Origin of the sequence: Streptomyces sp. BE20, from assembly GCF_036322525.1 — a bacterium.
In the GTDB taxonomy this organism is placed as follows: Bacteria; Actinomycetota; Actinomycetes; order Streptomycetales; family Streptomycetaceae; genus Kitasatospora.
In genome coordinates this window covers 1-57,671 of sequence record NZ_JAQYWW010000497.1, presented here as the reverse complement: position 1 = coordinate 57,671, position 57,671 = coordinate 1, and the positions used below count along the sequence as shown (strand labels likewise).

47 protein-coding genes and 1 pseudogene (1 of these 48 running past the window's edge) are annotated in these 57,671 nt (G+C 73.6%); 21 read left to right on the top strand and 27 right to left on the bottom strand.

The genetic code is table 11. The features are described 5' to 3' along the window. From PUR61_RS07065 to PUR61_RS07050, 4 genes are all read left to right on the top strand, one after another. A protein-coding gene (locus tag PUR61_RS07065; RefSeq protein ID WP_329876780.1) for an SDR family NAD(P)-dependent oxidoreductase crosses the window boundary here: on the top strand, window positions 1-366 show its 3' end. Its footprint begins 453 nt before the window's first position; 366 of the gene's 819 nt are visible here — the last part of the coding sequence; its start codon lies off the left edge, out of view; the stop codon is at window positions 364-366. Window positions 367-480: 114 nt separating this feature from the next. Then, window positions 481-1,500, top strand: a complete 1,020-nt coding sequence (locus PUR61_RS07060; protein ID WP_329876778.1) for a helix-turn-helix transcriptional regulator — start codon at window positions 481-483, stop codon at window positions 1,498-1,500. 152 nt (window positions 1,501-1,652) lie between these two features. Then, entirely contained in the window at window positions 1,653-2,036 is a 384-nt protein-coding gene (locus PUR61_RS07055) for a VOC family protein (protein WP_329876776.1), read from the top strand. A gap of 257 nt (window positions 2,037-2,293) precedes the next feature. Further along, on the top strand, window positions 2,294-3,550 hold the full coding sequence (locus PUR61_RS07050) for an MFS transporter (RefSeq protein WP_329876774.1): 1,257 nt from the start codon (window positions 2,294-2,296) through the stop codon (window positions 3,548-3,550). An 8-nt stretch (window positions 3,551-3,558) separates the two neighbouring features. Here PUR61_RS07050 and PUR61_RS07045 read toward each other — a convergent pair whose 3' ends face one another. The 4 genes from PUR61_RS07045 to PUR61_RS07030 form a co-directional block, all read right to left on the bottom strand. Continuing rightward, a complete protein-coding gene (locus tag PUR61_RS07045; RefSeq protein WP_329876772.1) occupies window positions 3,559-4,527 on the bottom strand; it encodes a hypothetical protein in 969 nt (322 codons plus the stop codon). A gap of 98 nt (window positions 4,528-4,625) precedes the next feature. Then, complete coding sequence (locus tag PUR61_RS07040; RefSeq protein ID WP_329876770.1) at window positions 4,626-5,057, bottom strand: peptidase inhibitor family I36 protein; 432 nt, start codon at window positions 5,055-5,057, stop codon at window positions 4,626-4,628. A gap of 640 nt (window positions 5,058-5,697) precedes the next feature. Further along, window positions 5,698-6,213: a DinB family protein gene (locus PUR61_RS07035; RefSeq protein ID WP_329876768.1), complete on the bottom strand. Its 516-nt coding sequence runs from the start codon at window positions 6,211-6,213 to the stop codon at window positions 5,698-5,700. A gap of 336 nt (window positions 6,214-6,549) precedes the next feature. Beyond that, window positions 6,550-6,954: a hypothetical protein gene (locus PUR61_RS07030; RefSeq protein WP_329876766.1), complete on the bottom strand. Its 405-nt coding sequence runs from the start codon at window positions 6,952-6,954 to the stop codon at window positions 6,550-6,552. A gap of 150 nt (window positions 6,955-7,104) precedes the next feature. Here PUR61_RS07030 and PUR61_RS07025 point away from each other — a divergent pair, with 150 nt between their 5' ends. Both PUR61_RS07025 and PUR61_RS07020 read left to right on the top strand, forming a co-directional pair. Beyond that, a complete protein-coding gene (locus tag PUR61_RS07025) occupies window positions 7,105-7,683 on the top strand; it encodes a GNAT family N-acetyltransferase (RefSeq protein WP_329876837.1) in 579 nt (192 codons plus the stop codon). Window positions 7,684-8,038: 355 nt separating this feature from the next. Continuing rightward, window positions 8,039-8,404, top strand: coding sequence for a hypothetical protein (locus PUR61_RS07020; protein WP_329876764.1), 366 nt, complete (start codon window positions 8,039-8,041; stop codon window positions 8,402-8,404). Between the two features lie 201 nt (window positions 8,405-8,605). Here PUR61_RS07020 and PUR61_RS07015 read toward each other — a convergent pair whose 3' ends face one another. The 3 genes from PUR61_RS07015 to PUR61_RS07005 all read right to left on the bottom strand — a co-directional run bounded on the left by PUR61_RS07015 (window position 8,606) and on the right by PUR61_RS07005 (window position 12,543). Next, window positions 8,606-9,871, bottom strand: a complete 1,266-nt coding sequence (locus tag PUR61_RS07015) for an arginine deiminase (RefSeq protein ID WP_329876763.1) — start codon at window positions 9,869-9,871, stop codon at window positions 8,606-8,608. 65 nt (window positions 9,872-9,936) lie between these two features. Further along, window positions 9,937-11,397: a basic amino acid/polyamine antiporter gene (locus PUR61_RS07010; protein ID WP_329876762.1), complete on the bottom strand. Its 1,461-nt coding sequence runs from the start codon at window positions 11,395-11,397 to the stop codon at window positions 9,937-9,939. A 402-nt stretch (window positions 11,398-11,799) separates the two neighbouring features. Further along, window positions 11,800-12,543: a MarC family protein gene (locus tag PUR61_RS07005; RefSeq protein ID WP_329876760.1), complete on the bottom strand. Its 744-nt coding sequence runs from the start codon at window positions 12,541-12,543 to the stop codon at window positions 11,800-11,802. 414 nt (window positions 12,544-12,957) lie between these two features. Between PUR61_RS07005 and adhP the strand changes: the two genes are divergently transcribed. Continuing rightward, on the top strand, window positions 12,958-13,971 hold the full coding sequence (gene adhP, locus PUR61_RS07000) for an alcohol dehydrogenase AdhP (RefSeq protein WP_329876758.1): 1,014 nt from the start codon (window positions 12,958-12,960) through the stop codon (window positions 13,969-13,971). A 162-nt stretch (window positions 13,972-14,133) separates the two neighbouring features. Here adhP and PUR61_RS06995 read toward each other — a convergent pair whose 3' ends face one another. The 3 genes and pseudogenes from PUR61_RS06995 to PUR61_RS06985 all read right to left on the bottom strand — a co-directional run. Beyond that, window positions 14,134-14,418 carry an Imm32 family immunity protein gene (locus tag PUR61_RS06995; protein ID WP_329876756.1) on the bottom strand — a complete coding sequence of 95 codons (285 nt, stop codon included), beginning with the start codon at window positions 14,416-14,418 and terminating at the stop codon, window positions 14,134-14,136. A 136-nt stretch (window positions 14,419-14,554) separates the two neighbouring features. Beyond that, window positions 14,555-15,412, bottom strand: coding sequence for an ATP-grasp domain-containing protein (locus PUR61_RS06990; RefSeq protein WP_329876754.1), 858 nt, complete (start codon window positions 15,410-15,412; stop codon window positions 14,555-14,557). A 175-nt stretch (window positions 15,413-15,587) separates the two neighbouring features. After that, window positions 15,588-15,845: pseudogene (locus PUR61_RS06985) on the bottom strand (AraC family transcriptional regulator); the annotation flags it as partial. Between the two features lie 287 nt (window positions 15,846-16,132). Here PUR61_RS06985 and PUR61_RS06980 point away from each other — a divergent pair. The 3 genes from PUR61_RS06980 to PUR61_RS06970 are packed head-to-tail and all read left to right on the top strand — an operon-like array spanning window position 16,133 to window position 18,661. Then, window positions 16,133-17,104 carry a hypothetical protein gene (locus PUR61_RS06980; RefSeq protein WP_329876752.1) on the top strand — a complete coding sequence of 324 codons (972 nt, stop codon included), beginning with the start codon at window positions 16,133-16,135 and terminating at the stop codon, window positions 17,102-17,104. Between the two features lie 41 nt (window positions 17,105-17,145). Continuing rightward, complete coding sequence (locus PUR61_RS06975; RefSeq protein ID WP_329876750.1) at window positions 17,146-17,802, top strand: hypothetical protein; 657 nt, start codon at window positions 17,146-17,148, stop codon at window positions 17,800-17,802. Further along, window positions 17,780-18,661 carry an inositol monophosphatase family protein gene (locus tag PUR61_RS06970; RefSeq protein ID WP_329876748.1) on the top strand — a complete coding sequence of 294 codons (882 nt, stop codon included), beginning with the start codon at window positions 17,780-17,782 and terminating at the stop codon, window positions 18,659-18,661. Before PUR61_RS06975 ends, PUR61_RS06970 begins: the two co-directional genes overlap by 23 nt. A gap of 469 nt (window positions 18,662-19,130) precedes the next feature. On the opposite strand, the gene PUR61_RS06965 is transcribed toward PUR61_RS06970, so the two are convergent. The 3 genes from PUR61_RS06965 to PUR61_RS06955 all read right to left on the bottom strand — a co-directional run bounded on the left by PUR61_RS06965 (window position 19,131) and on the right by PUR61_RS06955 (window position 21,506). Beyond that, window positions 19,131-19,619, bottom strand: coding sequence for a hypothetical protein (locus PUR61_RS06965; protein ID WP_329876746.1), 489 nt, complete (start codon window positions 19,617-19,619; stop codon window positions 19,131-19,133). A 28-nt stretch (window positions 19,620-19,647) separates the two neighbouring features. After that, a complete protein-coding gene (locus PUR61_RS06960) occupies window positions 19,648-20,082 on the bottom strand; it encodes a hypothetical protein (RefSeq protein WP_329876744.1) in 435 nt (144 codons plus the stop codon). Window positions 20,083-20,297: 215 nt separating this feature from the next. Continuing rightward, on the bottom strand, window positions 20,298-21,506 hold the full coding sequence (locus PUR61_RS06955) for an SLC13 family permease (RefSeq protein WP_329876742.1): 1,209 nt from the start codon (window positions 21,504-21,506) through the stop codon (window positions 20,298-20,300). 160 nt (window positions 21,507-21,666) lie between these two features. On the opposite strand from PUR61_RS06955, the gene PUR61_RS06950 reads away from it, so the two are divergent. Beyond that, on the top strand, window positions 21,667-27,621 hold the full coding sequence (locus PUR61_RS06950) for a TIR domain-containing protein (protein WP_329876740.1): 5,955 nt from the start codon (window positions 21,667-21,669) through the stop codon (window positions 27,619-27,621). A gap of 101 nt (window positions 27,622-27,722) precedes the next feature. Further along, a complete protein-coding gene (locus PUR61_RS06945; RefSeq protein ID WP_329876738.1) occupies window positions 27,723-28,220 on the top strand; it encodes a DUF5990 family protein in 498 nt (165 codons plus the stop codon). A 70-nt stretch (window positions 28,221-28,290) separates the two neighbouring features. Here the strand turns inward: PUR61_RS06945 and PUR61_RS06940 are convergent, their stop codons facing one another. The 3 genes from PUR61_RS06940 to tsaD all read right to left on the bottom strand — a co-directional run bounded on the left by PUR61_RS06940 (window position 28,291) and on the right by tsaD (window position 34,461). Beyond that, complete coding sequence (locus PUR61_RS06940) at window positions 28,291-30,597, bottom strand: M9 family metallopeptidase (protein WP_329876736.1); 2,307 nt, start codon at window positions 30,595-30,597, stop codon at window positions 28,291-28,293. 266 nt (window positions 30,598-30,863) lie between these two features. Next, window positions 30,864-33,188 (bottom strand): M9 family metallopeptidase, encoded by a 2,325-nt coding sequence (locus tag PUR61_RS06935; protein WP_329876734.1) that lies wholly within the window; start codon window positions 33,186-33,188, stop codon window positions 30,864-30,866. Between the two features lie 220 nt (window positions 33,189-33,408). Then, window positions 33,409-34,461, bottom strand: a complete 1,053-nt coding sequence (gene tsaD / locus PUR61_RS06930) for a tRNA (adenosine(37)-N6)-threonylcarbamoyltransferase complex transferase subunit TsaD (RefSeq protein ID WP_329876835.1) — start codon at window positions 34,459-34,461, stop codon at window positions 33,409-33,411. Between the two features lie 203 nt (window positions 34,462-34,664). Between tsaD and PUR61_RS06925 the strand changes: the two genes are divergently transcribed. Further along, window positions 34,665-35,267 carry a superoxide dismutase gene (locus tag PUR61_RS06925; RefSeq protein WP_329876732.1) on the top strand — a complete coding sequence of 201 codons (603 nt, stop codon included), beginning with the start codon at window positions 34,665-34,667 and terminating at the stop codon, window positions 35,265-35,267. A gap of 146 nt (window positions 35,268-35,413) precedes the next feature. Here PUR61_RS06925 and meaB read toward each other — a convergent pair whose 3' ends face one another. The 4 genes from meaB to PUR61_RS06905 form a co-directional block, all read right to left on the bottom strand. Continuing rightward, a complete protein-coding gene (gene meaB / locus PUR61_RS06920) occupies window positions 35,414-36,412 on the bottom strand; it encodes a methylmalonyl Co-A mutase-associated GTPase MeaB (protein WP_329876730.1) in 999 nt (332 codons plus the stop codon). Window positions 36,413-36,423: 11 nt separating this feature from the next. Beyond that, entirely contained in the window at window positions 36,424-38,628 is a 2,205-nt protein-coding gene (scpA, locus tag PUR61_RS06915; protein WP_329876728.1) for a methylmalonyl-CoA mutase, read from the bottom strand. Next, the gene (locus tag PUR61_RS06910) at window positions 38,628-40,544 is read right to left on the bottom strand and encodes a methylmalonyl-CoA mutase family protein (protein WP_329876725.1); all 1,917 of its coding nucleotides are present in this window, start codon (window positions 40,542-40,544) and stop codon (window positions 38,628-38,630) included. The genes scpA and PUR61_RS06910 overlap by 1 nt, the downstream gene beginning before the upstream one ends. A 304-nt stretch (window positions 40,545-40,848) precedes the next feature. Beyond that, entirely contained in the window at window positions 40,849-42,327 is a 1,479-nt protein-coding gene (locus PUR61_RS06905; protein WP_329876723.1) for an MFS transporter, read from the bottom strand. Window positions 42,328-42,465: 138 nt separating this feature from the next. Between PUR61_RS06905 and PUR61_RS06900 the strand changes: the two genes are divergently transcribed. Beyond that, window positions 42,466-43,050 (top strand): helix-turn-helix domain-containing protein, encoded by a 585-nt coding sequence (locus PUR61_RS06900; RefSeq protein WP_329876721.1) that lies wholly within the window; start codon window positions 42,466-42,468, stop codon window positions 43,048-43,050. A gap of 85 nt (window positions 43,051-43,135) precedes the next feature. Here the strand turns inward: PUR61_RS06900 and PUR61_RS06895 are convergent, their stop codons facing one another. Beyond that, on the bottom strand, window positions 43,136-44,071 hold the full coding sequence (locus tag PUR61_RS06895) for a TIGR01777 family oxidoreductase (protein WP_329876719.1): 936 nt from the start codon (window positions 44,069-44,071) through the stop codon (window positions 43,136-43,138). A 233-nt stretch (window positions 44,072-44,304) separates the two neighbouring features. On the opposite strand from PUR61_RS06895, the gene PUR61_RS06890 reads away from it, so the two are divergent. From PUR61_RS06890 to PUR61_RS06880, 3 genes are all read left to right on the top strand, one after another. Beyond that, window positions 44,305-45,102, top strand: coding sequence for a DUF2785 domain-containing protein (locus tag PUR61_RS06890; RefSeq protein ID WP_329876717.1), 798 nt, complete (start codon window positions 44,305-44,307; stop codon window positions 45,100-45,102). A 227-nt stretch (window positions 45,103-45,329) separates the two neighbouring features. After that, on the top strand, window positions 45,330-47,162 hold the full coding sequence (gene asnB, locus PUR61_RS06885; protein WP_329876715.1) for an asparagine synthase (glutamine-hydrolyzing): 1,833 nt from the start codon (window positions 45,330-45,332) through the stop codon (window positions 47,160-47,162). 318 nt (window positions 47,163-47,480) lie between these two features. Further along, window positions 47,481-48,161, top strand: a complete 681-nt coding sequence (locus tag PUR61_RS06880) for a YoaK family protein (protein ID WP_329876713.1) — start codon at window positions 47,481-47,483, stop codon at window positions 48,159-48,161. 87 nt (window positions 48,162-48,248) lie between these two features. Here the strand turns inward: PUR61_RS06880 and PUR61_RS06875 are convergent, their stop codons facing one another. From PUR61_RS06875 to PUR61_RS06860, 4 genes are all read right to left on the bottom strand, one after another. Next, window positions 48,249-48,479, bottom strand: a complete 231-nt coding sequence (locus PUR61_RS06875; protein ID WP_329876711.1) for a hypothetical protein — start codon at window positions 48,477-48,479, stop codon at window positions 48,249-48,251. Beyond that, window positions 48,476-49,000 (bottom strand): GNAT family N-acetyltransferase, encoded by a 525-nt coding sequence (locus tag PUR61_RS06870; protein WP_329876709.1) that lies wholly within the window; start codon window positions 48,998-49,000, stop codon window positions 48,476-48,478. Before PUR61_RS06870 ends, PUR61_RS06875 begins: the two co-directional genes overlap by 4 nt. A gap of 8 nt (window positions 49,001-49,008) precedes the next feature. Beyond that, window positions 49,009-49,674: an Rv1733c family protein gene (locus PUR61_RS06865; RefSeq protein WP_329876707.1), complete on the bottom strand. Its 666-nt coding sequence runs from the start codon at window positions 49,672-49,674 to the stop codon at window positions 49,009-49,011. Window positions 49,675-49,862: 188 nt separating this feature from the next. Continuing rightward, window positions 49,863-50,300, bottom strand: a complete 438-nt coding sequence (locus PUR61_RS06860; protein ID WP_329876705.1) for a hypothetical protein — start codon at window positions 50,298-50,300, stop codon at window positions 49,863-49,865. A 505-nt stretch (window positions 50,301-50,805) separates the two neighbouring features. Here PUR61_RS06860 and PUR61_RS06855 point away from each other — a divergent pair. Genes PUR61_RS06855 through PUR61_RS06845 form a run of 3 tightly spaced genes read left to right on the top strand, consistent with a single transcriptional unit; the run spans window position 50,806 to window position 54,265 of the window. After that, a complete protein-coding gene (locus PUR61_RS06855) occupies window positions 50,806-51,330 on the top strand; it encodes a PadR family transcriptional regulator (protein ID WP_329876703.1) in 525 nt (174 codons plus the stop codon). Continuing rightward, on the top strand, window positions 51,327-52,037 hold the full coding sequence (locus PUR61_RS06850) for an ABC transporter ATP-binding protein (protein WP_329876701.1): 711 nt from the start codon (window positions 51,327-51,329) through the stop codon (window positions 52,035-52,037). The genes PUR61_RS06855 and PUR61_RS06850 overlap by 4 nt, the downstream gene beginning before the upstream one ends. Next, window positions 52,034-54,265, top strand: coding sequence for an ABC transporter permease (locus PUR61_RS06845; protein WP_329876699.1), 2,232 nt, complete (start codon window positions 52,034-52,036; stop codon window positions 54,263-54,265). The genes PUR61_RS06850 and PUR61_RS06845 overlap by 4 nt, the downstream gene beginning before the upstream one ends. Before the next feature lie 63 nt (window positions 54,266-54,328). Here the strand turns inward: PUR61_RS06845 and PUR61_RS06840 are convergent, their stop codons facing one another. Then, window positions 54,329-54,784, bottom strand: coding sequence for a nucleotide triphosphate diphosphatase NUDT15 (locus PUR61_RS06840; protein WP_329876697.1), 456 nt, complete (start codon window positions 54,782-54,784; stop codon window positions 54,329-54,331). 47 nt (window positions 54,785-54,831) lie between these two features. After that, a complete protein-coding gene (locus tag PUR61_RS06835) occupies window positions 54,832-56,337 on the bottom strand; it encodes an SDR family NAD(P)-dependent oxidoreductase (RefSeq protein WP_329876695.1) in 1,506 nt (501 codons plus the stop codon). Between the two features lie 302 nt (window positions 56,338-56,639). Here PUR61_RS06835 and PUR61_RS06830 point away from each other — a divergent pair. After that, window positions 56,640-57,671 (top strand): GuaB1 family IMP dehydrogenase-related protein (locus PUR61_RS06830; RefSeq protein ID WP_329876693.1); only part of this gene is annotated, 1,032 nt, incomplete at its 3' end.

Here is a 57,671-nt window from a genome sequence, read left to right as displayed (position 1 = left end):
GGCGGGTCCGTCGTCCTGAACGCCTCCTGGACGCTCCACCGCGGCCTGCCCAACGCCCCGGTGTACGCGGCGACCAAGGCGGCCGTCCACAACCTGGCCCGCACCCTGGGCAGCGAGTTCGCCGGGCGCGGCATCCGGGTCAACTCGGTGAGCCCGGGCTACATCGTCACCGAGATGTTCGACGCGGTCATCACCGAACAGTCCGCGAAGGACGCCGTGCTGGCACAGGTGCCGCTGGGCCGGCTGGGCGAGGCCGAGGACATCGCGGAGACGGTGGCCTTCCTGCTCTCGTCCCGTTCCTCCTACATCACCGGGCAGGACTTCGTGGTGGACGGCGGCGTGGTGGCGGTCGCCGGCAGCTGGTGACGCCGCTGCCGGGTGCAGCCCGGGCCGCGGGCGCGCCGGGGCGGCCCGACCCCTCCCTCAGCCTGGTTCCGGCAGGACCAGGCTGAGGGAGCCCCGAGCAGAGAGAATCGTCCTATGAGCAGCACAGCGATCAGCCTCAACGAGTTCCTGCGGACCCGACGCTCCCGGCTCCGGCCCGAGGACGTCGACCTGCCGGACTACGGCGGTCGCCGCCGGGTGTCGGGGCTGCGCCGCGAGGAACTCGCCCAGCTCGCCGGCGTGAGCGTCGACTACTACACCCGGCTCGAACAGGGGCGGGTGGGCAACCCCTCGGACGCCGTGCTCGACGCCGTCGCCCGCGCGCTGCGGCTCGACCCGGAGGAGGCCCGGCACCTGCACCGGCTCGCCCGCACCGCGCCGGGTGGCGGCAGCGGCCGGGCGTCGACGGCCAGGGCGTCGGCGGCCCGGGCCGCCGCGGCGCCGCAGCGGGTCCGGCCGACGCTCGCCCGGCTGCTCGACGCCATGATCGACGTGCCGGCCGTGGTGATGGGCCGACGCATGGACATCCTGGCCTGGAACCGGGCCGCCGTGGCCCTGTTCGGCGACTACGGCGCACTCGACCCGGCCGAGCGGAACATCGCCCGCATCACCTACTTCGATCCGGCCTCGCGCGAGCTGTACGAGGACTGGGTCGGCTGCGCGCGGGAGAACGCCGCCTTCCTGCACCTGGAGGCCGGGCGCCGGCCGGACGACCCCAGGCTCGCCGAGCTGATCGGCGAACTGTCCATGCGCAGCCCGGAGTTCCGCCAGTGGTGGGCCGAGCACCCGGTCCGCGACAAGACGTCCGGCAGGAAGGGGTTCCGGCACCCGCTGGTCGGGCGGATGGAACTGGTCTACGAGACGCTGCGCTCGGCGGACGACCCGGACCAGGCCCTGGTCACGTACACGGCCGAGCGCGGCAGCCCGTCGGACGACGCCCTGCGGATGCTGATCGCCTGGGACGCCGACCGGGAGCCGGTGCAGGACCGCGACCGCTCCCCGAACCCGGAGCGGGCCCGTGGCGGGGCCCCGTTCGCCGACCGCGCCGCCGACCGCTCCGCCGACCGTGCCCCGGGCCTGGCTCGGCCCGACGGCGGCACCGGGCCGGCGGCGTAGGCCAGGGACCGCGTGACCGGTCCGGCCCGGTCCGGCCCGGTCCGGCCACGCGGTCTCCGAACGGCACCCCACGCACCCCAAAGTGCGCTCTTCTGCGGGGGAGTTCACCCGCATACGGTGATCCGGTAACCGACAGCTACCAGGGATCACCGATGACCATCCTCAAGACCTACGCCCGCCTCTGGTCCGACGGCCTAGACCAGGCCCTTCCCCTTCTGCGCACCCTGACCGGCGCCGAACCCGACCTGCTCTTCCGCTTCCACGAGATCGAACTGGCCGCCATCGGCGACTTCCTGGTCATCGCCGGACCGCCCGCCGAACGGGCCAAGTACGCGCACGCCTCGGCGACGGTCGTGGTCTCCGACCTCGACGAGCTCGGCGACACGCTGACCGCCGCCGGGGCCGTCGTCACCACGCCGGAGACCGCCTCCCCGACCGGTCGCTTCCTCTACGCCCGGCACGCGGACGGCGCCGAGGTCGAGTACGTGGAGTGGGTGCCGGACCTGGTCCGCCGGATCGTCCACCGCGAACCCTGAGGCCGTCCCGCCGCCTCGAACCGACGCTTCGTCAGATGACTTGATCGAGAGAGGCCGTGAAGGAGCGATTCGGCGCCGTGGTCACACCGGCCCCGCGGGAATATCTCAGTTGCAGGCGTCACGTTTCCGACTGATCCTTTTCCCATTCGACGGACAAGGGGAGGGCGACGTGGCGCTGATTCCGTTCCCGGCGTGCCAGAACGCCGACGAGGAGCCGCTCGCCCGGATGCGCACGCACGGACGGGAGCACCCTGCTCGTGATCGATGAGTTCACGACGAAGGCCACCTACGGCCAGGTCTTCGCGGTCACCCGGTTCCGTGCCGTCTTCGCCGGTCGGCTGCTCGGCGTCCTGTCGGACACGCTGCGGTCCGTCGCACTGGCGGTGCTGGTGTTCGACCGGACCGCATCGCCGTTGCTGACGGCGATGACGCTGACGATCGGCTTCCTCCCCCAGGCCGTGGGCGGCCTGTTCCTCGCCGCGATGGCGGACCGGTTCTCGCCGCGGACCCTCATCAGCACGGGTTACGCACTCCAGTGCGCGGTCGGGCTGGTGCTCGCGTTCGGCCACCTCCCGGTCGCGGCGGCCCTGGGGCTCGTCGCGGCCGTGGCCTGCCTGACACCCGTCACCACCGGGGCTGCGGGCCGGGTCCTGGCGGAGATCCTCACCGGCGACACCTATGTGCTGGGGCGTTCGCTGTCCTACCTCGTCGCGGTCTCGGCGCAGATGGTGGGCATGGCCGCCGGCGGGGCGCTGGTCGTGTGGCTGGGTGTGGAGCGGACGATGCTGGTCACCGCAGGGGCGCACCTGATCGCGTCGGTGATCAGCCGCCTGTGCCTGTCGGGACCGAAGGCGGTCCGCACGGGCGGGTCCACGGCGGGCGGGTCGGCAGCGCTGGGCGGATCGTTGGTGGCCGGCGGGTCGATCGTGCGGAGGACCCTGCAGGGCAACGCCGCGCTCGTCGCCGCGCCCGGGGTCCTCAAGCTGATCATGGTCCAGTGCCTGCCCGCCGCGTACCTGGCCGCGGCGGGGAGCCTGCTCATCCCGTACGCCGCGCAGCGCGCGTTCGGCCCGACGGAGACCGGCACCCTCCTGGCCGCCACGTCCGTCGGCATGCTCATCGGCGACGTCGTCGTCGGGCGGGCGTTCGCGCCCGCCACCCGGGAACGACTCGTCCTGCCCCTGCTGCTGGTGATGGGCGCGCCCCCGGTCACGCTCGTGCTGGACCTGCCGTATCCGGCGGTCGCCGCCGCGTACGTGATCACCGGCGTGGGGTCCGCCTACCTGCTCGGCCTTCAGCGGCGCTTCCTGGAGGCGGTCCCGCCCCACCTCCAGGGACAGAGTTTCGCCCTGCTCAACACCACCACCATGACCATCCAGGGGGTCGGGCCCCTGGTCTTCGGCGTGCTCGCGGAGTTCCTCCCGGTCGGCCTCGCCATCGCCCTGACCGGGGTGAGCAGTGTGACCACCACCCTCCTCCTGCGCTCCGCGATCCGCCCACGCCCGTCCGGCTGATCACCGTGTCACGGGGACTTCGACGCGCCGCCGCCGGTGACTGCCTCGGCATTCCTGAGCGCGGTGTCGATGGACTTCCTGACCAGTTGCAGGTGCTGCAGGTTCGTCCGGACCTCCGCACCCTGGTAGGCGGTCTCGACACCGAACCAGACGCCGACCACGTTGTGCTGGTGCTTGCATCCGACATCGGCGGTCGCCGCGGCGATCTCGGGATCGGTGGGGGTGGCGGAGGAGAGCCAGCGCGGGTCGCTCACCGCGTCCATGGGCGTGGCGTAGGAGTGTCCCTTCTCCTTCATGCACTGCGACCAGCCGGCGAAGACCTCCTTCACCCGGGCGTCGGCCATGGATGCCGCGTACGCGCGGCCGTTGATCTCCATCGCCTTGACGTCGTCCTGGATGATCCCGCCGTCGGCCGCCAGTTTCGTGTCCGCTTCGCCGAGGCATCCGCCCCTGGGGACCGCGATGCCGTTGAACGCACCGCCTGACTGCGACGCGGAGGAGCCGGCGGGCGCCGGCGCCTCCACGCCCTGCCCGAGGACGGTCTGCATCTCCGGTGAGAGGGACTCCTGGGCCGGAGCCTGCCCAGGCCGATCCGGCCGGGCCGCCCGGTGGTAGCCGCGGGCTGCTGCGCTCGCGGCGTCCGTCAGGTAGTACCGGCGCGCCATCGGGTCCGGCTTGCCCCCGACGGCAGGCGGCGCGAAGTCGAATCCGAACCGCTTCATGCACGACGCGATCAGGACCGTCCGGGCGGCTTCGATCCGCTGCTCCTCACTGGGGCTGATCAGGTACTCGGCGATCGGCAGGATCTGGCCGCCGGCGTCGGCGAGGGTCGGCGGCGCGCCGACCGGCGGAGGAGCCGCCGGGGCAGGGGCCGGGCCGGAGGGCGCGCAGCCGGTGACGGCTCCGCCGAGCGCCACCATGGCGGCGATCACCGGCACGCCGATCGACCGCACGGACGCGGACGCTGCACTTCGCATCTTGAACTCTTCTTCCGCCGTGAAAAGGAAGCGGTGCCGCGCGCCGTCGATGCGGGCGGCGGCACCGCTTCCGAAAAGACTTGGTACCCGAACCTCGGTCAGCGGCAGTAGTCGTAGAAGTCGAAGCACTGCGAGGCGTTGTTGTTCCGCAGCTCCGGGATCAGGTTTCCGCGGGTGCCGCGCTTGAAGTACTGGCTGATGCCGTAGCCGCCCGGGCTGTAGTAGATCGTCAGGCTGTAGGTGGTGTTGTTGTTGATGACCGAGGCCGCGTTGTTCCTGACGTACTGGCCGTTTCCGGCGCCACCGCCCCCGAAGGTGTAGGCGGAGTTGTACTGGTAGGTCTCGTAGCCCTGGCTGGTGCCGGAACCGTCGCCGAAGAAGGCGCCCTGGAAGTTGGGGCTGTAGTACAGGCAGGCGTCGTAGCTGGCGCAGTATCCACTCGACGCGGCTGCGGGAGATGCGGAGACGACGCCGAGGCCGAGTGCGGCTATCGACATCACACCGGCGGCGACCTTCGTGCGGATGGTCATGGGAAATCCCCTTGTCAGTTGATCGATGGGTGTGCAAAGCGGGGGGGCTTGGTCGGCACATCGGTGATGTGCTCTCCATTCGAACCCCATGGAATCCCCGGGCGCTGGAATCAAACGGAGTATCGATGCTCAGGTGACTGAGCGTCAAGCTCGCATTCCGTAGAGCCGTTGACCTGATGGCGCCGAATTGTCGGGCCGGGCCGATCGGGCGACAGGTGGGCGGAGTCCCGCGGATGAATTCCCCGGGGTCCCTGATCGGTGCGGACCGCGAGGGGTTCGCCGTCCGGAGGGTCGCCGCCGGACCGGCCGGGTTCGGGTCGTCACCTGCCGGGCCGTCCGCGGCCTGTGCGCGGGCGCGCCGCGGTGGTCAGTCCGAGAAGGAGGCGGATCGAGGATCACTCAACGGCGGAACCGGAGTTGTATCCGTTGCTGCGAAGTGTCACGGTACTTCGTGATGCACTCATGTCAATTCCCCCGTCCGACGTCCATGCTTCGTGACGAAGGTGGAAATCCCGTCGTGACACCCCCGTTTCACGTCATGATCAAGAATACAGACACATCCGGGGAGCCGGAAGCTCGCATTCCGGAGGGTGGGCGGTGGATGCTTGCCGAGGGCGCCGGGGCCGGCCCGGCCGGCCGGTCACTCGCCGCGGGCGCCGTCGGCCATCTCCCGGAGCACGTCCATGTGGCCGACGTGACGGGCCGTCTCCTGGATGACGTGGCCGAGCAGCCACCGCACGGTGTAGTCCTTTCCGTCGACGCTCCGGGCCGCGCGGTCGTCCGCGGTCCTGTGGGCCAGCGCCCGTTCGGACCGGAGCCACTCCTCCCGGTAGGCGGCGACCAGACCGGACGGGGTGTCGCGACCGTCCAGCCGCCATTCCGCGTGGACGTCCTCCTTCACCCACAGCGAGGGCAGGTCCGATCCGCCGCCGACGATCGACAGCCAGAAGCGTTCCACCGCGGTGAGGTGCCTGACGATGCCGCCCAGGCTCATGAACGGCGACGTCGGGAGCGGGGTGGCGGCGGCGAGGGTTGCGTCCAGGCCCGCGACCTTGTTGACGACCGTGGTGCGGAGGAAGGACAGGAACTCCCACTGCAGGCGGAGTTCGTCATCGGCCACCGTCGACGGCCAACGGCGCTCCAGGGAGCCGGCCACCGGGTTCGGGTTCGATATGCGGGCAGTGTAGGCGCCCGGAGGAGGGTCTCGCGGGGGAAGGGCGGCTGCCGCCCGCCGGGGCGCCCCGACCGACTCGCCGGATGTGATGTCATTATGGAGGGAGCGCATATGACGCCCAACCACCTTGGACGAAGAGCGCCTTCAAGCAGTGGGGGCCAACCGTGGAGGATCCCGCTGCGGGCGTCGTCGGGGGTGGGCGTCATCGCGAGTGGGCGTGGAGGGACGGGCCGAAGTAGGTGCCGAAGAACCGGCGTGACCAGCTGCCCCGCTGAACGTGACAGGGCAGCCGACTGGGGCCGTCGTAGTCGCTCTCCGTCAACTCCTCGGGAACCACCACGTAGCCGAGGTCGACCAGGGCCCGGGTCGCCGTGGCGAGATCGGCGTCGTCCAGCTTTCCTTCGGCCGGGCGTCCTCCGTCCCGAAGAAGGCCCCCGGGTTCTCGGCGCAGATCACGGCCAGGGAGCCGAAGTTGCTGAGGCAGACGACGATCCGGGTCCCGCACGCCGTCGCCCCGCCCGGCACGACGACCCGGCCGAACTCGCTGGAGTCCTGGGTGGTCCCGGCCTCGCACCGGGTCGCGAAGTCACCGTCGAGCCGGGTCACCAGCTCGCCCAGCCGGGCCGCCTGCGCGGCTCGGTCGTCGTGCTGCGGCCACTCCAGCCAGTCCGGGTCGTCGAGTTCGCGCAGCAAGGCCCGTAGATCCGCTTCGTTCTCCGTCATGCGGTCATTCTGGTGGACTGAGCGGTGGACGGCGGGCCGCGCATCGGGGCAGGCTCGTCCGCAGAGGTCCCGGACCGCTACCGGGGCCCTCTGCCCGTGTGACCTCACCGACCCCGTGAACCCCACCGAGCGCCGGACCGGCGGCACTTGGTGCTCAGTCTCCTGGAGAGCTCCATGCCGCTGCCCGCCTCGCCCGTGCTGCTGACCGGAAACGACCTCGTCCTGCGGGAGTGGTCGCACGCGGACCTGCCGGCCATGGTCGAGCTGTTCGACGAGCCCGACGTTGCCGCCCGCACCACGCTCCGCTCGCCCTTCGACCTGGACGCGGCGTGCGCGTACCTGGAGACGATCGACCGGAGTCGTGCCGAAGGGCAACGCCTTCATCTCGCGATCACGGCCGACGGCCACCAGCCCCTGGGAGCAGTGCATCTCAACCTCTCCCGGGGCACCATGGGCTACGCCGTCGGCAGCGCCCACCGTGGACGGGGCCTGGCCCTGCGAGCCATGCGGCTCCTGACCGACTACGCCCACCAGGTCCTTCAACTGCCCCGGCTGCTGCTGGAGATCGAGAGCGACAACGCCCCCAGCATCGCCGTCGCCCGGGCCCTGGACTTCCGCCCCACCGGCGACGAGCCGGAGCGCGTGCAGGGGAACGGCCGGACCTACTCCTGGCACACCTGGGCCCATGGCGCACCCGCCATCCGCCGGCCGCCGATCCGCAAGCCCTAGCCGCGTGTCGGGGTGCGATCCGGTAAGCCGTCTCGCGGGGCACCGAATCACCTGATCGACACCGAAGGGGAGTTCATCGGACCGTATCTGCCGATCGGCGAGTGCGGCCGGTACCCCGAACGACTGCGGCAGCAATTCGAGCACGTGGTAAGGCAGTTCAGTACGGGCTCCTCGGCAGCGGCCTGGTGGGATCCGCCCGCCCCACGCAGACCAGTCGGCCGGGTTGGTTCAACTGGACCTCCAGTCAAGTGAGTTCGTTGTCCAATTGGCCTTTTTTCCTCTTCCCGAGCGCTGTGCCGGTGGATAGCGTGCCACAGCACGTCACCAACGGAGAGGTCGTCTGATGAACATCCGTATGAAGATCGCCACGCTGACTGCCGCGGTCCCCCTGCTGGTCGGTGTGTCGGTGGCGACCGCGCCCACCGCATCAGCCACGGAGAGCTGCACCGGCGGGTACGTCTGCATCTACCAGGGCGACATCGCGGACGGCAGCGGCAATCACCCACTGGTGTACAGGTTCTACGAATACGGGACCTACAACGTGTACAACCTCGTTGGGGAGTACACCGTGAAGAACTGCCAGACAGGCGGCGCGGGGGTCACGGGCTACACCGGGTGGAACGCCGGGGGAGGCATTGCCTGGTCCATCCCCGTCAACAACTGTGCGGGGGGCCTCTGGGTGAACCTCACGTCGACGTACTCCGTCAGGCTGTACTCGTGATCGCACGTCTTCACGAAGCGCGCGAGTCGGCGCGAGCTCACGTGCACGGGCGGCCTACGGGGGCCGCATCGGCCGCGAGGAGAAGGTGCTCCGTTCCGTGAGGCCGGGGACACGGCCTGCGGGTGTGTTCGTGTGCGATGCCCTCGGTGGCGAGGGCGTCGCACCGGGCGTGCGACCCGGCGCGGAAGCCTGTCGGTACACCTAGTAGTCGACGGGTTCGCGGATGACGGGGCAGGTCATGCAGTGGCCGCCGCCGCGGCCCCGGCCGAGTTCGGCGCCGACGATGGTGATGACCTCGACACCGGCCTTGCGCAGCAGCGTGTTGGTGAGGGTGTTGCGGTCGTAGGTGAAGACCACGCCGGGTTCGAGGGCGACGGCGTTGTTGCCGCTGTCCCACTGCTGGCGCTCGGAGGCGTACACGTCGCCGCCCGTCTCGATGACGCGCAGCCGGACGCCGAGGGCCTCGCCGACGACGTCGGTGAAGCTCCGGGAGCCCTCGTCGGTGATGTCGATGCCGACGGCGTTGTCCCCGGGGCGCAGCGTGAAGGTGTGGACGGCGTTCATGATGGTCGGGTAGAGCGTGACGATGTCGCGGTCGGCGAACGTGAAGACCGTGTCGAGGTGCATGGCAGCGCGGAGTCTCGGCATGCCGGCGACGATGACCCGCTCCGCCGCGCCCTGGGCGAAGAGCGCACTGGCGACCTGGGTGATGGCCTGGCGGGAGGTCCGCTCGGACATGCCCATCAGGACCACGCCGTTCCCGACCGGCATGATGTCGCCGCCCTCGAAGGTCGCCTGGCCCCACTCCCGTTCGGGGTCGCCCCACCAGACGGTGGAGCCGGTGAACTCCGGGTGGTACCGGTAGACCGCCTTCATGAGCAGGGTCTCGTCGTGCCGGGCGGGCCAGTAGAGGGGGTTGAGGGTGAGCCCGCCGTAGAGCCAGCACGTGGTGTCGCGGGTGTAGAGGGTGTTGGGGAGCGGCGGCATGAGGTACTCGCGGGTGCCGGTCGACTCGCGGGCCAGACCGATGTACCCGGAGCGGTAGTCGTCCGGGAGGTCGCCGGTGGCCAGTCCGCCGATCAGGAACTCGGCCAGTTCCTTCGGGGTCAGGGTCTCCAGGTAGCCGCGGGTGCCGTCGACCAGCCCGAGTCCGACCTCGTTGGGGGTGATCTTCCGGTCGAGCAGCCAGTCCCGGGCGCCCGGCACGATCAGGGTCCGGGCGAGCAGGTCGTGCAGTTCGACGACGTCGACGCCGCGCTGGGTCAGCTTGTTGACGAAGTCGGCGTGGTCGCGCTGGGCGTTCTCGACCCACATGACGTCGTCGAAGAGCAGGTCGTCGGAGTTGGTCGGGGTGAGGCGGCGGTGGGCCAGGCCGGGCCGGCAGACCAGGACCTTGCGCAGGCGGCCGACCTCGGAGTGGACGCCGTAGCCGTGGGCCGGGCTGGAGGCGGTGTCGTTCACGGTCACGGGGGGCCTTTCGGTGACGGGACGGGCGAGGGGCAGACGGCGGACGCGCGCGGGCGCGGAAGGGTTCAGATGGTGATCCACCCGGCGGCCAGGGCGGTGATCCCGGCGACGGCACCCGTGATCGAGACGGCGAGGATGACGAGTTCGCGCGGGGAGAAGAGGCGTCGCCCCTGCTCCCTGCGGGCCATCACGAACAGGACCGTGGCGGGCGCGTAGACGATGAAGGAGACCAGGACGAACTTGAGCCCTGCCGCGTAGAGCAGGAACGCGGTGTACACGGTGGCCAGCACGCCGACCGTGAGCTCCCGCCCGCGCGAGCGGGTGCCCGGGGCCGAGCGGTGGGCGATCTTGGCGGCGTACGCGGCGGCGAGCAGGTACGGGATGAGGCTGAGCGCGCTGGTCAGGTCGAGGGCGAAGTTGAACGCGTCGTCGGAGAGCAGCGTCACGAAGAGGACGACCTGCGACAGCACGGTGGTCATCAGCAGGGCGGGCACGGGGACGTCGGAGGCGTTGGTGCGGCGCAGGAACCGCGGCATGTCCTTGTCCTTGGCCGCGACGAGCAGGACCTCGGCGGCCATCAGGGTCCAGGCCAGGTACGCGCCCAGCACCGAGACGATGAGGCCCACGCTGACCATGACCTTGCCCCAGGTGCCGACCGCGGCCTCCAGGACGCCGGCCATCGACGGCTGGCGCAGCTCGGCGATCTCGGCCATGGGCAACAGGCCGTAGGAGACGATGGTGACGGAGGCGAAGATCGAGAAGACGCTCAGGAAGCCCAGCACGGTGGCCCGTCCGACGTCCTCGCGCCGCTTGGCGTGGCGGGAGTAGACGCTGGCGCCCTCCACCCCCAGGAAGACGAAGACCGTGGCGAGCATGGTGCCCCGCACCTGCTGGAACAGGGAGCCCGCGTAGTCGGCGCCGCGGAAGTTCTCGGCGAAGACGTCCGTGTCCAGGGAGAACAGGGCCAGCAGGATGAAGACCAGGATCGGGACCAGCTTGGCGACCGTGACGACCCGGTTGATCGTCGCCGCCTCCTTCACGCCCCGTCTGATGAGGAGGAAGAACAGCCAGAGCCCGGCCGAGGAGCAGACCGCGGCCAGGAGGGTGTCACCGTCGCCGAGCGCGGGGGCGATCGCGCCGATCGTCGACATGATCAGCACCCAGTACGTCACGTTGCCCACGCACGCGCTGGCCCAGTAGCCGAACGCGGAGAAGAAGCCGAGGTACTCGCCGAATCCGGCCTTGGCGTAGGCGTAGACGCCGGCGTCGAGGTCGGGCTTGCGGACGGCGAGGGTCTGGAAGACGAGGGCGAGCATCAGCATGCCCGTGCCCGCGATCGCCCACGCGATCAGCGCTCCGGCGACGCCGGTCTCCTGCGCGAAGCGGCTGGGGAGCGAGAAGACGCCCGCACCGACCATCGAACCGACGACCATGGCGGTCAGGGTCGGGAGCGTCACCTTCGCGGTCGATCCCGGCCGGGCGGCGAGGTCGGCGCCCTCCGGGGGGCCGCCGTCGTCCTTCCGCATGCCACCTCCGTTTCGTACGGCCCGGTCGCCCTGCCGGCGAGCCGGTTCGGTTCCGGTCGCGGTCCGGCGGGTCGGGCCCGGTTCGGCCCTGGTCCGGTCCGGCCCTGGTCCGGCCCGGTCAGGCGGGTCGGGGACCGGCCTCTGGCGAGACGGTTACCGGATCATTTGTTCATATACGTCCGCTTGCGGCGAGCGGCGGACGCCGCGTCCCGAGGCTTCCGAGGAGGCCCGCGGCCGGGTGGCGGACGCCGTTCGGCACTGGTCAGCCCGGGTCCGCGGTCCCCGCACCGGCCGACCGGCGGGCGACGGAGGCGCCGTCCGCCGCCTCGTCCGAACGGTCGACGCAGGGCAGCGCGGAGAGGAGCGGTCGGAGGGGAGCGGTCGGAGGGCGGGCGCGGGGCCTCAGTTCAGTACGTCGAGGACCAGCCGGGTGCCGCCGCTCGCGAGCAGCATCATGGCGATCGCGACCAGCAGGATCCCCGCGACCTTCTCCAGAACGGCGCCGGTCGAGTCGGACACCCGCCGGGTCACGTGCCCGGCCGCGTACAGCGTCAGCCCGGTGACCGCCGCGTACCCGAACCCCGCGACGGTCAGCCCCACCGCCGCCCACCAGCCGGGTGCCTCGGCGCGGTAGGCGACGAAGAAGCCGAAGGTCGTCCCGCCGAAGGTGAGGGGGAAGGTCAGCGGGGTGAAGACGATCGAGCGCCACGGTGCCGGCGGCCCGGCACCCGCCCTCCCGGGGCCCGGCCCGGAGCCGGTCTCGGCACGCGGTCCGGGCTCGGCGCCCGGTCCGGTGCCGCCCGGTCCGGCCGGGGGCGCGACGGCGGCCTCGGCCACCGCCTTCGGCGGCGGCGCGGTCCGGCCGGTCATCATCGGCACCGCCGCCAGCAGCAGTGCGATGCCGCCCGTCGCGGACAGCGCCGCCGTACTGATGCCCAGCAGCTCCAGCAGCGGCTCGCCGATCCAGAGCGCCGCGAGCATCAGCACCGAGACGTTGGTGAACAGACCCCACGCCAGCTTCCGCTGCTCGCCGGACGTGTAGCCCTCGACGATCGGCAGGTAGGAGGAGAGTGCGGCGATCGGGCTGTAGAGCGCGAAGAGGGCGAGGAACAGCAGCAACGCGTCGTCGAGGTGCAGCGAGGGCATCGGACTCCCAACGGGGCGGGGGTGCGCGCGGGACCGCGGCATGTCCGTGCCTCCGTCGCGTCGCAGCCGGTACCGCCAGCCTTGGGCCGCCTCCCGGGGCGGGCCAGCGGTTCTGAGCCGAACGGACTACCCGCCCCGCCCGGTCCCGCCCCGACCGGACCGGCGGCGCCCGCCCGGCGGAGCGGGGCGGCCGGGCGCCGCCGGGCGGCCTCCGTGAAGTGCCGGGGGAGCTGATCCGGGCGAGACTGGGGCGAAACGGCCCGCAGGGCCCGGTACCGGCGGGACCATCGGCCCGGCGCGTCCGTCCTTCCGGCCCTGCCGCCTGCGCGGACCCGGGGGTGGGATGGAGCCGAGGGGCCGGAACCTGGTTCCGGGCCGTCGGCCGAACGCAACCGCGAGGGCAGGAGCACAGAGATGAAGGCCGCCGTCGTCCACGACTTCACCCAGCCGCTAGTGATCGAGGACCGCCCGGTGCCCGAGCCCGGGCCGCACCAGGTCCGGGTCAGACTGGAGGCGTCGGGGCTCTGCCACACCGACATCCACGCCGCGCACGGCGACTGGCCGGTCAAGCCCACCCCGCCGTTCGTGCCGGGCCACGAGGGCGTCGGCATCGTCGAGGCGGCCGGCGCGGAGGTCCGGCACGTCGGAGTCGGCGAACGGGTCGCCATCGCGTGGCTCGCGGACGCCTGCGGGCGCTGCGACCAGTGCGTCTCCGGCTGGGAGACCCTCTGCCTCCAGCAGCACAACAGCGGCTACTCCGTCGACGGCGCCTACGCCGAGTACGCCCTCGCGCACGGCGACTACGTCGTCCCCGTCCCCGACGGCATCGACCCGCTGGACGCCGCCCCGCTCTCCTGCGCCGGCGTCACCACCTACAAGGCCCTCAAGGTGTCCGGCGCCCGGCCGGGCACGCGCGTCCTCGTCTCCGGCATCGGCGGCCTCGGCCACCTCGCCCTCCAGTACGCGCGGATCAGCGGCGCCGAGACCATCGCCGTCGACGTCACCGACGACAAGCTCGCCCTCGCCCGCGAGCTGGGCGCCGACCACGTCCTCGACGCCCGCACCCAGGACGTCGCCGCCGAGGTCCAGAAGCTGGGCGGCGCCCACGCTGCCGTCGCCCTCGCCGTCAGCAACGCCTCGTTCCAGGCCGCCTACGGGGCGCTGCGCCGCGGCGGCACCCTCGTGCTCGTGGCGCTCCCGGCGGAGGGCAGGCTCGAACTCCCCGTCTTCGACACGGTCCTGAACGGCACCAAGGTGATCGGCTCCATCGTCGGCACCCGCGAGGACCTCGCCGAGGTGTTCCGCCTCCACGCCCTCGGCCGCACCCGCGTGATCCGCGAGACCCGCCGGCTGGAGGACGTCAACGCCTGCTTCGACGAAGTCCTCGGCGGCAAGGTCTCCGCCCGCCTGGTCTTCGACCTGACCTGACCTGACCCGGCCCGACCCCACCCGGGCCGCCGTTCGGCCGGTTTTCCCGGTGGGCCGGACCCGGGCCGCCCGTCCGCCGGGCCGCCCGTCCGCCGGCCCGCACCGGGCGGGCGGCCCGCACGGCGACAACCGCGGCCCAGGGCCGGCGGTGGGACTCCGACGTCACGCGGTGCCGGTCGTGGACGGGAGCGCCGTCGTGCGCTCCAGTACGAGGTCGAGGTCCGACTCGATCTCCTGGCCCGCGGTCAGGTGAAGATGGGATCCGCCGGGCACTCCCTCCTGGGCGAGGGTCAGCAGGTGGCGTGCCAGCGAGACCAGTCCGGCCCGGTTCCCCTTGATGACGACCTCTGCGGAGTCGATCCGCACCTCAAGGTCGAATCCGTCGTCCCAGACGAGGCGGATCCCCTTCTCCGGGTGGCGTTCCGGAACCTCGATCACGTAGTCCATGGGCGGCAGGCTTCCTTCGAGCGGACGGTCCGGTCGATCCTGCCGTACGGACCCCCGTCGGGCGACGGCGGGGCGGTGGGGCCCGGCGTCGCGCCCGCCGGCCGCCCGGCCGGGCTGACTCCCGCCCGGGCCGCCGTCAGCCCGCTTCGGCGGCCTTGGCGGCCACGGCCGCGGTGAAGCGTTCCAGCCCCTGCGGGCTGTGGGCGAGGAAGAGGTTCGGCTCGATCAGTTCCAGTTCCATGACCACCGGGTCGCCGGAGTCGTCCAGCGCGAGGTCGACCCGGGCGAACAGGAGGGGACCGGCTGCGGGGAGGGCCGCGAGGGCCGAGCGGGCGGTGCGGAGTTCCGCCTCGGTCGGGTCGTAGGGGGTGACGCCGGGGTGGGCCACCCGCAGGTTGTCGATCACCCCGGCCTCGGTCAGGACCGGGCCCTTGCAAATCGCGTGGCTGAAGTCGCCGCCGAGGAACACCAGGGCGCGTTCCCCCTCCACGACCCGGCGCAGGTAGGGCTGGACCATCACGGTGCGGCCCTGGTCGAGCAGCAGGCGGGCGTGGCGCAGGGCGTCGGCGGTCTGGCCGGGCTCGTAGCGGGCGGTGTCCCGGGAGCCGGCGGAGACGGCGGGCTTGACCACGATGTCGCCGGTCGGGAGCTCCTCCTCGTGGGTGGACCCGCCCGGTTCGAGGAACCGGGTCGGCACGACCGGGACGCCGTGTCCGGCGAGCGCCGACAGGTAGCGCTTGTCGCTGTTCCAGCGCACCACGGACGCGGGGTTCCACAGCCGGGTGGCGTGCGCGGTGGTGTCGGCCCAGGTCAGGAACTCGTCGATGCGCTCCGCGTAGTCCCAGGTGGAGCGGATCACGGCCAGGTCGAACCGGTCCCACCTCTCGGCCTCGGCGTCCCAGTCGACCGCCTCGGCGGCGAGGCCCTCGGCCCGCAGGGCGTCGAGTATCAGCGGGAGGTCGGCGTCGTACGCCGCGGCGGCGCGGGCGGTCACGACCGCGATTCTGGCAGGGCGCACGGGAGTCTCCGGAGGTCGGGGGCGGGCGGGCCCTCAGTCTAGGGAGGCCCCCGGACGGGCGGTCCGCTCCCGCCGTCGGTAGCGCCCCGGGGAGTCCGAACCCGCGCCGGAAGGCGTGCGCGCAGGCGTAGTCGGAGCCGTAACCGACCTGGGTGGCGACGGCGTCGGGCGGGCTCTCGGTCGCGCGGAGGAGCCGGGCCGCCGTCGTCGTCCGCCACGAGGTCAGGTAGCCGAGGGGAGGCCGGCCGATCAGGTCGGTGAACCGCCGGGCGAACGCCGCGCGGGAGGAGGTTCCCCGGGAGGACGCCCGCGGGCGGCTGCTCGCCGGGGGCCGGCCGCCCGGTGTCGTGGACGGGGCGCCGGCCTTCGTCGAGGCGCGGATCGGTGACCCCGGGCCGGTGACCGGCACGGTCCGGGACGTCACCGGCGCCCCGGCGCGCCCGCTGCACGCGTGGGCCGCCGAACACGCGGAGCTGTTCCGCCGATCGGCCGGGGACGGCGCCCGCCCTCTCCGCGGGGCGCCGCCACCGTGGTCCCCGCGCCCGCTCGCACGCCCCGGTGGCACGGCCCCGTCCGCCGCGTGCGCCCAGGGCCTGCCAGGATGCGACCGGTTCGCGACCCGAACCCGACCGGCAACTCACTGGCCGTCAACTTCACGCCGCACCTACCATGTTGACGATCGAAGGAGGTGTCGGCGTGGTGCACGGGGGTGCGGGTCCCGGCCGGCGGCTGGAGAGCGCGATCGCGTGGGTGCTCAGGAACTCGGACGGCGTGGTGGCCCTGCTGGGGGCGCTGGTCGTCGGCCTGCTCGACCTGTTCGGCGGCGGTCTGGGCGACAACGTCGTCTCCGGTGCCACGCTGCTGGTGCTGGCGGCCGTGGTGTACGGCTCGCTGGCCGAGCGCCGGCGCCGGGTGGTGGACATCCGGGAGGCGACGGAGGGCGCCCGGCAGGCGCTGGAGAACCTGACCTCGGTGCGCGAGCTGGCCGGGGTCGACCTGGAGCGGGCGCTGGAGCGGGCCCGCCAGGACACCGACCGGTGGGTGTTCAAGGGCGGCACCGGCACGTACCTGCGGGCCGTCACCCTGCCCGAGTGCGTCCAGGAGGCGCGGCGCCGCCGCCGCGCGCTCACCGTCAAGATCGACATCGTGCACCCGGGCGACGAGGCGGCCTGCGCCGCGTACGCGCGGTTCCGGGGCACCTTCGGCAGCCGGGCGGACGGCGCGCACGGCGCGCACGACGGCGGCTGGAGCGTGGAGCGCACCCGCAAGGAGTCCTACGCGACGGTGCTGGCCGCCGCCTGGTACCGGCAGCGCCTGGACACCCTGGAGATCGACGTCCACCTCTCGGAGGTGGCGCCGTCGCTGCGGTTCGACGTCTCCGCCTCCTGCCTGATCATCACCCAGGACGACCCGCGGCGGGTCAGCATCTACGTCGAACGCGGCCGTCCGCTGTACGACTACTACGTCACCGAGCTGCACCACTACCGGGAGCAGGCGGTCAAGCTCGACCTCCGGGACACCGAGCCGCTCGGCGACGACCCGACGGTGGACGAGGCCCGGCGGCTGTTCGAGCACCTGCGCATCCCGCTGCCGACGGCCTTCTCGGACCGGGACGTCGGCGACATCATCGACCGGGCGCTGCACGCGGACAACCCGTACCGCCGGTAGCCGCGCGCACCGCGCCCGCAGGGGGAGACCAGGGGGAGACGATGAACCTCTTCACGACACTCGAACGGGCCACCGGACGCACCACCGCCGAGCCCGGCCTGGACGGCCTGGTCGGCGGGCTGCTGGCCGAGGTGGCCTCCGGCGCACGGTCGCTGCGCGCGGTCGCGCACCCGCTCGGCTTCTACTGCCTGCCGGTGCTGCGCGACGGCGCGTACGGCGTGTGCGTGCACGTCTTCGACCCGGTCCCGGCCGGGGCGGAGCGCGAGATCCACTGCCACAGCTGGGAGCTGAAGAGCAGCGTGCTCTACGGCCGGGTCGGCAACCTGCGGGTCGGGGTGTACGACGAGCCCGGCCGGCCGACCCACCGGGCGTTCGAGGTATACAGCGCCGGAGGGGCGGACGAGATCCGCCCGACCCCGCGGCTGGTCCGCTGGGAGCCGCTGGCCGAGCAGACCAGCGCGCGCGGCGAGACGTACACCCTGGGCGCCGGCGAGTTCCACGCCACGGTGCTGCCGGACGCCGCGCCCGCCGCCACCGTCGTCCTCGGCCGGACGGTGCCGGGGCCGGTGGACGTGGTGCTGGGGCCGGTGGACGGCACCGCCCGCCGCGTGGTGCGGCGACTCTGCGACGCGGCCCGGACGGCCCGGATCGCCGACGAGGCAGCCAGGAGGATCAGTGGACACGACAGGACCGGGTGAGGGGGCCGCGCCGCCCGCCTACGCGGAGGAGTGCCGGGTCGCGGTGCGGGCCGCTGAGGAGGCGGGCGCCCTGCTGCGCGCCCGCTTCCTGGACGCGTTCCGGGTGGACACCAAAGGGGAGGACGGTGACGTCGTCACCGAACTCGATCTTCTGGCCGAGGAGTTGGTCACCCGCAGGCTGACCGAACGCTTCCCGGCGGACCGCATCCTGGCCGAGGAGGGCGGCGCCACGGCCGGCCGGCCCGGCTCCCGCCGCACCTGGCTGGTCGACCCGCTGGACGGCAGCAACAACGTGGTGATCGGCCTGCCCGCCTACGTGGTCGGCATCGCCCTCTGCGTGGACGACGAGCCGGTCGTCGGCGTGGTCCACGACCCGGTCGCCGGCCGGACCTGGCGGGCGGTGCACGGCTGCGGGGCGTACGGGCCGGCCGGGAGGCTGGGCGCCCCGGCGCGCCCGCCGGGCGCGGGCCGGCCGGTGCTCGGCTGGACGCAGGGGCACGGGGTGACGGGCGGCGACCCGGTGGCCCGGGCGCTCAAGGACGGGCTGGAGAGCGGCGCCCGCCGGGTGCTCCAGCTCTGGGCGCCGCTGCTCACCTGGTCGCTGCTGGCGTGCGGGCTCATCGACGGCTTCGTCGGCTACCGGGCCGAGGAGATCGACCTGCCCGCCGGGAGTCTGCTGGCGACCGAGGCGGGTCTGGTGGTCCGTGCGCTGGACGGCGGCGGGTTCAGCGCGCGGATCGGGCAGCCGGACACCGCCCGCAGCTACGTCGCGGGCCGTCCTGAGATCGTGCCGTACCTGCTCGACCTGGTCGCCCACGCCGGTCTCCCGGACGGACCCGGGGGACCCGCCGCCCGGTGACACCCGGCACGCCCTGCCCCCCGTTGTGTCCTTCGCGGTCCTGCACGAGGGCCGCCGGCCCCCGGGCGGCCCGGCGTGACCGGGCCCCCTGCCTACGCGTTCTCTCCCGAGCAGACCGGAGGGCGCCGTGAACCGGACTCCGCGCACGCCGGGAGGCGTCGTACGGCCGGGACACAGAGAAGTGCAGCATGGGCACCAGACCTGCGGCGGCCACCAGACCAACGTCCGAGACGGATCCGCCTACCGAGAGCACGGCAAAGGGCACGGCCACGAACGACACACGGTCGCCCAGCACCGACAGGGAATGCCCAAGGAACAGGCGGGCGAACTGCGGTTCGTCACGCAGCACGCCAGGGATCAGGGGTTTCATGGCAGGAGCCGTTCAAGGACAGGAGGGCAGATTGCACAGCGCCCGAGCGCCGCCAGCGGGGCAGGACCATGCCGGCCCGGCCGGTGACCGCGCCTGCGCTCAGAGGCCGATGTCGTCGGTGGCGGCGTCCTCCCGGGCCCGGGCGTCGCGGACGTAGCCCTCGAAGACCGGGGAGCCGGCGGCGTGGCCGGACTGGGCCCGCACCTTGTCGGGCCGCTTGCCGGCCCTGATCCCGGCGGTGATCAGCCCGGCCCGTTGGGAGTGCCCGGTGAGCCGTGTCTCCAGGCCGGCGCGCTCGGCGGTGCGGGTGATGACGATCCGGCAGCCGTCCGGGGACAGCCGCCCGCCCCACACCGCCCAGTCCCGCGCGTAGCCGGCCCCGGTCTTCGCGGGGCGTACGTCGTCCAGGTGCCGGCGAGCGGGGGTGTCGAGCGCGGCGAGCACCGCGGCACCCGCCGCGTCCGGCCCGGCCCCGGCCCAGGCCCCGTCCTCGGCGACGTCGCCGCCGACGGCCGGCAGGGCGGGCAGCAACTCGTCGTCGACCAGGTCCTCGCTCAGCGAAGTCTCCTCGCTGACGTCCGTCGCCAAGGGCCGGGGGCGGCACGGTGCCGCTGGGTCAGGCCTGCGTGGCGGTGTCGGCGGCCTCGGCGCGCTGCTTGGCCACCAGCCGGTGGCGCAGCGCTGCGGCGGCGGGGTCGGCGTCGACGTCGCGCCACCGGCGGCGATCGAAGCCGGGCGCGTCGGACCACTCCTCCGCGACCTCCACCAGGGACTGCCAGCACTGCCGGAGCGTATGCAGGTTCTCCCCCCGGTGACGGTCGTCGGGGTTCTCGGTCAGACGCGCGAGCATCACCTCGGCGCGGGCCCTCGCGGTGCGCACCAGACTCGCCAGCGCCCGCGCGGCGCGTTGCTCCGGGCTGCCGAAGAGGTCGTCCCCCTTCATCGGAGTGATCCGTTCGTACAGGAATCCGTGGATGGCCTCGATGTCTGCCGGGGTGAGGTCCACCGCGTAGTGCAGCTGTTCGGCGGGCGGGGTGCGGGTGTCGGTCACAGGGGCCCCTCGGTTCGGGCGGACGGATCGTCATATCCGGTTATTACCTCGGATATGCGAGGTTATCCGAGGTAATAACCGTCACATGCGGGTTCCCGGGAAACTGCCGCAGCGCTGACTGACATCCTCGGGGCGATCGGCGACTTCTTCGAAGCCCGGAGGGCGCGGGCCTTCCCCGAACGCGACGCCCTGCCCCTGACCCCCGGGCCGGTCCCTCAGGAGCCGCCCGTCACCGCGAGGGCCGCGGTGGCCAGCGCCACGCCGCCGACGGCGAGCACGGCCCCGGCCCCGGCCACGCTCCGCAGCGGCACCCGCAGACCCGCCGAACGGCACCGCTCGTACCAGAGCAGGGTGGCCAGGGAGGCCCAGGGGGTGATCAGCGGGCCGATGTTGGTGCCGATCAGCAGGGCCAGCAGCTGCTGGTGGTTGCCGGCCGGCACCGCGCCCTCCCCGGCCAGGTAGACCGGCAGGTTGTTGAGCACGTTGGACAGGCCCGCGCCGACCGCCGAGGCCCGGAACAGGCCGAGGACCCCACCGTCGGTGCCGATCGCCTCGGAGAGCAGCCGGTGCAGCCCGTGGGCGTCCACGGTCTGCACCACCAGGAACATCCCGGGCACCATGACCAGCAGCCGCCACGGTATCAACGAGGCGCGCAGCCCCTCCGGGCGCCGGACGGCGTAGGCGGCGACGACCACCGCCGCCGCCGCGCCCGAGGCGACCCAGAGCGGGACGACGGCCGCCAGGCTGGCCACCAGGAACCCGGCGCAGGCCAGCGCGCAGATCCGGAACAGCGCCCGGTCCTTCGGCCGGTGGGCCGCCGGTGGCCGGTACGCGTCCGCCCCCCGCCGCCCGCGCCGCCAGTAGAACCCCCACAGGCAGGCCATGGTGGCGAGCAGCGCTGCCAGTTGCGGCGCCCACATCGCCCGGGCCAGCCCGGCGGGGGAGAGTGCGACGCGGTCGGCGGCCAGCAGGTTGGTCAGGTTGGACACCGGGAGCAGCAGGCTCGCGGTGTTGGCCAGCCAGACCGTGGTCATCGCCAGCGGGAGCGGGGCGATGCCGACCCGGGTGGCGAGCGCCAGCATCACCGGGGTGAGCAGCACGGCGGTGGTGTCCAGGTTGAGCACGGTCGTGGTGAGCGAGGCGAAGCCCACGCACAGCAGGAACAGCACCGGGTAGCTGCCCCGGCCGACCCGCGCCACCCAGGCCGCGAGCACGTCGAACACCTCCGCGGCGCTCGTCAGTTCGGCCAGCACGATGACCGAGCCCAGAAAGGCCAGCAGCGGCGCGATCCGCTGCACGGCCGCCCCGGCGGAGTCCGGGGGGAGCAACCCCGTGGCGAGGAAGAGCAGGCCGAGGACGAGCAGCCCGCCGGCAAGGAGGTCGAGCGGATGAAGTCGCCGGACGGCGGGCCAGTACGCAAACACGGACGTCAGGGTCGCACACGAGGCGTCGCGGGTCGACACCGCCACTCGTACGTCCGGTCGGACACCGGTCGCGCGTTCCCGCAATCCGGACCGGAGATCACCCGAAACCGTTGTGGGCAAGGAGGGTTCAGCCCGTCCGGATCGGTCATAAGCTCTCTCCATGGGGGCTCTTGACGCGACCCCGGGTGGCCCCGGGCCGATCGACTTCTTCATCAGCTACTCGCCGGCCGACGAACGCTGGGCGGCCTGGATCGCGTGGACGCTGGAGGAGGCCGGCTACCGGGCGTTCCTCCAGGCGTGGGACTTCGTCCCCGGCACCAACTTCGTCGACTTCATGGACCGCGGCGTCACCGAGTCGGCGGCCGTCATCGCCCTGCTCTCGCGCAACTACGAGCGCTCGCGCTACGGCCGGATGGAGTGGCAGGCCGCCCTGCGCGCGGATCCGGACGCGCCGGACCGCCGGCTGGTCACGGTCCGGATCGAGGACATCCCGGTGGACGGCCTGCTCGCCACCCTCACCTACATCGACCTGGTGGGCGTCGACGAGCCGGCCCGCGCCCGGCAGCTCCTGCTCAACCGGGTCGCGGCGGCGATGGACGGCCGGTCCCGGCCCGAGCTGCGCCCCGGCTACCCGGGCGGCGCGCCCGGCGCCCTCCCGCCGGCGGCCCAGACGCAGATCCCCGCCCCCCGCCCGGTCGGGGGCACCGGCTGGGCGGGTCGGCGCAGGCCGTCCGTCCAGCCCGAGTACCCGCAGGCGGCGGGCCGGGCCGGCGGGCGCGAGGCGGTGACCGTGCTGCACCTGGCCGGCCCCGAGTTCGGGCGGGGCAACGACCCGGTCGATCTCCAGGCCGCCGTCTGGGGCGACCTGGTGGAGCTGGCCGACTCCGGGGCCCCCACACCCGAACTGGTGGTCGTCACCGGTGACCTGACCGCCTCCGGCAGCCCCCGCGAGTGCGAGCAGGCGCTCTCCTTCCTCACCGGGATGCGCGCCCTGCTCGGCCTGGAGCCGCACCGGGTGGCGATCGTCCCCGGCGGGCAGGACGTCAGCCAGGCCGCCTCGCGCGCCTACTTCGCCACCTGCGAGGCCGACGAGCTGCGGCCCACCCCGCCCTTCTGGCCCAAGTGGCGGCACTACGCCCGGCTGTTCCAGGAGTTCTACCAGGGGCTGGAGGTGGTCTTCGACAGCGCCCAGCCGTGGACCCTCTTCCCGGTCCCCGAACTGGGCACCGTCGTCGCCGGTCTGAACTCCTCGATGGCCTGGTCCCACCGGCCGGACGACCGGTACGGCTGGCTGGGCCCCGAGCAGGCCGCCTGGTTCGCCCAGGCGCTGCGCCCGTACGAGAACGACGGCTGGCTGCGGATCGGCGCCCTGCGCCACCCGGTCGCCGCCGCCCACCCGGGAACCGGCCCGGGGGGCGCCCACCAGGGCGCCGCGCACGCCGTCGGGGGCCGCCCGGCCGGCTCCCGGCCGACCGCCGCCCGCCCGGCCCGCGGCGGCCCGGACGCCGAACCGCTCCGCGACGTCGACCGGTTCACCCGGCTGACCGCGCCCCGGCTCCACCTGCTGCTGCACGGCCCGGCCGCCGCCCGCGGCGCCGTCGGGCCGCTCGCCACCTCGGCCGGCGAGGTGACCGTGCTCGGGGCCCCGGCCGCAGGCGGCCACCAGTTGCTCCGGCTCACCCGCGACGGGCTGACCCGCTGGTCCGCCCCGGACGCCGAGCCCCAGCAGGCGGCCGTCCCCTGGCGCCGGGCCGGGCGGGCGTTCCCGGTGCCCGAGCCGGCCGGCCCGGCCCCGACCGTCGAACCGCCGCAGGTGGACGAGGTCCGCCCCGCCGCCGGGGCGGAGCGCGAGACCCGCAGGCTGACCTCGCCGGTGGACGCCCTGCTGGCCCGGGTCGCCGAGGTCTGCCGCACCCGCCACCAGGGCGCCCAGATCCGCGAGGTGGCCGGATCCCCGCCGCAGCTCTTCGTCACCTGGGCCGAGTCCGGCCTGGTCCGCCAGCAGCGGGTGGCGGTCAGCGTGCAGACGCCGACCCTGGAGGACGTCGACCGTTTCGCCGACGAGGTGCACGCCGACGGCGCCGGCCTGGACGCCGAACTCGTCCACGACGGACCGCCGCCACCCCGGGTGCTGCGCGAGCGGGCCCGGCGCCGGGGGGTGCGGCTGCGCAGCTTCGTGGAGTTCCAGGGCCTGCTGGACCTGCGCGACTACGTCTCCGCCCAGAGCGAGCGGCTCAGCACCGACAGCCAGTACCAGCCCGGTCTCTACCTGCCGCAGCGCTTCCGGGACGCCGAGCGCCCCGGCGTCCAGGAGCGCGAGGGCCTGGTCGACGAGCTGCTCCGGCTGCTCGACTCCGACCACGGCCGGTTCGTCCTGCTGCTCGGCGACTTCGGCCGCGGCAAGACCTTCGCGCTGCGCGAGACGGCCCGCCGCATCCCCGCCGAACTCCCGCACCTGGCACCGCTGTTCATCGACCTGAGCGCGCTCGACAAGGCGCACTCGCTGGACGGCCTGGTCGCCGCCCACCTCACCGAGCACGGCATCGATACCCTCGACCTGCGGGCGTTCCGCTACATGCTCCGGCAGGGCCGCGTCGTCCTGCTCTTCGACGGCTTCGACGAACTGGTCAACCGGGTCAGCTACGAGCGCGCCGCCGACCACCTCCAGGTGCTGTTGGACGCCGCCGTCGACAACGCCAAGATCGTCGTCACCAGCCGCACCCAGCACTTCAGCTCGCACGAGCAGGTGCTCACCGCGCTCGGCGAGCGGGTCGGCCTGCTCCCGCAGCGCCGGCTGGTCGCCGTCCAGGACTTCACCCCGCACCAGATCCGCGGCTACCTCGCCAACCGGTACGGCGATCCGGACGCCGCGGCCCGCCGGATGCGGCTGCTGGAGGCGATCCCCGACCTGCTCGCGCTCTGCCGCAACCCCCGGCTGCTCAGCTTCGTCGCCGACCTCGACCACGACCGGCTGCGCGCCGTGGCGGGCGCCGGCCGGGCGCTCAGCGCCGCCGGCCTCTACCAGGAGGTCTTCACCTCCTGGCTGAGGTTCGAGGAGCAGCGCGGCCACGGCGGCCCGGGCGCCGCCCCCGGCCTGCGCCTGGACCAGCTCTGGCAGGCCGTCACGCTGCTCGCGGTGCGGCTCTGGGAGAGCGGCCGGGTCTCCATGGCGCTGGACGAGATCGTGGACATCGCCGGGGTGCTGAGCGGTCTGGCGGAGAACCCGATGCCCACCTCGCAGTTCGCGCACGCGGTCGGCTCCGGCAGCCTGCTGATCCGCTCCGACGAGGGCATGTTCCACTTCATCCACGGCTCGGTGGTGGAGTGGCTGGTGGCCCGGGCCGCCGCGGCCGCCCTGGAACGCGGCGAGACCGAGCTGCTCGCCCGCGGACCGCTCAGCCGGCTCGCCGTCGAGTTCCTCTGCGACCTCGCGGACCACCAGATCTGCCAGCGCTGGGCCCGGTCCGTCCTGGACGGCGCCCACGAGGGCGGCGAGGCGGCCCGGCTCAACGCGGTCAAGGTGCTGGACCGGCTGCGGGTGCCCGCGCACACGGACCTGCGCGGCGCCACGCTGGCCGGCGAGGACCTCTCGCACCGCGACCTGTCCGGCGTCGACCTGTCCGGCGCCGACCTGACCGACGCCCGCCTGCTCGGGGCCGACCTGTCCGGCGCCGACCTGCGCGGCGCGACCCTGGCGGGCGCCCGGCTCGACGGCGCCGACCTGTCCGGCGCCGACCTGCGCTCCGCCGACCTGCGCGGCGCCCGCCTGGTCCGCACCGACCTGCGCGCCGCCCGGCTGCGCGGAAGCCGGTGGCAGCGGGCCGCGCTGATCTCCGCCGTCACCGACCCGGAGGTGCTGGCCGCGCCCGAGCTGCGGGCCGCCGCCATCGCCCCGGGGCTGCCCGTCGAGGCCGGGTTCAGCCCCTCCGAGGTCGGCGTCCCGTACGGGTTCGACGTGCGCTCCACCCGGCTGCCCGAACCCGTCGCCTTCAGCCCCGACGGCCGGTTGCTCGCGGTCGGCAGCGAGGACGGCAGCGTGCTGGTCTGCGACGCCGTCACCGGGGTCGCCCTGCGAACCCTCAAGGACCACATCGGCCGGGTCTACGCGGTCAAGTTCGCCGGTGACGTGCTGGCCACCGGCAGCGCCGACGGCACCGTCCGGCTCTGGGACCAGGTCTCCGGGGAGTGCCGGCACCGCCTCGACGTCCACGCCGGCGGGGTCTGGCCGGTCTCCCTCGGGCCGTCCGGGCGACTGGTCGCCACCGGCGACCCGAACGGCGTGGTCACCCTCTGGGACACCGGCACCGGCCGTCCGCTGCACCGCCTGCCCGGTCACGACGCGCCCGTCTACACGGCGGTGTTCAGCCCCGACGGCGCCCAACTGGTCACCGGTGACCAGGGCGGCGGGGCGCGGCTCTGGTCCACCGCCACCGGCCGGCGGCTCGCCGTGCTCCCCGGCCACCGGGGCACCGTCTACCGGTCCGCGTTCAGCCCGGACGGCACCCTGATCGCCACCGCCGACGGCGGCGACGGCACCGGCGGCACCGTGCGGATCTGGGAGGCGGCCGGACGGCGCCTGCTGCACACCCTGCCGGGCCACGCCGGGCGGATCTACACGCTCGCCTTCCACCCCGACGGCGACCTGCTCGCCAGCGGCGACACCGAGGGCCAGGTCCGGCTCTGGAACCCGCTCGACGGCACGACCGCCGGCCGGCCCGAGGACTCGACCGGCAAGATCTACCAGGTCACCTTCGACGAGGCCGGCACCCGGCTCGCCGCGAGCGACAGCGACGGCGGGGTGCGGATCTGGCGGGTCACCCGGATCCCCCGGGCGGACGGCACCGGTCGGTCGGGCGGGGACCCGGCGGCCCGGGGCGGCCACGAGGTGGTGCCGCTGCGCCGTCAGCCGCCCGAGCACCGGGGCTCGGTCTGGGCCTGCCGGTTCCGCCCGGGCGCGGGCCGGGGCAGCGCGGAGACCGACGCCCTGCTGGTCACCGGCGGGAACGACGGACTGGTCCGGCTCTGGGACCCGGCCTCCGGCCGCAGCCGCCAGCTGCTGCGCGGCCACGGCCGCCGGATCGGCTCGCTCAGCTTCAGCGGCGACGGCACCCTGCTGGCGGCCGGCGGCAACGACGGCGTGGTCCGGCTCTGGGAGCCCGCCACGGGCCGCCGGGTGCGCGAACTCTCCGGCCGCAGCAGCCGGCTGGTCTCCGCAGAATTCAGCCCGGAGGAGGCGATCCTGGCCACCGCCACCAACGACGGCGACCTCTGCCTCTGGAACGCCCGGACCGGCGAGTACCTGCGCGAGATGGACGTCGAGACCGAGCACGTCTGGGCCGAGGCGTTCAGCCCCGACGGGGTCCTCGTGGCCACCGCCAACGACGACGACACCGTCCGCGTCTGGTACCGCCGCACCGGCGCCCACCTCGTCACCCTGCGCGAGCACCGGGGCCGGGTCCGCTCCATCGCGTTCAGCCCGGACGGCCGGCGGCTGTTCACCGGCTGCGACGACAGCAGGGTCCGGATCTCCGACGTCGACACCGGCCGGGTCGAGGCCGAACTCGACGGCCACACCGACCGGGTGTACGCCGTCTCACCGGCACCCGACGGCTCCTGGCTGGCCAGCGCCTCCTGGGACGGCACCACCCTGATCTGGGGCGACGGCGTCGTCCGGCACCGGCTGACAGGCCACGTCGGGCGGCTCTGGACCGCCGCGGCCCACCCGTCCCGGCCGCTGCTCGCCACCGCGGGGGACGACCGGGTGGTCCGGGTCTGGGACCCGCGCACCGGCGAGCAGGTGGCCGGCCTGCGCGGCCACACCGGCCGGATCCTCGCGGTCACCTTCAGCCCGGACGGCTCGTTGCTGGCCAGCGGCGGCGAGGACGGCACCGTGCGGCTCTGGCGCGTCCGGGCCGACGGCCGGCCCACCGCGCTCGCCACCCTGCTCGGGGCCCCGGACGGCTGGGCGGCGCTGCTGCCCTCCGGTGCGTACAAGTGCGAGGGCGACGTGGCCGGGGAGTTCTGGCACGCCGTCGGCATGTGCCGGTTCGAGCCCGGCGAGCTGGACACCCACCTTCCGGGCGTCCACCGGCTCCCCCCGGAGGAGGAGTTGTGAGCCGCCGTTCCGGGTGCGCCGCGGTCCTGGGTGAGCCGCCGTTCCGGGTGCGCCGCCGTCGATGAGCCGGTGCCGTCGGTGCGTGCGGGCAGGATGAGCGCATGCCGACCACGAGCACGACCACGAGCACCGTCCGCCTTCGCATCGAGGCCACCGACCTCCCGGGCCGCAGCGGCGCCGCGGTCCCCGGGTTCCCCGGGTACACCGCCGTCCAGGTGGGTGTGCAGCGCAAGGGGAGGCCCGGGGAGCTCCTCGACCCGGTGGCGGGGGACGCGGACGGGGCGGTCTGGACGGTGGAGTGCACCGTGAAGCCCGGCCCGGCCGGCCCGGACCTGCTGGGCCCGTACGTGCAGGGCGGCCCGGGCGCCCGGTTCGTCTACCTCACCTGGCTCACCCCGGGCCCGGACGGCCCCGCGCTGCTCCGCCGCGCCAAGCTGTTCCTGGACGCCGTCCCGCCGGCCACCCTCGGCGCGGCGGTGCGCGGCGGGCTGCTGGTGGGCCGGCTCGGGCTGACCGACGCGAAGGGCCACCCGCTCTGCGGGGCGGTCCGCCCGCCGGTGATCGCCTGGTCGGCCGGGGGCGGCGGGGCGGCGGCATGACGGAGGGCCCCGCCGCACCGGCGGGGCCCTCCGTCATGCCGCGGACCCCGGGGGGTTCCGGTGGAGCGGCCTACTGGTAGGTGACGGTGGCGCCGGCGCCGCTGAAGTTCTGCTGTCCGGCGGCGAGGCTGAAGTAGACCCAGCCGGACGGCGGGTTGTTGATCGTCAGAGTCTCGTTGTTGCCGGCGTTGGTGGACTTCGCCTGGTAGGAGGAGGTGGTGGCCCAGGTGCTGCCGCCGTAGTAGAGGTCGGCGTTGCCGGTGCCGCCGGTGGTGGTGATGGTCAGCTGCTGGACGCCGGCCGGCAGGTACAGGAAGTGGTAGCTGTAGTTGCCGGCGGTGGCGGTGAGGTTCTCCCGGCGGCAGTTCTTGTCGAACTGGCGCGGGTCGGCGATGGTGCAGACCGGGGTGGTCGGGGCGACCGGGGCGTCCGGCAGCGTGCCGCAGCCGTTGGTCGCGCAGGCGGTCAGCCAGGCGTCGAAGCCGGCGTCGTAGCCGGTGCCGACGGTCTGCTTCAGGAAGGTGCGGGCACCCTCCCAGTCACCGGTGCGGTACTTGGTGAGCACGGTCTCGATGTCCGCGCGGTGCTCCTGGAGCATGTAGCGGACGGCCAGCCAGCCCCACTTGTAGACCCGGGTCGAGTTGACGTCGGGGTCCGCCTCCTGGCCGTAGACGGTGTCGAACAGCTGGCTGAGCTTGTAGGTCTTCTTGGCGGCCTCGGCGATCGCGTCGGTGTTCGGCAGGTTGCGGTAGCCGAACGAGATGTTCTCGGCGATGCCCTCGACCCACCAGATGGTCGGGGTGGTCAGGCTGGCGTCGAAGTCGCCGGCCATGTTGTAGCGGCCGTCGAGGTAGTGGGTGTACTCGTGGTTGAGGTTCCAGATGTGGAAGGTCGGGCGGAGCCAGTCGGCCTCGTGGGCGATGAAGCGGGCCTGGTTGCCGGGCAGGGCCGGGTTGCCCTCCTCGTACATGCCGCCGTTGTCGATGTCGATGTTGTAGAAGGCCCAGGCGTACAGCGCGTAGTTGTAGTAGTCGTCGAAGGCGACGACCTCCAGGTCGGTGTTCACGTCACCGGGGATCGCGCCCTTGTCGCCGATCACCTTGTGGAAGTACGCGTCCTGGTTGGTCAGGCTGGTGCAGGTGCTGGTCAGCTGCGCGGGGGACATGTCCTGGGCGCGGATCTTCAGGCCCGGGTTGCAGGTGCGCTGGATCGGGAGGATGACCGGGAGCAGGCGGTCCGTCAGGTCGCAGATGGCGTAGGCCGCGCAGTTGCCCTTGTCGAACTGGCGGGTGGCCCAGGCCAGGTTCATGGTGATCGGCGCGGTGGGGCCGACGTTCGGGTACCGGTTGATCAGGTCCTTGAGCAGCGGCCGGAGCCGGTCCTTGAGCTCGGGGACGACGAGGGCGTAGCCGAGGTAGCGGCCCATGTTGCTGACCATGTCGTCACGGTTCAGCAGGTCCTCGTTGCGGGTGATGAAGCCCGACCAGGCGTCGAGGAGCGAGGAGTCGGCCTTGAGCGCGGCCTTGAGGCCCTGGCCGTCCTTCTCGGGCTTGGGGTCGAGGCCTTCCTCGATGAGCCAGTCGAAGTGCTTCAGCGAGAGGTTCATCAGCCGGGGCCAGTTGCCGTCGTAGCTGTTCAGCATCCACTTGAGGACGCCGTTGTACCGGCCGAAGGTCCTGGTCTGGCCGATCACCGTGACGACCTCGTTGAGGGTGTCGCCGTTGGCGTCGGTGATGTCCTTGCTGTGCGGGGCGGCGAAGAAGGCGTCGAGCGCGCCGCGGGCCGCGGTCTCCAGGGTCGGACCGTAGGTGCCGACGGCGTCCGGGAGGACCTCGTGGAGGTAGTAGCCGGCGCGCAGGTACATCACCAACTGCCCGACGGAGGTGCTGTTGTCGCCCGGGTAGGTCGCGGAGGCGTCACGCAGCGCGTTGGCGACGGTCACCATCTTGGCTTCGCCGAAGGCCTTGCCGGCGTCGGCGCCGGTGAGCTGGAACAGCGGGTAGGCGCAGGGGACGTTCGGCAGTGCCTTGAGCTGCTGGACCAACGCGCTGCCCGTGGCGTTGATCAGTTCGGAGAGGTTGGGACACGGCTCCCCGGCGGCGGCCGAGAACTGCTTGGCCGCCTTGAGGGGCTCGGTGACCGGTACGGCGGGGACGGCGGACTGCTTGCCGTAGTCCTGCGAGGAGAGCTTGAAGGGGCTGTTGTTCCTGGCCTCGGGCGACTTGGGGACCGGGATCGACCGCGGCGCCGAGGCGGTGGTTCCGGTGGCGTTCACGCCGGCCGGGGCCGTGGCGCCGACGGGCGCGGCCTGGCTCTGCGGTGTGAACAGGCCGAGCGCGATGAAGAAGGCCGCGCCGAGCGCAGGGAGTCTGCGCACGTTGGCCGTTGATATCCGGGAGGGACGCATCTGTGGGGGCCTCCGGGGCCGTTGTGACCGCGCGTTGGGGCACGCGGCCAATCGATGTGTGACATGTAAAATGGCACATGTCGCATGGCGCCGGGAAGGCCTCGGACCGGATTGTCGTTCGCCGCAACCGAAACGTTGTCAGAACACATGGCCGGAGGGCCCCGCCGGTGCGGCGGGGCCCTCCGGGTCCGGTGGAACGTGCTGCTCGGCGACGCCTGTCGCCGAGCGGTCGTGGCCTACTGGTAGGTGACGGTGGCGCCGGCGCCGCTGAAGTTCTGCTGTCCGGCGGCGAGGCTGAAGTAGACCCAGCCGGACGGCGGGTTGTTGATCGTCAGGGTCTCGTTGTTGCCGGCGTTGGTGGACTTCGCCTGGTAGGAGGAGGTGGTGGCCCAGGTGCTGCCGCCGTAGTAGAGGTCGGCGTTGCCGGTGCCGCCGGTGGTGGTGATGGTCAGCTGCTGGACGCCGGCCGGCAGGTTCAGGAAGTGGTAGCTGTAGTTGCCGGCGGTGGCGGTGAGGTTCTCCCGGCGGCAGTTCTTGTCGAACTGGCGCGGGTCGGCGATGGTGCAGACCGGGGCCTGGGAGGTCGGCAGGGTGCCGCAGTTGTCGGCCGCGCAGGCGGTCAGCCAGGTGGAGAAGTCGGCGTCGTACTTGGTGCCGATGGTGGACTTGAGCAGGGTGCGGGCGCCCGCCCAGTCACCGGCGCGGTACTTGGCGAGCAGCGCGTTGACGTCCTCGGGGTGCGACTGCAGCATGTAGCGGACGGCCAGGTATCCCCACTTGTAGACCCGGGTCGAGTTGACGTCGGCGTCGGGGGTCTGGTCGTAGACGGTGTCGAAGAGCTCGCTGAGCCTGTAGGTCTTCTTGCCCGCCTCGGCGATGGCGCCCGCGTTGCGCTCGTTGCGGTAGTGGTACGAGATGTACTCGGCGACGCCCTCGACCCACCAGATGGTCGGGGTGGTCATGCCGGCCTCGAAGTCACCGGCCATGTTGTAGCGGCCGTCGAGGTAGTGGGTGTACTCGTGGTTGAGGTTCCAGATCTGGAACTGCGGGCGCAGCCAGTCGGCCTCGTGGGCGATGAAGCGGGCCTGGTTGCCGGCCTTGCTCGGGTCGCCCTCCTCGTACATGCCACCGTTGTCGGTGTCGATGTTGTACATGATCCAGGCGTACAGCTTGTAGTTGTAGTAGTCGTCGAAGGCGACGACCTCCAGGTTGGTGTTCAGGTCGCCGGGGACCGCCCCGTTGTCCTTGATGACCTTGTGGAAGAAGGCGTCCTGGTTGATCAGGCTGGTGCAGGTGTCGGCCAGCTCGGTGGCGCTCATCTGCTGGGCGCGGACCCGCAGGTTCGCGTTGCAGGTCTGGGTGTTGACGAGGACCAGCGGGACGAGCCGGGTCGGCAGGTCACAGGTGCCGTAGTACGAGCAGTTGCCCTTGTCCGCGTCCTCCGTGAACCAGACCAGGTTCATCGTGAGCGGACCGGTGGCGCCGACCAGCGGGTAGCGGTTGATCAGGTCCTTGACCAGCGGGCGGCCCTGGGCCTTCAGCGCGTCGACGGTGAGCAGGTTGCCGAGCTGCATGCCGATCCGGGTGGCGACGTCGCCGCCGTCCAGCTGGGCGGCGTTGCGGGTGACGAAGGCGGCCCAGGTGGTGGCGACGGTCGGGTCGGCCTGGAGGGCCGCGATGAAGCCGGTGTCGCCGTACTTCAGGTCGAACCCGCCCTCGATGACCCACTCGACGTGGTCCACGGCGAGCTTCATCGAGGCCGGCCAGTTGCTGCCGTAACCGGCGAGCAGGCGCTTGACGACGCCGGCGTACCGGCCGTTCTCGTCGGCGCTGTCGATGAGGGTGACGGCCTCGTTGAGGGTGGCGCCGTTGGCCTCGGTGACGTCCTGGCTGCGCGGGGCGGCGAAGAAGGCGTCCAGCGCGCCGCGGATCGCGGTCTGCAGCGCGGTGCCGTAGGCGCCGACGGCGGCCTCGTTGTTCCCCTGCACGTAGTAGCCGGCGCGGAGGAACATCACCAGCTGGCCGATGCCCGCGCTGTTGTTGCCCGCGTAGGTGGCCGAGGCGGTGCGCAGCGCGTCGGCCACGGTGACCATCTGGGCCTCGCGGAAGACCTTCCCGGCGTCCGTCCCGGTGAGGTTGAACAGCGGGTAGGTGCAGGTGACGTCGGGGAGCGCCTTGAGCGACTGGACGAGCGCGCTGCCCGAGCCGCCCAGCACGCCGGAGAGGTTGCAGTCGACGGCGGCCGGGGCGGCCGAGAACTGCTTGGCGCTCTTCGCGGCGGCGGCCGGGGTCGGGGTGACGGCCCGGACGGGGGTCTCCTTGCCGGCGCTCTCGGAGGCGAGCGGGCGGTCGCCGGTGCCGGCGTCGGGGGACTTGGGCACCGGGATCGCCTTCGGCGCGGACGCGGCGGTGACCCCGGTGGCGGCTTTGGCCGCGGGGGAGCCCGCACCGGCCGGGGCGGCCTGGCTCTGCGGTGCGAACAGGCCGAGGGCGATGAAGAAGGCGGCGCCGAGCGCAGGGAGCCTGCGCGCGCCGGCCTTGGATATGCGGAAGGGACGCATCTGTGGGGGCCTCCGGGGCCGTTCGGGGCCGCGCGGTTGGGGGACGCGGCCACTCGATGTGTGACATGTAAAATGGCACATGTCGCATCGTGTCGGGAAGAGCCCGGACCGGGTTTGTCCACCGTCGCAACCGAAACGTTGTCAGAGGGCTGTCAGAGCGCAGGCGTGGCGGCCCCCGGCCGCCGGGGCGACCGAGGGGCCGAGGGGTGTGCGGGTGGGGTCAGGCGGCCCGTGGGGCCGCGAGCGGCGTGAGCGCCGCGAACTCCAGCGGCGCCGACGGGTCGATCGACAGGTCGGCCGGCGCGGGCTCGGCGCCGGCCCGGACCAGCAGGTCGCCGATGGCCGCGACCATCGCCCCGTTGTCGGTGCACAGCCGCAGCGGCGGCACCCGCAGGGTGATCCCGGCGGAGGCGCAGCGCCGCTCGGCCAGCTCCCGGACCCGCGAGTTGGCCGCCACCCCGCCGACCACCACCAGGGTCCGGATCCCGTAATCGGTGCAGGCCCTGACGGCCTTGCGGGTCAGCACGTCGGCGATCGCCTCCTGGAGCGCGGCGGCCGCGTCCGGGACGTGCGGCTCGGTACCGGCCGCGCGGTGCGCCTCGACCCAGCGGGCGGCGGCGGTCTTGAGGCCGGAGAAGGAGAACGCGTACGGGGCGTCGTTGCGGCCCGTCAGCGGGCGCGGGAAGCGCACGGCGCGCGGGTCGCCGTCGCGGGCGGCGCGGTCGATGGCCGGCCCGCCGGGGTAGGGCAGGTGCAGGATCCGGGCGACCTTGTCGAAGCACTCGCCGGCCGCGTCGTCCAGGGTGTCGCCGAGGTGGACGATCGGGTCGCGGGCGAGGTCGCGCACCAGCAGGAGCGAGGTGTGGCCGCCGGAGACGATGAGCACCACGCACGGGTTCGGCAGCGGTTCGCCGTCCAGCGTGGCGGCGGCCACGTGCCCCGCCAGGTGGTGGACGCCGTACAGCGGGACGCCGAGCGAGTACGCGTAGCCCTTGGCCGCCGCCACCCCGACCTGGAGCGCCCCGGACAGGCCCGGACCGGCCGTCACCGCCACGGCGCCGACGTCGGCCAGGGTGAGCCCGGCCCGGTCCAGCGCCTCGCGGACCACCGGCGCCATCGCGTGGACGTGCGCGCGGGCGGCGATCTCCGGCACCACCCCGCCGTAGCGGGCGTGTTCGTCCATGCTGGAGGCCACCGCCTGGCCGAGCAGCCGCCCGTCCTGCACCAGCCCGGCCCCGGTCTCGTCGCAGGACGACTCGATGCCCAGTACCACCGGCGATCCGGTCACCGTCGTCCACCCGCCCTTGCTGCTGAAAGTCCGTACCTGCAACCATTGTGCAATAGGAGTGAAGGGTGACGATCCCCGGGGTGTGAGGAATACGCAGGAGCCCTTGCTTAGTTTCTGCAACCGATACGCAATAGTGTGTTTCCGGCACGATCGTCACCGTTGAACTCGCCGAAAGGGGCCGTGTCCTGATGGGCACCTACTCGCTTCCCGACCTGCCGTACGACTACTCCGCTCTTGAGCGCGCGATGTCCGCCGAGATCCTGGAGCTGCACCACTCGAAGCACCACGCGGCGTACGTCAAGGGCGCCAACGACACCCTTGAGCAGCTGGCCGAGGCCCGTGACAAGGAGCAGTTCGGCGGTCTGGTCGGTCTCCAGAAGACCTTCGCCTTCCACCTCTCCGGCCACGTGCTGCACTCGCTGTTCTGGGAGAACCTCTCCCCGGAGGGCGGCGACCGTCCCGACGGCGCCCTCGCCGACGCGATCACCGAGCACTTCGGTTCGTTCGAGGCCTTCAAGAAGCAGCTGACCACCGCGACCGTCGGTGTGCAGGGTTCCGGCTGGGGCATCCTCTCCTGGGAGCCGCTGGGTCAGCGCCTGGTCGTCGAGCAGGTCTACGACCACCACGGCAACGTCGGCCAGGGCACCACCCCGCTGCTGGCCTTCGACGCCTGGGAGCACGCGTACTACCTGCAGTACCGCAACGTGCGCCCGGACTACGTCACCCGTCTGTGGGACGTCGTCAACTGGCAGGACGTCTCGACCCGCTTCGCGGCGGTCACGAGCGCCTGACCTTCCGGGTGAACCGCCCGTGAGCACCTGACCCGCGAGGGCGGGTGACGGAAGGCCCCCGACCGGCTACCTGCCCGGTCGGGGGCCTCTCCGTGTCACGGCGCCCCGCCGGGGCGCCCCCGGCCGTCAGTCCTCGTCAGTCCTCGTCAGTCCTCGTCGGGCGTCCGGAAGGCGTCCAGGATCCGCTGGGCCGCGAGCCCGGCCGGCAGGGTGCCCTCGCGGACCCGGTGTTCCAGGGCGGGGGCGAGCCGGCGGACCTCGGGGTGGGCGTGCAGCCGGGCGAGGAGCTGGTCGTGCACCATCGCCCAGGTCCACTCGACCTGCTGGTCGCGCCGCTTGGCGGCCAGCGCGCCGGTCGCGTCCAGCACCTTGCGGTGCTGCTGGAGCCGCTCCCAGAGGGTGTCCAGCCCGCTGCCGTCGCGGCCGGAACAGGTCAGCACCGGGGGCGTCCACGGCGCGTCCGGGGCCTGCAACAGCCTCAGCGCGCCGGCGAGTTCGCGGGCCGCCGCACGGGCCTCGGTCTCGTGCGGGCCGTCCGCCTTGTTGACCGCGATCACGTCGGCGAGCTCCAGCACGCCCTTCTTGATGCCCTGCAACTGGTCACCGGTGCGGGCCAGACTGAGCAGCAGGAAGCTGTCCACCATGCCCGCGACCGCGGTCTCCGACTGTCCGACGCCGACCGTCTCGATCAGCACGACGTCGTAGCCGGCGGCCTCCATCACCACCATCGACTCCCGGGTGGCCCGGGCCACCCCGCCGAGCGTGCCGGAGGTGGGTGACGGGCGGACGAACGCGGCCGGGTCGACGGCGAGGCGCTCCATCCGGGTCTTGTCACCCAGGATGGAACCGCCGGTCCGGCTGGAGGTCGGGTCGACGGCGAGCACCGCGACCCGGTGGCCGAGTCCGGTGAGCATGGTGCCGAAGGCATCGATGAAGGTCGACTTGCCGACACCGGGGACCCCGGTGATGCCCACCCGGACCGCCCCGCCCGCGTGCGGCAGCAGCATCGTCAGCAGCTGCTGCGCCAGCGCGCGGTGGTCGGGCCGGGTGGACTCGACGAGGGTGATGGCCCGCGCGACGTAGGCGCGCGAGCCCTCCCGCACACCCGTCGCGTAGCTGTCGAGGTCGATCGTCCGGGGCGCCATCGCTCAGCGCCTCAGAGCTCGTGGCCGAGGTCGGCGGCGAGCGACTCCAGGAGGTCGTAGGCGGCGTCCGGGATCACCGTGCCGGGCGGGAAGACCGCCGCGGCACCCGCCGCGTACAGCGCCTCGAAGTCCTGCGGGGGGATCACCCCGCCGACCACGATGGTGATGTCCTCCCGGCCGGCCTCGGCCAGCTCGGCGCGCAGCGCCGGCACCAGCGTGAGGTGCCCGGCCGCCAGCGAGGAGACGCCGACGATGTGCACGTCCGCCTCGACCGCCTGGCGGGCCACCTCGGCGGGCGTCTGGAACAGCGGGCCGACGTCCACCGTGAAGCCGAGGTCGGCGAAGGCGGTGGCGATCACCTTCTGGCCGCGGTCGTGGCCGTCCTGGCCCATCTTGGCGACCAGGATGCGCGGTCGGCGGCCCTCGGCCCGCTCGAACCGCTCGACCAGGTCCCGGGTGCGCTGGAGGGGCGCCGACTGGCCCGCTTCGTCTCGGTACACACCCGAGATGGTACGGATCTGGCCCGAGTGCCGGCCGTACACCTTCTCCAGGGCGTCCGAGATCTCCCCGACGGTGGCCATGGCGCGGGCCGCGTTCACCGCGAGGTGGAGCAGGTTGCCGTCCAGCGATCCGCCGCGCTGCGGGCCGGCCTCGGCGGCGCGGGTCAGCGCGTGCAGGGCGGCCTGGGTGGCGGCCTCGTCGCGCTCGTCGCGCAGGCGGCGGAGCTTCTCGATCTGCCGGGTGCGCACCGAGGAGTTGTCGACCTTGAGCACCTCGATCTGCTCGTCGCTCTCCACCCGGTACTTGTTGACGCCGATCACCGGCTGGCGGCCGGAGTCGATCCGGGCCTGGGTGCGGGCGGCGGCCTCCTCGACGCGGAGCTTGGGGATGCCCGCGTCGATCGCCTTGGCCATGCCGCCGGCGGCCTCGACCTCCTGGATGTGCTGCCAGGCACGGTTGGCGAGGTCGTGGGTGAGCTTCTCGACGTACGCCGAGCCGCCCCACGGGTCGATGGCCCGGCAGGTGCCGGACTCCTGCTGGAGCAGCAACTGGGTGTTGCGGGCGATCCGGGCCGAGAAGTCGGTCGGCAGCGCGAGCGCCTCGTCCAGCGCGTTGGTGTGCAGCGACTGGGTGTGGCCCTGGGTGGCGGCCATCGCCTCGACACAGGTGCGGGCGACGTTGTTGAACACGTCCTGGGCGGTCAGCGACCAGCCGGAGGTCTGCGAATGGGTGCGCAGCGAGAGCGACTTGGCGTTCTTCGGGTCGAACTGCTTGACCAGCTTGGCCCAGAGCAGGCGGGCCGCGCGGAGCTTGGCCACCTCCATGAAGAAGTTCATGCCGATGGCCCAGAAGAACGAGAGGCGCGGCGCGAACGCGTCCACGTCCAGCCCGACGTCCAGTCCGGCCCGCAGGTACTCCACGCCGTCGGCGAGGGTGTAGGCCAGTTCCAGGTCGGCCGTGGCCCCGGCCTCCTGGATGTGGTAGCCGGAGATGGAGATCGAGTTGTACCGGGGCATCTTCTGCGAGGTGTACGCGAAGATGTCCGAGATGATCCGCATCGACGGCTGCGGCGGGTAGATGTAGGTGTTGCGGACCATGAACTCCTTGAGGATGTCGTTCTGGATGGTCCCCGCCAGCTTCTCGGGCGGTACCCCCTGCTCCTCGGCCGCGACGATGTACAGCGCCAGCACGGGCAGCACCGCGCCGTTCATGGTCATCGACACCGACATGCGGTCCAGCGGGATGCCGTCGAAGAGCTGGCGCATGTCGTAGATGGAGTCGATCGCCACGCCCGCCATGCCGACGTCGCCGGTGACGCGCGGGTGGTCGCTGTCGTAGCCGCGGTGGGTCGGCAGGTCGAAGGCGACCGAGAGGCCCTTCTGACCGGCGGCCAGGTTCCGGCGGTAGAAGGCGTTGGACTCCTCCGCGGTGGAGAAACCCGCGTACTGACGGACCGTCCACGGCTGGTTGACGTACATCGTCGGGTACGGGCCGCGCAGGTACGGGGCGATACCCGGGTAGGTGTCCAGGAAGTCCAGGCCGGCCAGGTCGGCGGAGGTGTACAGCGGCTTGACGCCGATGCCCTCGGGGGTGTCCCAGAGCAGCTCGTCGACGTCCTTGCCGGTGGCCTGCCGCCAGGCGTTGCGCCACTGGCCGTCGGTGACGTCCGCGCCGGCGTCCCCGTCCAGCCCGATTCCGGTGAAGTCGGGGATCATCACGCCACTCCGCTTTCGTCGAGGCTTTCCACGGGGATCTCGTCGGTGATCCGGTCCAGCAGGGCGGTCAGGGTCGCGACGGCGTCGCCGCCCGCGAAGACGAACTCGTCCACCCCGGCCGCCAGGTACGCCTCACGCTGCTCGCCGGGCCGCCCCGCGAGCAGCACCCGCTGCGCGCCGGCCGCCTTGAGCGCGGCGGCGACGGCCTCGGCCCGCTCGCCGTACAGCGCGTCGCTGGAGCAGAGGCAGGCGACCCGCGCGCCCGAGGCGGCGAACGCCTCGGCGAACGCGGCGGGTTCGGTGCCCTCCACCGAGGTGGTCGCGATGCCGCCGGCCTGGAACAGGTTGGCGGCGAAGGTGGTGCGCGCGGTGTGCACGGCGGCGGAGCCGATCGAGGCGAGGAAGAGCCCGGGCCGAGCGCCGGTGGCCGCGAGGTACGCGTCCGAGCGGTCCCGCAGGGCCTCGTACGCCTCCGCGCGGCGCACCCTCGGCAGCCCGCCGCCCGGTGCGGCCGGGGCCGGCTCGCGGACCGGCGACTGCTCGCCCAGGTTCGGGAACTCGCTGACGCCGGTGACCGGTTCGCGCCGCTTGGCCAGTCGCACCGAGCGCTCCGCCCAGGTGGCCGCGATCCGCTCGCCGACCAGCCCGGACTCCAGTGCGGACCGCAGCCCGCCGGCGCGCTCGATCTCCTGGAACCACTCCCAGGCGGCGTGCGCCAGCTCGTCGGTCAGCCGCTCCACGTACCAGGAGCCGCCGGCCGGGTCGACGACCCGGGCCAGGTGCGACTCCTCCAGGAGGATGGACTGGGTGTTGCGGGCGATCCGGCGGGCGAAGGCGTCCGGCAGGCCGAGCGCGCTGTCGAACGGCTGGACACTCACCGCGTCCGCCCCGCCGACCCCGGCGGCCAGGCAGGCGATCGTGGTGCGGAGCATGTTCACCCACGGGTCGCGGGCGGTCATCATCACCGCGGAGGTGACGGCGTGCTGGCGCTGTGCGGAGGACTCCGCAGCGGCGCCGGACACCTCGGCGACCCGGGACCAGAGCCGGCGCGCGGCCCGGAACTTGGCGATCGTCAGGAACTGGTCGGCGTCGGCCGCGTAGCGGAACTCCAGCTGGCCCAGCGCGGCGTCCACGGACAGCCCGGCGCCGGTCAGCGCGCGCAGGTAGGCGACGCCGGTGGCCAGCGAGGCGCCGAGCTCCTGCGCGGGCGAGGCGCCGGCCTCGTGGTACGGCAGGGCGTCGACGGTCAGTGCGCGCAGGCCCGGGTAGTCCCCGGCGCAGCGGGCGGCGAGGGAGGTCGCCGCGGCGAGCAGTGCGTCGGTCCGTCCGGCCTCCCCGGTGCGGGCCTGCAGACCGAGCGGGTCGGCGCCGAGGTTGCCCGCGGCGGCGCTGGGGGAGACCTCGCGCTCCTGGTAGAGCTGGAACAACTGTTCGGCCGCGTCCGGGAATTCGGGCCCCGCGTCGAGCACCACACCGGCCAGGTCGAGGTAGACGCCGGTCAGCGCCTCGGGCAGCGCGGCGATCGGCAGGCCGTTCCCGCCGAGCTCCAGCCAGAGTGAGCCTCCGCCGTGCTCCAGGTCGGCCAGCACCGCCTCGTTGGTCCGCTTGGCGTCCGGATGGGCGTGCCGCTGACGAATGTCCCAGCCCGTGACCGAACAGCCCTGGGGCCGGCTGCCGCGGACGAACGGCGGGAAGCCGGGGAGGCCGGGGTCGGCGGGGCCGTCCTCGGCGGTGTACAGCGGACGGGCGCGCAGCCCGTCCTGGAGTGCGGTGGTGAGCGCCTGCTCGGCCGCTGCGCCGTCCGCGTGCTGCGCACCGGACTTGCGCAGCACACCCTCGACGAGGGTCTGCCACTGCTCTCGGTGTGCGGCCGGGAACTCGGCGGCCAGGGGGAGCCCTTCGGGCGGGACCGTCATGCCCGCAGGTTAGCGCTCCGTGGCAAGGCGTAGCAGGGGTGGATGGTGTGACCTTGCCCTCGCTGTGCACTCTGTTGCACTAACGGTGCCGCCGGTGTCACCGGGGCGGCGCGACGGGCTTGCCGCTGCTCCGCCCGTCACCCGCCCGCCACCCGCTCACCGATGGCCTACCGGCGGCCCACCACCCGCTCACCGCCCACCCGTCACTCGCTTACCGGCCGGTTACCGGCGGCTTGCCGCGCGCTTGCCACCCGCTTGCCACGGGCCCGCCCCGCTGCGGTCGGGTTCCCCGCCTTGCTCCGTCCTACTCCGTCCGGATCCGGCGTCCGCAGCGGGCGGCGCGCGGCGTGGCGGCGAGCGCCGGCGCGAGCGCGAGTCCGAGCGCGGCGAGCAGCAGGCCCGCCGCGACCGCGAAGGTCACGCGCATGCCGGTGGCAACCGGGCCGGGGGCCGCGGTCGCGACGTCGGAGGTGGCCGAGGCGAGGGTGAACACGGCGCCCATCAGGGAGGCGCCGGTGACCAGGCCGAGGTTGCGGGACAGGTTGAGCAGGCCGGAGACGACGCCCCGGCGGTCGGCGGGGACGTCCGCCATGACGCCCGTGTTGTTGGCGGTCTGGAAGAGCGAGTAGCCGGCGGTGACGACGGCGACCGGCACGAGGTAGCCCGCCACGCCGAGCGAGTCCGGCAGCAGGGCGACGGCGAGCGCGCCGGCCGACGCGGCCGCCAGGCCGGCCGCCGTGGTGCGCGGCGCGCCGAACCGGTCGGTGATCCGCCCGGCCGGGATCCCGGTCAGGGCGGCGACCAGCGGGCCGGCCGACAGGGCGAGCCCGACCAGGGCCGCGTCCAGCCGGAGCGTCCGGGCGAGGTAGAAGGGGCCGACCACCAGCGTCGCCATCATCACCGTGGAGACGAGGGCGCTCATCGCCAGGCTCGCGCTCAGCCGCCGGTCGCGCAGGACGCCCGGGCGGACCAACGGCGCCGCCGCCCCGGTCTGGGCGAGTCCGAAGAGCACGACGCCGACGGCCGCCGCCGCCAGCAGGGCCAGGTTGAGCACACCGAAGTGTCCGCGGCCGAGGGTCATGGCGAGTGCGTAGGCCCCGAGCGTCAGGGCGAGCAGCAGTGTGCCCAGGTGGTCGAAGCGGGCCCGGGTGGCGCCGGACGCCGTTCGGTCGGCCGGGTCGGCCGGCAGGTGGCGACGGGCGAGCAGCAGGGCCGTCACCCCCAGCGGCACGTTGACCAGGAACACCGCCCGCCAGCCGGGACCGGCGAGCAGCACGCCGCCCAGGGTGGGGCCGAGCGCGGTGCCCACCGCGGACATCGTGCCCAGCAGCCCCATGGCGCGGCCGGTCCGCTCCTTCGGGACGATCCCCCCGACGAACGCCATGGTGAGCGCCATCATGACGGCCGCGCCGAGGCCCTGCGCCGCCCGGGCCGCGACCAGTAGCCCGAGGGTGGGGGCCAGACCGCAGAGGACGGAGGCGGCGGTGAACAGCAGCAGGCCGCCCAGCAGCAGCCGCCGCCGTCCGACCAGGTCGCCGAGCCGGCCGACGGTGACGATCAGCGTGGTGACGGCCAGCAGGTAGGCGAGGACGACCCACTGCACGGCCTGGAACGAGGCGCCGAACGCCTGGGCCAGGGTCGGGAGGCCGACGTTGGCGATGCTGGTGCCGAGCGAGGACAGCAGCACGGAGAGCGAGAGGCCGGCGAGCGCCCACCGGACGGAGTCCGCCCGCGTCGCCCGTCCGGCCGTCGCCGGACTCTGTCCCGCGTCTGTGGTGGTCAACCCGAACTCCGTTCTCCGCGGCCCGGGGTGGGGCCGTCCCGTGGCCGCTGCGCGGCACACGTGGGGGAGCGTGCTCCGGGCGCGTCGGGGTGGCAAACTTTGTTGCCGGTTCCGGGACGACGGAGGTGGGAAGCGCGGATGGACGAACCAGAGGGCTACCGGGCGGTGCTCGACGAGGTGGCGCCCCGGCTCCGCCGGCTGCGGGAGAAACGTGGCATCACGCTCGCCGCCCTGTCGGAGACGACCGGCATCTCCAAGAGCACGCTGTCCCGGCTCGAGTCCGGCCAGCGGCGCCCGAGCCTGGAACTGCTGCTGCCGCTCGCCGGCGCCTACCGGGTGCCGTTGGACGAACTGGTCGGCGCCCCGGAGGTGGGCGACCCCCGGGTCCGGCTGACGCCGCGTGCGCTGCCGAACGGCGGGACGGTCGTCCCGCTGACCCGCAGCCCGGGCCCGCTCCAGGCGTACAAGCTGGTGATCGTCGACCGTGGCACCGAGCCGGACCTGCGGACGCACGAGGGCTACGAGTGGCTGTACGTGCTGGACGGCCGGCTGCGGCTGCTGCTGGGGGAGCACGACGTGGTCCTCGGCCCCGGCGAGGCGGCCGAGTTCGACACCCGGGTCCCGCACTGGTTCACCAGCGCGGACGGGCGCCCGGTGGAACTGCTCAGCCTGTTCGGGCGGCAGGGCGAGCGGATGCACGTCCGGGCGAGGCCGAAGGTCTGACGGCGGGCCGGCGGGCCGGCGGGCCGGTGGGCCGGTGGGCCGGATGTGCCACCCCGCCCGCCGACGGGGGCCGGCCATGGCGGGATCAGCGGCGCATCCGCCGGACGAGGTCCCCGGCCGCCGCCGACCAGTGCGGGTGTTCGAAGCCGAACCCCGCGTCGAGGAGCCGTCCGGGCACCACCGCGCGGCTCTTGAGGAGCAGTTCGGTGTCCGAACGCAGGGCGAACGCGCCGACCTCGGCCATCCAGCGGGTGGCGGGCAGGCCGATCGGGACGCCCTTGGCCCGCCGGAGGGCCCGCATGAAGGCCCGCTGCGACAGCGGGGCGGGCGCCGCCAGGTTGACGGGGCCTTCGAGGTCGTCACGCTCGATCAGGAAGCGGACGGCGCGGACGAGGTCCCGGTCGTGGATCCAGGACATGTACTGGGTACCGCCGTCGATCGGCCCGCCGAAGCCGGTCCGGGCCAGCCTGACCAGCTGCTCGAAGGCACCGCCGCGGTCGGGGCTCATCACCATGGCGCAGCGCAGCGCGACCCGCCGGGTCGCGGGCGTCGCGGCGTCGGTCTGCTCGCGCTCCCAGGCGCGGGCGATCTGCACGCTGCGGTCCCAGGACCGGGGGGCGCCCGGCTCGCCGCCACCGAGCGGGCCGGCCTCGTCGTGCGGGGCGCCGTAGGTGTGGGGGTAGATGGTGGCGGTGCTCATCTGGAGCCAGACCCGGGGCGGGCGCCGGGCGCCGGCGACGGCCCGGCCGACGGTCCGGGTGGAGTGCACCCGCGAGTCCATCATGTCGCGCTGGTTCTGCTCGGTGTAGCGGCAGTTGACGCTGCGCCCGGCGAGGTTGACGACGGCGTCGGCGCCGTCGATCACCTCGGTCCAGCGGCCCAGGGTGCGGCCGTCCCAGTAGATTTCCCGGTCGCGCCGGGGCTGCCTGGTCAGGACGAGGACCTCATGGCCCTCGGCGGTCAGCGCCCGGTCCAGGATGCGTCCGACCTGCCCGGTTCCCCCGGGTATGACGATCTTCATCGAGTTCCCCCTCGGTGTGGTTCGCGGCCAGCGTAGCGAGATATGTGAACGCGTTCAAAACGGTGTCCGCCGCGCCCCGTGGCCGAGGGAAAATCGATGGTCCGCGAGCCCACCGCGGTGATACGGATGGCGCGTACCCGACCCGCGCGGACCCCCGCACCCGGATTCGCGCCCGGGCCCGCACCGGGGCCCGCACCCGGACCCGCACCGACCGAGAAGAGGGCCTGCCTCCGATGTCCGCCCCCACCGCCACCGACTGGTCGGAGGTCTGTGCCCGTGACTTCGCCGTCCCGGCCGGCCGCCCGCTGGACGCCCTCGTCGACGAACTCGCCGCGGCCCTGGCCGACCCCGACCCGCTGGTCAGGGACGGTGACCCGTACGCGGTCCTCGGCACCTGGATCGAACGCGACGTAGTGGCCGGTGAGCTGCGGACCGCCCTCGGGCACCGGATGGCGGCGCGGTTCGGCGACCCGGCGATCGAGGCGCGGAGCTTCGCCGCCCTCGTCCTCGACATGATCGTCTCCCGGGGGGACCACGACCCGGCCTGGTTCGGGGCCTTCGCCCGCTGGTACCCGGCCGAGACCGACCTGCGCGGCCACCACCCCGAACTCGGCTGGCTGCACGCGGCCGCGCACGGCGCCGACCTGCTCGGCACGTTCGGCCGGCACCCCGCCGTCGCCCCCGGGCCGGTGCTCGACCTCGCCGCGGCCCGGCTGCTGGCCCGTACCGACCACCTGTTCGGCCAGCGCGAGGACGAGCGGACGGCGACCGGCGTCGCGCGCACCCTCACCAGGCCGGAGCTGACCGAGAAGGAGTGCGTCGACTGGGTCGAGCGGTCGGCCGCCGCCCTCGCGGACCACCGGCGGGGCCCGGCCCCGGCCTGGGTGTCCAACTGCGCGCGGACCCTGCGGGCGCTGCTCGTCCTCGCCCGGACCGGGGTGCGGGCGGCGGGCCCGGGCACGCCGCTGCTGCCGCTGGCCCACGGCCCCGCCGTCACGGACACGCTGCTGCGGGCGCTGGGCCCGGTCTGAGGCCCGCTCCCCGGTTGCTCCTCCGGCCGGCCCGGCGGCCGGAGGAGCAACCGGGCCGGGCATCCGGATCGGCCGTCCGGACCGGGCATCCGAGCGTTGGCCGGAAATGTGTCCGATTTCGTGGAACTGCGGCTGCTCCCCGCCCGACTGGTGGACCGGACCTCGGCGCGGTCGCCCGTGCCCGTCCTGCCCGTCCGTTCGTCTGCCCGTCCAAGGAGTGCTCGCGCATGTGCGGAATCACCGGCTGGGTGTCCTTTCATCAGGACGTCCGCCACAGCGCCCCCGTCATCGAGGCGATGACCGCCACCATGGCCCTGCGCGGCCCCGACGCCGGCGGCGTCTGGCTCGGTCGTCACGCCGCTCTCGGTCACCGCCGCCTCGCCGTGATCGACATCCAGGGCGGTGCGCAGCCCATGGTCGACCGCCGGGACGAGCCGGGTGTCGTCCTCACCTACAGCGGCGAGGTCTACAACCACCACCAGCTGCGGGCCGAGCTGACCGCCAAGGGTCACCGCTTCGAGACCCGCAGCGACACCGAGGTGGTCCTCCGCGCCTACCAGGAGTGGGGCGACGCCCTGGTCGACCGGCTGGAGGGCATGTACGCCTTCGGCATCTGGGACGAGCGCAACCAGCGCCTGCTGCTCGTCCGCGACCGCCTCGGCGTCAAGCCGCTGTTCTGGGCCGAGGTCGACGGCGGTCTGGTCTTCGGCTCCGAGCCCAAGGCGCTCTTCGCCCACCCCGACGTCACGCCCACCGTGGACGCCGACGGCCTGCGGGAGGCGTACAGCCTGCTCTTCAACACCGGCCCCACGGTCTGGGCCGGCGTCCGCGAGGTCCACCCCGGCGGCCTGCTCGTCCTCGACCGCGGGGGCGTCCGCGAGCGCCGTTACTGGGAGCTGACCGCCCGTCCGCACACCGACGACCTCGACGTCACCCTGGAGCAGATCGGGTCGCTGGTCAACCGTGCCGCCCGGGCCCAGCTGGAGGCGGACGTCCCGCTCTGCAGCCTGCTCTCCGGCGGACTCGACTCCACCATCGTCACCGCCCTGGTCGCCGACGAACTCCGGCTCCAGGAGGGCCCGCAGGCCAAGCTGCGCTCCTACGCCGTCGACTACAGCGACCAGGCCGAGGAATTCACCGGCGACGTGCTGCGCACCGGGCACGACACCCCGTTCGCGGCCGAGGCCGGAGCCTTCATAGGCAGCGACCACTCGACCGTCGTGCTCGACCCGCGCACCCTGCTGGACCTGGAGCACCGCCGGGCCGTGGTGATCTCCCGGGACTCGCCGATAGGCGTCGGCGACATGGACACCTCGCTGTACCTGCTGTTCGGCGAGATCCGCAAGCACTCCACGGTCGCCCTCTCCGGGGAGGCGGCGGACGAGGTGTTCGGCGGCTACCCGTGGTTCCACAACCCCAAGGCGCTCGCCGCGCAGACCTTCCCCTGGCTGCTCGTCACCGGCGACGAGGCGGCCATGCCGATCAACCCGGACCTCGCCGCGCACCTGCGCATCGGCGAGTTCCGCGACGACACCTACAGCGCCGCGCTCGCCGCCGTCCCGCACGTCGACGGCGAGACCCCGACCGAGCACCGCCAGCGCGAGATGCAGCACCTCTCGCTGACCCGCTGGCTGCGCCAGCTGCTGCACCGCAAGGACCGCCTCTCGATGGCCCAGAGCCTGGAGGTGCGGGTGCCCTACTGCGACCACCGCCTGGTCGAGTACGCGTTCAACACCCCCTGGGCGATGAAGAGCTACGACGGTCGGGAGAAGAGCCTGCTGCGCGCGACCGGGCAGGGCATCGCCCCGGACTCGGTGCTCTGGCGGCCGAAGAACCACTACCCGGCCACCCACCACGCCGACTACAACAGCGGCCTCCAGCGGCTCGCGCGCGAGGCACTGGACGCGCCGCACGTGCGGGACATCGCCGACGAGACGGTCATCAAGAGCAGTCTGGACACCCCGGCGGACCAGCTGGAGTGGGGCCACCGGCTCCGCCTGGAGCGGGTCGTGGACCTGGCCCTCTGGCTCGACCACCACCGCCCGGCGCTCGCCGTCTGAGTGCCCGCCCGAGAGCCGAGCGCCCGCCCCCGCCGCACCCGGGGGCGGGCGCTCCTCGTTGCGCGCCCGGCCCGCGCGCCCCGGCTTGCGCGCCCCGCGCGTCTTCGCCCCACGCAACCGCGCCACCCAACCGCCCCGGGTTCGGCAAGTCCTCTACAGAGATGTAGATTCAATTGCTCCGGCCGGGTCGGCCCGCTCCGGAGACCGGTCGGGCGTAGAACGGACGGGACCGCCGGAGGTCCCGGACGCCCGGAGCGCACACCGAGGCCGGGCCGGGGCCCACCGAAGGCGGGCCGGGTCGTTCCGAGGAGGACGCGGATGCCTGACGATCCCCGCCACGGCCCGCTGGTGGCGATGCTGCTGGCGCTCACCGTGGTCACCGGACTGGTCGACGCGGTGAGCTACCTCGCCCTCGGCCACGTCTTCGTCGCCAACATGACCGGCAACGTGGTCTTCCTCGGCTTCGCACTGGTCGGTGCGCCCGGGCTCTCGGCCTCTGCCTCGCTCGCGGCGCTCGCCGCCTTCCTGGCCGGTGCGGTGTCGGGCGGCCGTCTCGCCGAACACCGGCCGGACCACCGAGGCCGGCTGCTGGTCACCACCGTCACCGTGCAGGCGGTGCTGCTGGCCGGCTGCACCGTGGGGGCGGCCGTGTTCGGCCACACCCACGACCCGGTCCGCTACACCCTGATCGGCGTGCTGGGCTTCGCGATGGGCCTGCAGAACGCCGTCGTCCGGGCGCTGAAGGTCCCCGACCTGACCACCACCGTGCTGACCATGACGCTGACCGCCCTGGCCGCGGACCGCGCCGGGGCCCGCCGTCTGGCCTCCGCCGGCTGGATGTTCGCCGGAGCGCTCGCCGGGTCCGCCCTCGTCCTCGGGCCCGGCGTCCCGGCGGCGCTCGCGGCGGCTCTCGTCCTCGTCCTCGCGGTCGCCGCCGCCACCCACCGGGCCGGCCGCCTCACCCCGCCGTGGACCCGGCCCGGGGGCGCCGCCCCCTGACGGACGTTCCGCCTGCGCCGCCGCACGGTGGACGCCGCCCGCACCGCCCGTCCCGTCGGCCCCGTCCGTTCAGTCCGCGTCGTCCGTTCAGTCCGCGTCGTCCGTTCGGTCCGTGCCGCTCGGGTCACCCGGGTCGCTGGTCCGGTGCGCCTCGATGCGGGAGCGCTCGGCCGCCGGCAGCGAGCCGACCACGTCCTCGACCGTGCGGTGGGACAGCTCCGCGAACGCGCGGCCCCACTCCACGAGTCCGGCGTCCGACTCGACCACCGGCCGCCGCTGACCGGCCGACCGCAGGCCGGTCGCGCGCGAACCGGTCACCGCGGTGGCTCCGCCGCGTCCGGGACAGCCAGGAAGGCGTCCAGCTCCGCCCCGTACCAGCGGTCGGTGCGGCCCTGGGGCGTCATGCCGAGGCGTCGGCACACGGCGGCCGAGCGGTCGTTGCCGGGCCGGACGACGGCGTGGATCGCGCGGAGGCCGTCGGCGAAGCCCTTGGCCAGGGCGGCGCGGGCGGCCTCGGTGGCGTAGCCGTGGCCCCAGGAGTCGGGGTGGAGGTGCCAGCCGACCTCGACCTCGCCGCCACCGTCGGGCAGCGGGGCGAGCAGGACCGTGCCGACGACCAGGCCGGTGTCCCGCCGCTCCAGGGCCCACGCGCCGTAGCGGGGGTCGGTGGAGCGGGCCCGCAGCCGGTCGATCAGCGCGGGCGCCTCGTCGGGGGACTCCAGCGCCCGCGGGGTGGCGCCGAGCCAGCGCGCGACCTCCCAGCGGGAGTACAGGTCGAACGCGCGGTCGGTGTCGGCGCCGGTCCAGAGCCGGGCGGTCAGACGGTCGGTGACGAACACGGTGCTCCTCAGTCCTCCTGCGGCTGGTTGGCCCGGCCGCTCCAACGGGGTTCCCAACGGGCCCAGGACCGCTGCCAGTCGCGGTCGGCCCGCCGGGCGAGCGCGCGCAGTCGCAGGGCGAGCGCGACACCGATCAGCGTGGCCAGGGTGGTGGAGCCGGCCAGGCCGGTGCAGACGGCGGCGACGGTGAGGCCGATCCGGGTGTCCGGTGCCCTGGCGGGCTCGCCGGCGTCGTCCACCCAGAGGGTAACGGTGGGCCTGGTCAGGGTGGTGCGCGGCAGTTCGACGGTGCCGGTGTGCAGGCGGCCGTCCGGAGCCGCCCAGGCGGTCGAGACCTCCACCCGGTTCTCGTAGCCGCCGGCCCATCGGCTGTCCGCCGGCGGCTCCGGCACGGCCTTGCCGAGCACCGCGGCCTCGACCCGGTGCAGCCGGCCGCGTTCGGTCTGGGCGGTGCCTGCGGCGGTGCGGTAGCCGACCAGGGCGGCGGCGACGACACCGGCCACTCCGAGGGCGAGGGCGAGCGTGGCGGCGAGCCAGGCCCGGCTGCGGGCCCGGTCGACGGGGCGGATGAGCGGTTCGCGGGGGTCCGCCGAGCGGCCGAGGGCCCGACGCAGCTGACGGCCCACCCGCCGCGGCGGCGACACGGGCCGGGCCGGGCGGGGTGTGGTGGACACGATGCGTGCTCCTCACGGCTGTTGGCGCTGTTCGGCCCCCGTCGGAACCATTTTCCAGCTCCGGCCCCCGTGCACAAGAGCCGTGCGGCCCCACCCGGCCCGGGGACCTGCCCGCTCGTCCGTCGCCCGCGGGTGTCCCTCGGCCGCTGCCTCCGCTCCCCGCCCGCCCCGGCCCCGGGGTGGTCGGGTCACCTCCCCGTGAGCATCAGCATCCGTACCAGCGAGACCACCCCGACGGCGATCGGCACCGCGTACCACCACGGGCGCAGCAGACCCCACCGGACGAGGTGCGCGGTGCCCCAGTCGGTGAGCCAGGAGCCGATGTGGGCGCACATCGCGGGAACCCCGGCGGCCGTGACGCTCTCCTGGTCCCAGTGCCCGTCGGGCGGCCGGACGAGGAAGGACTTCAGCAGGAGCCAGGCCGTCAGCAGGTTGCCGGCGACGAGCAGGCCCCCGAGGAGCGCGAGGGCCACCCGGCCCACCCCGTCCACCCCGTCCACCCGGTCCACCCGGTCCACCCCGTCCACCCCGTCCGCCTGCTTCTCGCGCTCCCCGTCCGCGCCCGCCTTGACCGGCGGAACGCCCTCGCCGTGCCGTCCGGTTCCGTCCCGGCCCTCCGGTGCCATCCGCGCCACCCCCGTCCCCCCGGTTCCGGCCCGGTGGGGGCGGGAGCCGTCCCCCGTTTCTCCCCGGGAGGACGGTCCGCCGTCCCCGATCGGTTCTGGGCCTCCGTCAGGCCGCCCCGGGCGCCGTCCTGAACGCCGCCCCGAACGCCGCCCCGAACGCCGCCCCGGGCCGCGGGACCGGAGCCCCGGCCCGGTGTCGGCCCCGGCGTCGGCCGGGAGAGCGTGCAGGACCGGGACGTTCGGCCCTCGGCCGGGGCGGGGGCGAGGGGGCAGGCTGTCGGTGACCGCGTCCTCGTCGTGCCGGGACGCGGAGGTCCGGCCCGCTGTGGGGGCTCGCCGGGCCGCCGTGCGGAGCGGAGGGCGGTGTGGGGCCGCCCTCCGCTCACGTCTGCCGTCGAAGCCGACCTGCCACCGGAACCTCCGCCTCGTGAGGCGTTCTCCCAGCTCGGCGCCGTATTCTCCCCAGCTATACACTCAGAGTATACGTCGGGTGTATGGTCACCCCATGAGTGTTCCTTTGACCCTTCTCGGGCTGCTGGAGCGGGAACCGAGCCACGGCTACGACCTCAAGCGCGACTACGACGCCTTCTTCGGGCGCGGCAAGCCCCTGCCGTACGGTCAGGTCTATGCCACGCTCGGCCGGTTGGCGCGGGACGGCAAGGTCGTGGCCGGCGAGGCCGAGCCCGGCGACGGCCCCGAGCGCAAGCGCTACGTCATCACCGACGCGGGGGTGACCGAGTTCGAGCACTGGCTCACCGAGCCGGTCGCCCCCGAACCCACCCTGCAGTCGGTGCTGTTCACCAAGGTCGTCCTCGCCCTGATGCTCGGCCGCGACGCCGAGGAGTACCTCGACACCCAGCGCGCCGCCCACCTGCGCCGGATGCGCGAACTGACCGAACTGCGCCGGACCGGCCCGCTGATCGACGGCCTGCTCGCCGACCACGGCCTCTTCCACCTGGAGGCGGACCTCCGGTGGATCGACCTGACCACCGCCCGCCTGGGCGCCCTCGCCGCGGAGGTACGCGCATGAGCCCGCTGATCGAAGCCCGTTCCGTCGAGCTGGCCTTCGGCGAGACCCCCGCCCTGCGCGGCGCCGACCTGTCGGTCGAGGCCGGCGAGGTGCTGGCCGTGATGGGCCCGAGCGGCTCCGGCAAGTCCACCCTGCTGCACTGCCTGGCCGGCATCCTGGTGCCCGACGCGGGCGAGGTGCACTTCGACGGGCAGCGCATGGACACCATGAACGAGGCCCGGCGCAGCGCCTTACGGCGGGACCGCTTCGGCTTCGTCTTCCAGTTCGGCCAGCTCGTCCCCGAACTGACCGCCGAGGAGAACGTCGCCCTGCCGCTGCTGCTCAACGGCGTCCGCCGGGCCGCCGCGCTCGCGGAGGCCCGTCCGTGGTTCGCCCGGCTCGGCCTGGACGGCATGGAGCGCCGCCGGTCCGGCGAGCTGTCGGGTGGTCAGGCCCAGCGGGTGGCCCTCGCCCGCGGCCTGGTGACCCGTCCGCAGGTGCTCTTCGCCGACGAGCCGACCGGCGCGCTGGACTCGCTCACCGGTGAGCAGGTGATGGAGTTGATGGTCGACGCCGCCCGCTCGCAGGGCACCACCGTGGTCCTGGTCACCCATGAGGCCCGGGTCGCCGCCTACGCCGACCGCGAGGTGGTCGTCCGCGACGGCCGGGCCAGGACCCTCTCCTCCGGCCCGGCGCCGGGCGTCGCCGCAGGGCGGGCCGCCTCGTGATCGCCTTCGCCCTCCGGCTCGCCGTCGGCGGCGGCCGTGCCGCCGCCGTCCGACTGCTGACGATCACCGCCGCGGTGGCGATCGGCGTCGGACTGCTCCTCTCGACGCTGGCGAGCATCAACGCCGTCGAGAGGTCCAACGACCGCGCGCTCTGGCTCAACTCCGCGGCCGCGAGCCGGAACGAGACGGCGCCCGTCGACCCGCTCCGGTGGCGCCACAGCGCCGAGTACTACGACGGCGAGGAACTCCTCCACGTCGAGGTCGCCGCCACCGGCCCGACCTCGCCCGTCCCGCCGGGGGTTCCGGCGCTCCCGAAGGCCGGCGAGTACTACGCCTCGCCGGCCCTGGCGAAGCGGATCCGCGAGACCCCGGCCGTGCAGCTGGGCGACCGCTTCCCGGGCCGGCTCGCCGGGGAGATCGGCGCCGCGGCCCTGCCGTCCCCGGACTCGCTGCTCGTCCTGGTCGGCCGGAGCCCGGAGGAGCTCGCCGCCCGGCCGGGCGCCCGGCAGTTCACCACCGTCGCCACCGCCCTGCCGGCCGGCTGCGACGGCAACGAATGCCCGGGCGCGGGCGTGCGCGGCGACGCCATGACGCTCATCCTCTCCGTCGTCGCGGGGGCGCTGCTCTTCCCCGTGCTGGTCTTCATCGGCACCGCGACCCGGCTCTCCGCGGCGACCCGGGAGCAGCGCTACGCCGCGATGCGCCTGGTCGGCGCGACCCCGCGCCAGATCACCGTGATCTCGACCGTCGAGTCCGCCGTCGCCGCGGCCGCCGGAACGGTGCTCGGCTTCGCCGCCTACCTGCTGCTGCGCCCGCTGGTGGCGACCGTCCCGTTCACCGGTCGGCGCTTCTTCCTCGACGACCTCCTGCTCACGCCCGTCCAGGTGATGGCCGTCCTGCTGGGCGTCCCACTGGTCGCGGCGGCCGCCGCCCGGCTGGCGCTGCGCCGGGTCACCGTCTCCCCGCTCGGCGTCTCCCGCCGCGTCACCCCGAAGCCGCCGACGGCCTGGCGGGTCGTGCCGCTGGTCGCGGGACTCGCCGAACTCGGCTGGTTCGTCGGCCGCCGCCCGCAGTCGACCGACGGGCAGACCGCCGCCTACCTGACCGGCTTCCTGGTGATCATGCTCGGACTGGTGGTCGCCGGACCCTGGCTGACCATGGCCGCCGCCCGGCTGGTCGCCGTCCGGACGAGCCGCCCGGCCACCCTGATCGCCGTGCGGCGGCTCGCGGACGATCCGAGGGCCGGGTTCCGCTCGGTCGCCGGCCTGGTGCTGGCCCTCTTCGTGACCACGGCGACCGTCGCCATCATCGGCACCATCGACGCCAACCGCGGTGTGCTCAGCGGGGACCCGGGGACCCGGGTCGCGGTGGAGCACGGCGTGATGGACGACGGGCCGCCGATGACCGCCGCCGTCCCGGACCGGGTGCTGGCCGGACTGCGCGCCGTCCCGGGCTTCAAGGGGCTCGTCGTGGCGCACGCCAACCCCGACGGCGTGGGCCGGGACCCGGAGGACCCGCGCGGCTGGGAGCCCGTCCTGACCCTCTGTTCGGAACTCGCCACCACCCCGGTGGTGGGCCACTGCGCGGCCGGCGCGGGTGTGGCCGCCGTCCCGCACCACGGCCTCCTCGACCTGCGGTCCCGGACGGGGACGCAGTGGCCGACCGTGCCGCTCTCCGTGGAGGAGGTCGCGAAACTGCCCGTCAACGCGCTCTACGTGACGACCGACGGCTCGAAGGCGGCCATGGAGCAGGTCCGCACCCTGCTGTCCCGGGCCTTCCCGGACCAGGTCGCGCGGATGGTCGACGACTGGGGCTCCAGCCAGCAGCAGCAACTGGCCGGCTGGCGCCAGCTCGCGGACGTGGTGCTGCTCACCACCCTGCCGATCGCCGGGTGCAGCCTGGCGGTCAGCGTGGTGGCGGGGCTCTCCGACCGGCGCCGGCCGTTCGCGATGCTCCGGCTCACCGGTGCGCCGCTGGGGCTGTTGCAGCGGGTGGTCGGTCTGGAGAGCGCGCTGCCGCTGCTGGTGGTCGCCGCGGTCTCCACGGGGACGGGCTTCGGCGCGGCGGCGATGTTCCTCAAGTCGCAGATGGGGTACGACCTGGTCTCCCCGGGAGCGGTGTACTTCGTCCTCGTCGTGCTGGGGCTCGCGGCCTCGCTCGGGATCATCGCCTCGACGCTGCCCCTGCTGAAGCGGATCACCGGCCCGGAGGCGGCCCGCAACGGCTGACCGCCCCGGACCGCGGCGCCCGCACCCGGGCCCTTCGCGCCCGTACCCCGTCCCCGTGTCAGGTCACCGGCCGGGGACGGGGTACGCGTGCGTCCCGGCCCGCCGGACGTCGCCCAGCTCCGGGCGCCAGCTGCCGAGGACCAGCGCGGACGGGTAGAACATCGGGCCAGGCAGCGCGTCCAGCGGGAACCGCTCCCAGCCGCCGCAGGCGTGCGGCTCGGTGACCACGGCGTCGGCCAGGCTCGGCGGGGCGAGCACGGCCGCGGTCACCCGGGGGCGGCCCAGCTCGTGGTCGAGCAGGACGGCGAGCACCCGCATCTCCTCGGCGGGCAGCACGATCCCGGTCTCCTCGGCGAGTTCGCGCGCCGCGGTCTGCTCGAAGGACTCGCCGCCGTCGACCTTGCCGCCGGGCAGGCTCCAGGTGGGCGGCTCGCCGGCGGTGGTCCGCCGGCCGAGCAGCACCCGGCCGTCCCCGGTGGGCACGATCACCCCGGCCCCGAGCATCGGTGCGGTCGTCAACTGCTGTTCCTCCCCGTGGGTGCTGCCGGAGGGTGGGCCCGCGGGCGTCACCAGGCGGAGCGGTCGAAGTCCTTCAGGAAGACGCCGTACAGGTCCTCGCCCTGCTCGCCGCGCACGATCGGGTCGTAGACCCGGGCCGCGCCGTCGACCAGGTCGAGCGGGGCGTGGAAGCCCTCCTCGGCGAGCCGCATCTTGTCCGGGTGCGGGCGCTCGTCGGTGATCCAGCCGGTGTCGACGGCGGTCATCAGGATGCCGTCGTTCTGGAACATCTCCTGCGCGCTGGTGCGGGTGAGCATGTTCAGCGCGGCCTTGGCCATGTTGGTGTGCGGGTGGCCGGCGCCCTTGTAGCCGCGCTGGAACACGCCCTCCATCGCGGAGACGTTGACCACGTACTTGCGCCGGGACGGCGAGGCGGCCATCGCCGGGCGGAGCCGGCTGATCAGGATGAACGGCGCGGTGGAGTTGCAGAGCTGCACCTCCAGCAGCTCGACCGGGCCGACCTCGCTGACGGTCTGCACCCAGCTGTTGGTGTCCGCGAGGTCGGGGACCAGGCCGCCGGCGTCGATCGCCGTGCCCGCCCGGATCCGCTCGGGCGTCGCCGAACCGGTGAGCAGGGCGAGCGAGGTGACGTCCTCGGCGGAGATCCGCTCGCCCCCGCCGCCGGCCTGGTGCGGCAGGGCCGGCAGGTCGACGCTGCCGCTGCCGAAGCGGCCGATCGTGGTGGACTGCGGCAGCATGCCGGCCGGCAGCGGAGCCGACTCGGCGGCGAGCAGCTCGCGGTAGGACTCCGGCGGGCGGCGGACCGTCTGCGCGGCGTTGTTGATCAGGATGTCGAGCGGGCCGTCGGCGGCGACCTCGTCGGCCAGCGCCATGACCTGGGCCGGGTCGCGCAGGTCGATGCCGACGACCTTGAGCCGGTGCAGCCAGTCGGCGCTGTCCGGCATCGCCGTGAACCGGCGGATGGCGTCGTTCGGGAAGCGCGTGGTGATCGTGGTGTGCGCGCCGTCGCGCAGCAGCATCAGCGCGATGTACATCCCGATCTTGGCCCGGCCGCCGGTGAGCAGCGCGCGCTTGCCGGTGAGGTCGGCGCGGGCGTCGCGGCGGGACCGGTTCTTGACGGCGCAGTCCTGGCAGAGGTTGTGGTAGAACGCGTCGACCTCGGTGTACCGCTGCTTGCAGATGTAGCAGGAGCGGGGGCGCTCCAGGATGCCGGCGATCTCGTTGGTGGTGACGGTGGTCAGGCCGAAGGCGCCGGCGGTCTCGTCGTCGATCCGGGTCGGTGCGCCGGTCGCGGTCTTCGCGGTGACCTCGCGGTCGTTGGCGGTCTTCCGGGCCCGGGTCTCCTGCCGGCGGCGCTGCTTGAGCGTGCGGAATATGCCGCCGACGGCCTGGCGGACGGTGATCGCGTCCGGGTGGTCGACGTGCATCCGGTCCAGTTCGGCGATGACGTCCAGGCAGAGCTTCAGCCGCTCCGGGTCGAGGCCGGGGCCGTAGTCGATCTCCTCGGCGGTCCCGGTGCCGTTGTCCTGCTCGATGCCCACGCCCGCCGTCATGCCTGTTGCCGCTTCCCTGGTTGCAGTTCGCCGTTGCTGTTCGCCACCGCCGTTACCGCGTGAATGCTACGGGAGCGGCCCCGGCCGGGGCGAAACCCGGGAACCTTGGAGGAACCTCCAAGCGGGGTCCCCGTTCAGTGATCACGGCTTGTGCGGTGCACCAGCAAACGGGGTCGAACTGGCTTTTGACCGCGGGGTGCCGGAGAATCGAACGTTGGGTGCAGGGGCGCCCGAGTGCGCCCTGCGGCTGTGCCGCACCCGCACCCGAGGTGTCATTTCTCCCAGCCAGAGAGCCCCGTTTCATGCGCTTCCTGAACGACCTCACGCCGTCGTACGACCTGACGTACGACGACGTCTTCATGGTCCCCAGCCGCTCCGCAGTGGGCTCCCGACAGGGTGTCGACCTCTCCTCGAACGACGGCACCGGCACGACCGTCCCGCTGGTGGTCGCCAACATGACCGCCATCGCCGGCCGCCGGATGGCCGAGACCGTCGCCCGCCGCGGCGGCCTGGTCGCCATCCCGCAGGACATCCCGACCGAGGTGATCGCCGACGTCATCGGCTGGGTCAAGCGCCGCCACCTGGTGCACGACACCGCCCTCACGCTCGGCCCCGGCGCCACCGTCGCCGAGGCCCTCTCGCTGCTGCCCAAGCGCGCCCACGGCGCGCTCGTGGTCGTCGAGGACGGCCGGCCGGTCGGCGTCGTCACCGACTCCGACTGCCAGGGCGTCGACCGCTTCACCTCGCTCGTCGACGTGATGTCCCGCGAGCTGCTCCTCCTGGACGAGGGCATCGACCCGCGTGCCGCCTTCGACAGGCTCAGCGAGGCCCACCGCAGGCTCGCCCCCGTCGTCGACGCCGAGGGCCGCCTGGTCGGCATCCTGACCCGCAAGAACGCGCTGCGCGCCACCCTCTACACCCCGGCCGTCGACGCCGCCGGCAACCTGCGGGTCGCCGCCACCGTCGGCATCAACGGCGATGTCGCGGGCAAGGCCAAGGCCCTCCTGGAGGCCGGCGCCGACACCCTGGTCGTCGACACCGCACACGGCCACCAGGAGTCGATGATCAGCGCGCTGCGGGCCGTCCGCGGCCTGGACCCGCAGGTCCCGATCGTGGCCGGCAACGTCGTCTCGGCGGTCGGTGTCCGCGACCTCGTCGAGGCGGGCGCCGACATCCTGAAGGTCGGGGTCGGGCCGGGCGCGATGTGCACCACCCGGATGATGACCGGCGTGGGCCGTCCGCAGTTCTCCGCCGTCCTGGAGTGCGCCGCCGAGGCGCGCCGGCTCGGCAAGCACGTCTGGGCCGACGGCGGCGTCCGCCACCCGCGCGACGTC

Bases quoted from the DNA above. Each gene is read 5' to 3' on its own strand.
- PUR61_RS07060 (WP_329876778.1), top strand. From the start codon at position 481: ATGAGCAGCACAGCGATCAGCCTCAACGAGTTCCTGCGGACCCGACGC.
- PUR61_RS07055 (WP_329876776.1), top strand. From the start codon at position 1,653: ATGACCATCCTCAAGACCTACGCCCGCCTCTGGTCCGACGGCCTAGAC.
- PUR61_RS07045 (WP_329876772.1), bottom strand. From the start codon at position 4,527: ATGCGAAGTGCAGCGTCCGCGTCCGTGCGGTCGATCGGCGTGCCGGTG.
- PUR61_RS07040 (WP_329876770.1), bottom strand. From the start codon at position 5,057: ATGACCATCCGCACGAAGGTCGCCGCCGGTGTGATGTCGATAGCCGCA.
- PUR61_RS07030 (WP_329876766.1), bottom strand. From the start codon at position 6,954: ATGACGGAGAACGAAGCGGATCTACGGGCCTTGCTGCGCGAACTCGAC.
- PUR61_RS07020 (WP_329876764.1), top strand. From the start codon at position 8,039: ATGAAGATCGCCACGCTGACTGCCGCGGTCCCCCTGCTGGTCGGTGTG.
- PUR61_RS07010 (WP_329876762.1), bottom strand. From the start codon at position 11,397: ATGCGGAAGGACGACGGCGGCCCCCCGGAGGGCGCCGACCTCGCCGCC.
- PUR61_RS07005 (WP_329876760.1), bottom strand. From the start codon at position 12,543: ATGCCCTCGCTGCACCTCGACGACGCGTTGCTGCTGTTCCTCGCCCTC.
- adhP (WP_329876758.1), top strand. From the start codon at position 12,958: ATGAAGGCCGCCGTCGTCCACGACTTCACCCAGCCGCTAGTGATCGAG.
- PUR61_RS06995 (WP_329876756.1), bottom strand. From the start codon at position 14,418: ATGGACTACGTGATCGAGGTTCCGGAACGCCACCCGGAGAAGGGGATC.
- PUR61_RS06975 (WP_329876750.1), top strand. From the start codon at position 17,146: ATGAACCTCTTCACGACACTCGAACGGGCCACCGGACGCACCACCGCC.
- PUR61_RS06950 (WP_329876740.1), top strand. From the start codon at position 21,667: ATGGGGGCTCTTGACGCGACCCCGGGTGGCCCCGGGCCGATCGACTTC.
- PUR61_RS06945 (WP_329876738.1), top strand. From the start codon at position 27,723: ATGCCGACCACGAGCACGACCACGAGCACCGTCCGCCTTCGCATCGAG.
- PUR61_RS06935 (WP_329876734.1), bottom strand. From the start codon at position 33,188: ATGCGTCCCTTCCGCATATCCAAGGCCGGCGCGCGCAGGCTCCCTGCG.
- PUR61_RS06925 (WP_329876732.1), top strand. From the start codon at position 34,665: ATGGGCACCTACTCGCTTCCCGACCTGCCGTACGACTACTCCGCTCTT.
- meaB (WP_329876730.1), bottom strand. From the start codon at position 36,412: ATGGCGCCCCGGACGATCGACCTCGACAGCTACGCGACGGGTGTGCGG.
- scpA (WP_329876728.1), bottom strand. From the start codon at position 38,628: ATGATCCCCGACTTCACCGGAATCGGGCTGGACGGGGACGCCGGCGCG.
- PUR61_RS06910 (WP_329876725.1), bottom strand. From the start codon at position 40,544: ATGACGGTCCCGCCCGAAGGGCTCCCCCTGGCCGCCGAGTTCCCGGCC.
- PUR61_RS06900 (WP_329876721.1), top strand. From the start codon at position 42,466: ATGGACGAACCAGAGGGCTACCGGGCGGTGCTCGACGAGGTGGCGCCC.
- PUR61_RS06895 (WP_329876719.1), bottom strand. From the start codon at position 44,071: ATGAAGATCGTCATACCCGGGGGAACCGGGCAGGTCGGACGCATCCTG.
- PUR61_RS06890 (WP_329876717.1), top strand. From the start codon at position 44,305: ATGTCCGCCCCCACCGCCACCGACTGGTCGGAGGTCTGTGCCCGTGAC.
- asnB (WP_329876715.1), top strand. From the start codon at position 45,330: ATGTGCGGAATCACCGGCTGGGTGTCCTTTCATCAGGACGTCCGCCAC.
- PUR61_RS06880 (WP_329876713.1), top strand. From the start codon at position 47,481: ATGCCTGACGATCCCCGCCACGGCCCGCTGGTGGCGATGCTGCTGGCG.
- PUR61_RS06860 (WP_329876705.1), bottom strand. From the start codon at position 50,300: ATGGCACCGGAGGGCCGGGACGGAACCGGACGGCACGGCGAGGGCGTT.
- PUR61_RS06855 (WP_329876703.1), top strand. From the start codon at position 50,806: ATGAGTGTTCCTTTGACCCTTCTCGGGCTGCTGGAGCGGGAACCGAGC.
- PUR61_RS06850 (WP_329876701.1), top strand. From the start codon at position 51,327: ATGAGCCCGCTGATCGAAGCCCGTTCCGTCGAGCTGGCCTTCGGCGAG.
- PUR61_RS06835 (WP_329876695.1), bottom strand. From the start codon at position 56,337: ATGACGGCGGGCGTGGGCATCGAGCAGGACAACGGCACCGGGACCGCC.